This is a genomic window from Rhodopseudomonas pentothenatexigens (assembly GCF_900218015.1).
Taxonomy (GTDB): Bacteria; Pseudomonadota; Alphaproteobacteria; order Rhizobiales; family Xanthobacteraceae; genus Rhodopseudomonas; species Rhodopseudomonas pentothenatexigens.
Genome location: NZ_UFQQ01000009.1, coordinates 114,814 through 171,672 on the forward strand (window position 1 = coordinate 114,814; position 56,859 = coordinate 171,672).

At 65.8% G+C, this 56,859-nt stretch carries 51 protein-coding genes (1 of these 51 only partly in view); 30 read left to right on the plus strand and 21 right to left on the minus strand.

Annotation, left to right across the window (positions count from 1 at the left end; translation table 11 throughout):
- Window positions 1–64 precede the first annotated feature (64 nt).
- Window positions 65–1,879, plus strand: coding sequence for a chloride channel protein (locus tag DWA33_RS10330; RefSeq protein WP_114358004.1), 1,815 nt, complete (start codon window positions 65–67; stop codon window positions 1,877–1,879).
- 14 nt (window positions 1,880–1,893) lie between these two features.
- On the opposite strand, the gene atzF is transcribed toward DWA33_RS10330, so the two are convergent.
- From atzF to DWA33_RS10385, 11 genes are all read right to left on the minus strand, one after another.
- On the minus strand, window positions 1,894–3,699 hold the full coding sequence (gene atzF, locus DWA33_RS10335) for an allophanate hydrolase (protein WP_114358005.1): 1,806 nt from the start codon (window positions 3,697–3,699) through the stop codon (window positions 1,894–1,896).
- A complete protein-coding gene (locus DWA33_RS10340) occupies window positions 3,696–4,439 on the minus strand; it encodes a GntR family transcriptional regulator (RefSeq protein WP_430707869.1) in 744 nt (247 codons plus the stop codon). Before DWA33_RS10340 ends, atzF begins: the two co-directional genes overlap by 4 nt.
- Window positions 4,436–4,831: an oxalurate catabolism protein HpxZ gene (gene hpxZ / locus DWA33_RS10345; RefSeq protein WP_114358006.1), complete on the minus strand. Its 396-nt coding sequence runs from the start codon at window positions 4,829–4,831 to the stop codon at window positions 4,436–4,438. Before hpxZ ends, DWA33_RS10340 begins: the two co-directional genes overlap by 4 nt.
- Before the next feature lie 2 nt (window positions 4,832–4,833).
- Complete coding sequence (locus DWA33_RS10350) at window positions 4,834–6,210, minus strand: AtzE family amidohydrolase (RefSeq protein ID WP_114358007.1); 1,377 nt, start codon at window positions 6,208–6,210, stop codon at window positions 4,834–4,836.
- A 28-nt stretch (window positions 6,211–6,238) separates the two neighbouring features.
- Window positions 6,239–6,427, minus strand: coding sequence for a DUF4089 domain-containing protein (locus DWA33_RS10355; protein ID WP_167443179.1), 189 nt, complete (start codon window positions 6,425–6,427; stop codon window positions 6,239–6,241).
- 156 nt (window positions 6,428–6,583) lie between these two features.
- Window positions 6,584–8,431, minus strand: a complete 1,848-nt coding sequence (locus DWA33_RS10360) for a dipeptide ABC transporter ATP-binding protein (protein WP_114358009.1) — start codon at window positions 8,429–8,431, stop codon at window positions 6,584–6,586.
- A gap of 211 nt (window positions 8,432–8,642) precedes the next feature.
- The gene (locus DWA33_RS10365; RefSeq protein ID WP_114358088.1) at window positions 8,643–9,554 is read right to left on the minus strand and encodes an ABC transporter permease; all 912 of its coding nucleotides are present in this window, start codon (window positions 9,552–9,554) and stop codon (window positions 8,643–8,645) included.
- A gap of 10 nt (window positions 9,555–9,564) precedes the next feature.
- Complete coding sequence (locus DWA33_RS10370) at window positions 9,565–10,578, minus strand: ABC transporter permease (RefSeq protein ID WP_114358010.1); 1,014 nt, start codon at window positions 10,576–10,578, stop codon at window positions 9,565–9,567.
- A 182-nt stretch (window positions 10,579–10,760) separates the two neighbouring features.
- Window positions 10,761–12,380, minus strand: coding sequence for an ABC transporter substrate-binding protein (locus tag DWA33_RS10375; RefSeq protein WP_114358011.1), 1,620 nt, complete (start codon window positions 12,378–12,380; stop codon window positions 10,761–10,763).
- Between the two features lie 363 nt (window positions 12,381–12,743).
- A complete protein-coding gene (locus DWA33_RS10380; protein WP_114358012.1) occupies window positions 12,744–13,208 on the minus strand; it encodes a hypothetical protein in 465 nt (154 codons plus the stop codon).
- A gap of 251 nt (window positions 13,209–13,459) precedes the next feature.
- On the minus strand, window positions 13,460–13,699 hold the full coding sequence (locus tag DWA33_RS10385) for a hypothetical protein (protein ID WP_011157036.1): 240 nt from the start codon (window positions 13,697–13,699) through the stop codon (window positions 13,460–13,462).
- Window positions 13,700–14,036: 337 nt separating this feature from the next.
- Here DWA33_RS10385 and DWA33_RS10390 point away from each other — a divergent pair, with 337 nt between their 5' ends.
- The 12 genes from DWA33_RS10390 to DWA33_RS10445 all read left to right on the plus strand — a co-directional run bounded on the left by DWA33_RS10390 (window position 14,037) and on the right by DWA33_RS10445 (window position 25,282).
- A complete protein-coding gene (locus tag DWA33_RS10390; protein ID WP_114358013.1) occupies window positions 14,037–15,044 on the plus strand; it encodes an ABC transporter substrate-binding protein in 1,008 nt (335 codons plus the stop codon).
- A 46-nt stretch (window positions 15,045–15,090) separates the two neighbouring features.
- A complete protein-coding gene (locus tag DWA33_RS10395) occupies window positions 15,091–15,906 on the plus strand; it encodes an ABC transporter permease (RefSeq protein ID WP_114358014.1) in 816 nt (271 codons plus the stop codon).
- A 4-nt stretch (window positions 15,907–15,910) separates the two neighbouring features.
- Window positions 15,911–16,696: an ABC transporter permease gene (locus tag DWA33_RS10400; protein WP_114358015.1), complete on the plus strand. Its 786-nt coding sequence runs from the start codon at window positions 15,911–15,913 to the stop codon at window positions 16,694–16,696.
- The gene (locus DWA33_RS10405) at window positions 16,693–17,754 is read left to right on the plus strand and encodes an ABC transporter ATP-binding protein (protein ID WP_114358016.1); all 1,062 of its coding nucleotides are present in this window, start codon (window positions 16,693–16,695) and stop codon (window positions 17,752–17,754) included. The genes DWA33_RS10400 and DWA33_RS10405 overlap by 4 nt, the downstream gene beginning before the upstream one ends.
- Before the next feature lie 26 nt (window positions 17,755–17,780).
- The gene (locus tag DWA33_RS10410) at window positions 17,781–18,617 is read left to right on the plus strand and encodes a phosphodiesterase (protein WP_114358017.1); all 837 of its coding nucleotides are present in this window, start codon (window positions 17,781–17,783) and stop codon (window positions 18,615–18,617) included.
- A gap of 122 nt (window positions 18,618–18,739) precedes the next feature.
- On the plus strand, window positions 18,740–19,111 hold the full coding sequence (locus DWA33_RS10415) for a response regulator (RefSeq protein WP_181902397.1): 372 nt from the start codon (window positions 18,740–18,742) through the stop codon (window positions 19,109–19,111).
- Between the two features lie 134 nt (window positions 19,112–19,245).
- Window positions 19,246–20,091, plus strand: coding sequence for an alpha/beta fold hydrolase (locus DWA33_RS10420; RefSeq protein WP_114358018.1), 846 nt, complete (start codon window positions 19,246–19,248; stop codon window positions 20,089–20,091).
- 365 nt (window positions 20,092–20,456) lie between these two features.
- On the plus strand, window positions 20,457–22,109 hold the full coding sequence (gene pgm, locus DWA33_RS10425) for a phosphoglucomutase (alpha-D-glucose-1,6-bisphosphate-dependent) (RefSeq protein WP_114358090.1): 1,653 nt from the start codon (window positions 20,457–20,459) through the stop codon (window positions 22,107–22,109).
- 177 nt (window positions 22,110–22,286) lie between these two features.
- A complete protein-coding gene (locus DWA33_RS10430; protein WP_114358091.1) occupies window positions 22,287–22,979 on the plus strand; it encodes an NnrU family protein in 693 nt (230 codons plus the stop codon).
- A 215-nt stretch (window positions 22,980–23,194) separates the two neighbouring features.
- Window positions 23,195–24,421, plus strand: a complete 1,227-nt coding sequence (locus DWA33_RS10435) for an NnrS family protein (RefSeq protein WP_114358019.1) — start codon at window positions 23,195–23,197, stop codon at window positions 24,419–24,421.
- Between the two features lie 42 nt (window positions 24,422–24,463).
- The gene (locus DWA33_RS10440) at window positions 24,464–24,712 is read left to right on the plus strand and encodes a DUF2249 domain-containing protein (protein ID WP_114358020.1); all 249 of its coding nucleotides are present in this window, start codon (window positions 24,464–24,466) and stop codon (window positions 24,710–24,712) included.
- Window positions 24,713–24,787: 75 nt separating this feature from the next.
- On the plus strand, window positions 24,788–25,282 hold the full coding sequence (locus tag DWA33_RS10445) for a MaoC family dehydratase (protein ID WP_114358021.1): 495 nt from the start codon (window positions 24,788–24,790) through the stop codon (window positions 25,280–25,282).
- A gap of 3 nt (window positions 25,283–25,285) precedes the next feature.
- Here DWA33_RS10445 and DWA33_RS10450 read toward each other — a convergent pair whose 3' ends face one another.
- The 3 genes from DWA33_RS10450 to DWA33_RS10460 all read right to left on the minus strand — a co-directional run bounded on the left by DWA33_RS10450 (window position 25,286) and on the right by DWA33_RS10460 (window position 29,633).
- Complete coding sequence (locus DWA33_RS10450) at window positions 25,286–26,491, minus strand: CaiB/BaiF CoA transferase family protein (protein WP_114358022.1); 1,206 nt, start codon at window positions 26,489–26,491, stop codon at window positions 25,286–25,288.
- Window positions 26,492–26,624: 133 nt separating this feature from the next.
- Window positions 26,625–27,296, minus strand: a complete 672-nt coding sequence (locus DWA33_RS10455; protein ID WP_114358092.1) for a response regulator transcription factor — start codon at window positions 27,294–27,296, stop codon at window positions 26,625–26,627.
- Window positions 27,297–27,314: 18 nt separating this feature from the next.
- Complete coding sequence (locus DWA33_RS10460) at window positions 27,315–29,633, minus strand: GAF domain-containing protein (protein ID WP_114358093.1); 2,319 nt, start codon at window positions 29,631–29,633, stop codon at window positions 27,315–27,317.
- Between the two features lie 343 nt (window positions 29,634–29,976).
- Between DWA33_RS10460 and pufB the strand changes: the two genes are divergently transcribed.
- The 9 genes from pufB to DWA33_RS10505 all read left to right on the plus strand — a co-directional run bounded on the left by pufB (window position 29,977) and on the right by DWA33_RS10505 (window position 39,943).
- Window positions 29,977–30,132: a light-harvesting antenna LH1, beta subunit gene (gene pufB, locus DWA33_RS10465; protein WP_011157052.1), complete on the plus strand. Its 156-nt coding sequence runs from the start codon at window positions 29,977–29,979 to the stop codon at window positions 30,130–30,132.
- A gap of 12 nt (window positions 30,133–30,144) precedes the next feature.
- Entirely contained in the window at window positions 30,145–30,324 is a 180-nt protein-coding gene (locus DWA33_RS10470; RefSeq protein ID WP_114358023.1) for a light-harvesting protein, read from the plus strand.
- A gap of 181 nt (window positions 30,325–30,505) precedes the next feature.
- Complete coding sequence (locus DWA33_RS10475; RefSeq protein WP_114358024.1) at window positions 30,506–31,942, plus strand: PucC family protein; 1,437 nt, start codon at window positions 30,506–30,508, stop codon at window positions 31,940–31,942.
- Window positions 31,943–31,960: 18 nt separating this feature from the next.
- Window positions 31,961–32,608 carry a hypothetical protein gene (locus DWA33_RS10480; RefSeq protein WP_114358025.1) on the plus strand — a complete coding sequence of 216 codons (648 nt, stop codon included), beginning with the start codon at window positions 31,961–31,963 and terminating at the stop codon, window positions 32,606–32,608.
- Window positions 32,609–32,623: 15 nt separating this feature from the next.
- Window positions 32,624–32,917 carry a hypothetical protein gene (locus DWA33_RS10485; RefSeq protein WP_114358026.1) on the plus strand — a complete coding sequence of 98 codons (294 nt, stop codon included), beginning with the start codon at window positions 32,624–32,626 and terminating at the stop codon, window positions 32,915–32,917.
- Window positions 32,918–33,057: 140 nt separating this feature from the next.
- On the plus strand, window positions 33,058–34,599 hold the full coding sequence (locus DWA33_RS10490; RefSeq protein WP_114358027.1) for a flavin-containing monooxygenase: 1,542 nt from the start codon (window positions 33,058–33,060) through the stop codon (window positions 34,597–34,599).
- 359 nt (window positions 34,600–34,958) lie between these two features.
- Window positions 34,959–36,158: an efflux RND transporter periplasmic adaptor subunit gene (locus DWA33_RS10495; RefSeq protein WP_114358028.1), complete on the plus strand. Its 1,200-nt coding sequence runs from the start codon at window positions 34,959–34,961 to the stop codon at window positions 36,156–36,158.
- Window positions 36,159–36,167: 9 nt separating this feature from the next.
- Entirely contained in the window at window positions 36,168–39,335 is a 3,168-nt protein-coding gene (locus tag DWA33_RS10500; RefSeq protein WP_114358029.1) for a multidrug efflux RND transporter permease subunit, read from the plus strand.
- A 125-nt stretch (window positions 39,336–39,460) separates the two neighbouring features.
- Window positions 39,461–39,943, plus strand: coding sequence for a hypothetical protein (locus DWA33_RS10505; RefSeq protein ID WP_114358030.1), 483 nt, complete (start codon window positions 39,461–39,463; stop codon window positions 39,941–39,943).
- A gap of 194 nt (window positions 39,944–40,137) precedes the next feature.
- On the opposite strand, the gene DWA33_RS10510 is transcribed toward DWA33_RS10505, so the two are convergent.
- The 5 genes from DWA33_RS10510 to DWA33_RS10530 all read right to left on the minus strand — a co-directional run bounded on the left by DWA33_RS10510 (window position 40,138) and on the right by DWA33_RS10530 (window position 45,394).
- The gene (locus DWA33_RS10510; protein ID WP_114358094.1) at window positions 40,138–40,587 is read right to left on the minus strand and encodes a PA2169 family four-helix-bundle protein; all 450 of its coding nucleotides are present in this window, start codon (window positions 40,585–40,587) and stop codon (window positions 40,138–40,140) included.
- A gap of 115 nt (window positions 40,588–40,702) precedes the next feature.
- A complete protein-coding gene (locus DWA33_RS10515; protein ID WP_114358031.1) occupies window positions 40,703–41,932 on the minus strand; it encodes a Coenzyme F420 hydrogenase/dehydrogenase, beta subunit C-terminal domain in 1,230 nt (409 codons plus the stop codon).
- A 59-nt stretch (window positions 41,933–41,991) separates the two neighbouring features.
- A complete protein-coding gene (locus DWA33_RS10520) occupies window positions 41,992–42,477 on the minus strand; it encodes a CIA30 family protein (protein ID WP_114358032.1) in 486 nt (161 codons plus the stop codon).
- Entirely contained in the window at window positions 42,477–44,081 is a 1,605-nt protein-coding gene (locus tag DWA33_RS10525; protein WP_114358033.1) for an alpha/beta hydrolase, read from the minus strand. The genes DWA33_RS10520 and DWA33_RS10525 overlap by 1 nt, the downstream gene beginning before the upstream one ends.
- The gene (locus DWA33_RS10530) at window positions 44,081–45,394 is read right to left on the minus strand and encodes a DUF3422 family protein (protein WP_114358095.1); all 1,314 of its coding nucleotides are present in this window, start codon (window positions 45,392–45,394) and stop codon (window positions 44,081–44,083) included. The genes DWA33_RS10525 and DWA33_RS10530 overlap by 1 nt, the downstream gene beginning before the upstream one ends.
- Before the next feature lie 237 nt (window positions 45,395–45,631).
- Between DWA33_RS10530 and hemC the strand changes: the two genes are divergently transcribed.
- From hemC to DWA33_RS10545, 3 genes are read left to right on the plus strand one after another with little or no spacing between them, the layout of a single operon-like run.
- On the plus strand, window positions 45,632–46,624 hold the full coding sequence (gene hemC, locus DWA33_RS10535) for a hydroxymethylbilane synthase (protein WP_430707871.1): 993 nt from the start codon (window positions 45,632–45,634) through the stop codon (window positions 46,622–46,624).
- A gap of 5 nt (window positions 46,625–46,629) precedes the next feature.
- A complete protein-coding gene (gene bchI, locus DWA33_RS10540) occupies window positions 46,630–47,652 on the plus strand; it encodes a magnesium chelatase ATPase subunit I (protein ID WP_114358034.1) in 1,023 nt (340 codons plus the stop codon).
- Window positions 47,649–49,421: a magnesium chelatase subunit D gene (locus tag DWA33_RS10545; RefSeq protein ID WP_114358035.1), complete on the plus strand. Its 1,773-nt coding sequence runs from the start codon at window positions 47,649–47,651 to the stop codon at window positions 49,419–49,421. The genes bchI and DWA33_RS10545 overlap by 4 nt, the downstream gene beginning before the upstream one ends.
- A 35-nt stretch (window positions 49,422–49,456) precedes the next feature.
- Here DWA33_RS10545 and DWA33_RS10550 read toward each other — a convergent pair whose 3' ends face one another.
- Together DWA33_RS10550 and hemE are read right to left on the minus strand one after the other, a co-directional pair.
- Complete coding sequence (locus DWA33_RS10550) at window positions 49,457–50,188, minus strand: PilZ domain-containing protein (RefSeq protein ID WP_114358036.1); 732 nt, start codon at window positions 50,186–50,188, stop codon at window positions 49,457–49,459.
- Between the two features lie 328 nt (window positions 50,189–50,516).
- On the minus strand, window positions 50,517–51,533 hold the full coding sequence (hemE, locus tag DWA33_RS10555; protein WP_181902398.1) for a uroporphyrinogen decarboxylase: 1,017 nt from the start codon (window positions 51,531–51,533) through the stop codon (window positions 50,517–50,519).
- Window positions 51,534–51,673: 140 nt separating this feature from the next.
- Here hemE and DWA33_RS10560 point away from each other — a divergent pair, with 140 nt between their 5' ends.
- The 5 genes from DWA33_RS10560 to hemF all read left to right on the plus strand — a co-directional run.
- On the plus strand, window positions 51,674–52,627 hold the full coding sequence (locus tag DWA33_RS10560) for an alpha/beta fold hydrolase (protein WP_114358037.1): 954 nt from the start codon (window positions 51,674–51,676) through the stop codon (window positions 52,625–52,627).
- A 10-nt stretch (window positions 52,628–52,637) separates the two neighbouring features.
- Window positions 52,638–53,525, plus strand: coding sequence for an alpha/beta fold hydrolase BchO (bchO, locus tag DWA33_RS10565; RefSeq protein WP_114358038.1), 888 nt, complete (start codon window positions 52,638–52,640; stop codon window positions 53,523–53,525).
- A 75-nt stretch (window positions 53,526–53,600) separates the two neighbouring features.
- Window positions 53,601–55,136 carry a phytoene desaturase gene (locus tag DWA33_RS10570; RefSeq protein ID WP_114358039.1) on the plus strand — a complete coding sequence of 512 codons (1,536 nt, stop codon included), beginning with the start codon at window positions 53,601–53,603 and terminating at the stop codon, window positions 55,134–55,136.
- Window positions 55,133–56,200 carry a phytoene/squalene synthase family protein gene (locus DWA33_RS10575; RefSeq protein ID WP_114358040.1) on the plus strand — a complete coding sequence of 356 codons (1,068 nt, stop codon included), beginning with the start codon at window positions 55,133–55,135 and terminating at the stop codon, window positions 56,198–56,200. The genes DWA33_RS10570 and DWA33_RS10575 overlap by 4 nt, the downstream gene beginning before the upstream one ends.
- A gap of 329 nt (window positions 56,201–56,529) precedes the next feature.
- On the plus strand, window positions 56,530–56,859 hold the 5' portion of the coding sequence (gene hemF, locus DWA33_RS10580; protein ID WP_114358098.1) for an oxygen-dependent coproporphyrinogen oxidase. The gene runs 582 nt beyond the window's last position; only the first 330 of its 912 coding nucleotides appear in the window; it begins with the start codon at window positions 56,530–56,532; its stop codon lies beyond the right edge, outside the window.

A 56,859-nucleotide genomic window follows, 5' to 3' on the forward strand; every position in this document is an offset into this window, starting at 1 on the left:
GGATCGCCCGCAGCCATGTGCCTCGCTCCATGCCGATGAACGTCCTGTCCGGCGGGGCCGCCCGATGAGCGTTATCTCGCGCCCGGATCCGTCCGCTGTTTCGGGCGCCAGCTCCACCGCGCCGCCGGCTTCCGCGCCGTGGCGACTGCCCGCAGTCGTGCGCAATTTCGTGCGCAACCGGGAAATCGGCCTGGTGATCGTCGCGGTGGTGATCGGGCTGTTGTCCGGCCTGTTAGTGGCGATCATCTGGCACCTCAGCGAATTCGCTCATGCGGTGCTGTTCGACATCCCATTCGACACAAGGCTCAGCGCCAACGGCGTGATCTCCTGGCAGCGCACGCTGCTGGTGCCGCTTGGCGGCGCCATCATCCTGACCATCATCGGCCTGTTTTACGCCGGCCGGTTCAAGGGCCGGCTCGCCGACGCGATCGAAGCCAACGCGCTGTATGGCGGTCGCGTGTCGATGCGCGGCAGCCTGCTGATCTCGCTGCAGACGCTGCTGTCGAACGGCTGTGGCGCGTCGGTCGGCCTGGAGGCGGGCTACACGCAAATCTGCGCGGCGTTCAGCTCGCAGATCGGACAGCGCCTTGCCGCCCGGCGCGCCGACATGCGGCTGCTGGTCGCGTGCGGCGCCGCGGGAGCCATCAGCGCTGCGTTCACCGCGCCGCTCGCCGGCGCGTTCTTCGCGTTCGAAGTCGTGCTCGGCGCCTACACCTCGGCCAGCCTGGTGCCGGTGATCGCCAGCGCGGTGTCGTCGTGGCTGGTGATGCGCAATCTGGTGCATCCGTCGTTCCTGCAGATCCCCGGCGCGCCGATGCCGGCGTCGGTCGAGATGATCGGCCAGACCATGCTGCTCGGCGTGCTGTGCGCATTCTTCAGCATCCTGGTGATGCTGGCGGTGGCGTTCTCGGAGCGGGTGTTTCAGCGCATCAGCATCTGGCGCGGCGCGCTGCGGCTGGTGATCGGCGCACTGCTGCTCAGCGGGCTGGCGCTGCTTAGCCCGACCGTGCTCGGCTCGGGCCATGGGGCGATGCAGCTTCTGCTGATCACCAATCCGACTTGGCTGATGCTGCTGACGACTCTGATCCTGAAGACGCTGGCCTCGGCGATCTCGCTCGGCGCCGGCTTTCGCGGCGGCCTGTTCTTCGCCTCGCTGATGCTCGGCTCTCTGATGGGTCTGCTCTACAGCACGGTGGTGGGCCAGTATTTCCCGGACGTCGCCCTGCAGCCCGGCACCGCGGCGGTGGCCGGTATGGTGGCGCTCGGCACCGGCGTGATCGGCGCGCCGTTCAGCATGATCTGTCTGGCGCTCGAACTGACCGGCGACTTCTGGGTGACGATCGGCGCGGTCGTCGCAGCATCGACGAGCGCGCTGATCGTCCGCGAACTGTTCGGCTACAGCTTCGCAACCTGGCGCTTCCATCTGCGCGGCGAGACCATCCGCGGTCCGCAGGACATCGGCTGGGTCAAGCAGATCAGCGCCGCCACGCTGATGCGGACGGACTTCCCGACCGCGCCGGCGGACCTGCCGATCGTCGAGGCGCAGAAGTTGTTTCCGCCGGCCCGCGTCAAGCAGATCGTGCTGCGGCACGCGGACGGCAGCTACGCCGGGATCGTTGGATCCGCCGAACTCCACGGCCTCGTCGAAGCCGCTGATGTGCCGCTCGAGACCCTGGCGCAGCAGCAGGATCAGTTTCTGCTGCCGCAGGTGACGGTGCGCGACATTCTCGCCACGTTCGACCGGACCGAGGCCGACATTCTGGTCGTGATCGACAACGCCGAAGATCGCCGCGCGATCGGCACCGTCAGCGAGGCGCATGTGCTGCGGACCTATTCCACCGAGCTCGAGCGCCGCAATCAGGAAGTCTTCTTCCGCTGATTGCGGCGCCGGTTTCAGCCGGTCGCCGCAAGCTCCGCCATGTAGGCTCGCCAGCCGCCGAAATGCGAGATGTCGCGGGCGCCCGCGAGCGCTTCAGGTTCGGCGAGGAATCCCTTCACCGTGCTGCCGTCGGCGAGCGTCAGCGTGCCGATCGACAGCGGCGACGGGATCGCCGCGACGAACGAGCCGAACGCCGCCGGCGACAGCGCCCACACCTCCAGCGCAATCGCCGCACCGGCGCCGGGCGACACCCGCAGCAGGCCGGGCTTCGGCGGCACGGTGCCCTTCAGCGCGTAGAGTTTGTAGTCCGGCGCTGTGGCGGTGGCCGATAGCAGCCGGCCACCGAGTGCCGTCAGCTCACGGTTCAGCGGCATGCCGGACAAATGCGCGCCGACCACCGCGATTGCGATCTCCTCGAGCGCATCACCGCCTGTGACTTCGGCGAGCGGTGGCTGCGACTGGCCGCTGGCGCCCATCGGCAGCGCGGTGTCGGCGTGAAAGACGCGGCCGAGGCTGGCAAGTTCGGCGTCGCGGCTGGCAGGCGCCAGCAGGGTGATGCCGAACGGAATGCCGTCGCTGCGGATCGACGCCGGCAGCGCCAAGCCGCAGAGGTCGAGCAGATTGACGAAATTCGTGTAGGTGCCGAGCCGGCTGTTCAGCGTGATCGGATCGGCCTGCACCTGTTCGACCGTGTAGGCGGTCGGCGCGGTCGGCAGCACCAGCGCGTCGATCCCGGCGAAGCTGCGCTCGGCGATCTTGCGCAGCCCCTGCAGCCTGTACAGCGCCGCGAAGGTGTCGGCGGCGGACAGCTTGGCGCCGGCGAGCGTGATCTGCCGCGTCACCGGATGCACCGCGTCCGGCTGGATGTCGAGCAGCTCCCGGATCGTCAGATAGCGCTCCGCCACCCATGGGCCTTCGTACAGCAGCCGCGCCGTCTCGTAGAGCGGCTCGACGTCGATCTCCACCAGCTCTGCGCCGAGCCGCCGCCAGCGCTCGAGCGCTTCCTCGTAACCGCGCGCCGCCAGATCATCGCCGAAGAACTGCAATTGGCCTTTCTTCGGCACGCCGAGCCGCACCCGGCTCGGCATCGAGGTGACTGCCGCCACCGGCCGCTCGCGCGAAAACGGATCTTCGGCGTCCGGCGCCGTCATCGCCCGCAGTGCCGTGATTGCGTCATCGGTGGTCAGTGCAAACACCGAGACGCAGTCGAGCGTGCGACACGCCGGCACCACGCCCGTGGTCGAAATCATCCCGAGGCTGGGCTTCAGGCCGACGATGTTGTTGAGCATCGCCGGCACCCGGCCGGAGCCCGCCGTATCGGTGCCGAGCGACAGCGGCACCAGACCGGCACCGACCGCGACCGCCGAGCCGGAGCTTGATCCGCCGGGAACGAGATCGCCGCGCATCGCGTTGCGGGGGACGCCGTAAGGCGAGCGTACCCCGACCAGCCCGGTGGCGAACTGATCGAGATTGGTCTTGCCGATCACGATCGCGCCGGCGGCGCGCAGCTTGGCGACCGCGGTGGCGTCGCGGGACGGCTGATACGCAAATGCCGGGCAGGCGGCGGTGGTCGGCAGGCCGGCGACGTCGATATTGTCCTTCACCGCGACCGGTACGCCGTAGAGCGGCAGCGATGGATCCCGCGCCGCCAGCGCAACCGCCTCGGCGATCGCATCCGCCTCGTCCCGCAAGGTGATGAACAGCGCCGGGTCCGCATAGGCGCGGATGCGCTGATAGCAGCGTGCGATCGTCTGCGCCGGGGTGGTGGTGCCGGCGCGATGCGCGGCGACGATTTCACTGATCGTTTCGAATTTGCTCATACCGACACCGCGTAGATTTCGTATTCGTCGCGCACCAGATCGATGTGATGGCGCATCGCCTTGGCGGCGCCGTCGCGGTCGCCGCGCAGGATCGCGATCACCACGCGGTCGTGCTCGGCATGCGACTTCGCCAGCCGTCCGAGATTGCGGAACTGGGCGCGGCGGAACGGCTGCACCCGCACCCGCGTCGCCAGGGTGATCTCGGCGATGTAGTCGTTATGCGCGCCCGCATAGATCGCGTTGTGAAAGTGCTCGTTGACGTCGTGGAAGCGCTCCGGATTGCCCTGCGAGCTGAGCAGTCGCAGCTCCTCATGGATCGTCTCCAGCGTCCGGCGCTCCAGCGGCGTCATCCGCTCGGCCGCGAAGCTCGCACACAGCGCTTCGAGTTCCGACATCGCTTCGAACATGCCGGTCAGCCGCTCGAACGACGGCTGTGCCACCACCGCGCCGTGATGCGGACGCGACTCGACGAGGCCGCTGGCGACCAGCTGGCGTAGCGCCTCCCGCACCGGCGTGCGTGACACCTTGAAGCGTTGCGCGATCTCGGTTTCGTCGAGCGATGCGCCGGGGCGCAGCGTTCCGCGCACGATCTCGTCGGCAAGCTGGCGCCGCAGCTCCTCGGCCCGGGTGATCTTCACCGGCGGTGCTGTGCGGGCGATCCGCACACCAGGCGTGATCACTGCCGCCGGAGCGGGAGGCGACTTCGTTCGGCGTGAAGTGAGCGCATCGTCGAAACTCATGGCGACGCCTGTGTTTCGTCGATCATGCTGACATGCGCGGCGACGATACGCCAGCCTTCGGCAGATCGCACCCAGGTCTGCATCTGCCGGCCGACCTTGCGCGGCGCGCTGTCGCGATAGAACAAGGTCGACGCCACCGCGGTGTCGCGGCCGTAAGCCGTGATGATCGTTCGCGCGGTGGTGCGCATCAGCCCGACCGGCGAACGCGCGCCGCGGAACGCCTTGATCTCGTCGTAGCCATAGAGGTTCTCGCCGATGCCGTAGCGCAGCGTCCGTGGATCGTCGTGGAACAGCTCGTTGAGTGTGGCGACGTCGTTGCCGACGAGCGCGGTCTCGTACCTGGCGAAGGCTTCGCCGACTTCGGCGACGACGTCGGGGAGATCGATATCCATGGTCAGAAATCCTTCGGTCGCGGCGCGCGGGCGACGCCGGCGCGCTCCAGCGCCGCGGCGACGCGCAGCGCGATGTCTTCGCGCCACGGCGCGGCGATGATCTGCACCCCGATCGGCAGCGGCTCGAGTGGGATCGGGACAGCCACCACCGGCAGGCCGATGAACGAGATCGGCTGGGTGTGGATGCCGATATTGGCGCGCACCGGCAGCTCGACGCCCCCCAGCGTGAAGCTGACCTGGCCGAGCTTGGGCGCGACGCAAGGCGTCGCTGGCGCGACGATGACGTCGACCTGCTCGAACAGGTCGAGCACGCGGGCTTGGTACCAGCGGCGGAACTTCTGCGCGCGGTCGACCAGCGGCGCCGGCACCATCGCGCCGGCGAGCAGCCGGTCACGCACCGCGGGATCGAAATCGTTCGACCGCTGCCGCAGCCGGTCGAGATGCAGCGAGGCGCCTTCGGTCGTGCTGATCACGTAAGCCGCGGCGCGGGCGCGGGCGGCTTCCGGCAGTTCGACCGAGCGGGTGACGCCGAGCGCCTTCACCACGCGCTCGACGGCTTCCCGGGCTTCTGGAAACAGGTTGGTCTCGAAGTAACCGCCGGCCTTCGCGATCCGCAGGCCGTCGATGCCTTGCGCAAGCAGGCCGGAGACCGGCTCCGGCGTCCGCGTGGCGCAGGCGGCGTCGCCATCGTCCGGCCCCTGCATCGCGTCGTAGGCCAGTGCCAGATCGGCGGCACTGCGCGCCAGCGGACCGAGATGATCGAAGCTCGCGACGAACGGAAACGAACCGGTGCGCGGCAGCCGCCCGTAGGTCGGCTTCAGCCCGAAGATGCCGCACAGCGACGACGGCACCCGGATCGAGCCGTTGGTGTCCGAGCCGAGCGCCAACGGCACTTCGCCGCCGCCGACCGCCGCGCCGGATCCGCCGGACGAGCCGCCGGTCATCCGGGTCGGGTCGTGCGGATTGCGTGACGGGCCGTCGTGGATGTTCTCGCCGGTGAAGTCGTAGGCGTATTCGCCCATGTTGAGCGCACCGATCAGCACCGCGCCGGCCGCTTCCAGCCGCGTGATCAATGGCGCGTCGTGCGTGGCCGGGGCTCGGTCGCGATTGATCTTGGAGCCGGCCCGGGTGGCGAGCCCGGCGACGTCGAACAGGTTCTTCACCGCAAACGGCACGCCGGCGAGCGGGCCGACGCGTTCGCCGCGCGCGATCGCCGCGTCGATCTCGCGGGCGCGTGCCCGGGCACGCTCGGCCACGATGTCGGTGAACGCATTGAGCGTCGGATCGGCCTTGGCGATCCGCGCAAGCGCGGCCTCGGTGGCGGCCAGCGCAGTGGTGGTCCGGTTCGCAACGGCTGCGGCGGTCTCGGCGGCGGTCATCCAGTCAGTAGACATTGCGGAATTCACCTCAGGCACGGAACACGCTCGCAGGCTCGGTCTCGTCGGGAAGCGGAAACTCGTCGACCAGCCGCGCCAGCTTCAGCGAGACCTCGAGATTGGCCCGCACCGCGGGCTTCCACGCCGGATCGATCGGCAGACCGAGTGCAGCGGCAACGGCGTCGATGTAGGTGTCGAGATCGAGTGACTTGTCGTTCAATACAGTGTCCTCAGTAAGTACAGCATTCAAGTTCGTCATTCCGGGGCGCGCGTAGCGCGAACCCGGAATCCATAACCCCCGACAGTGAGTATGGATTCCGGGCCCGCGCCAAGGGGCGCGTCCCGGAATGACAGTGGAGAAGTGTCTTGCCTACCATCAGCTCACCATCGCCGAAGTCGGCAGCGGCGGATGCGGGATCGCGGTGAGGAGTTCGCGGGTGTAGTCGTGCTTCGGGCTGCCGAGCACCTGCTCGGAGCTTCCCTGCTCGACGATCTTTCCAGCGCGCATCACGATGACGCGGTCGCACAGCAGCCGCACCACGTTGAGGTCGTGCGAGACGAACAGGTAGCTCATCCCCATCGACTGCTTCAGGTCCTGCAGCAGGTTCAGCACCACCGCCTGCACCGAGACGTCGAGCGCCGCGGTCGGCTCGTCGAGGATCACCAGCTTCGGCCGCAGCGCGATGGCGCGGGCGATGCCGACGCGGGCTTTCTGGCCGCCGGAGAGCTGATGCGGAAAGCGGTCGAGCAGATCGAGCGGCAGGCCGACCTGTTCGGCCAGCTCTTCGCAGCGTGCCCGTACTGCGTCGCGGCCTTTGATCTCGCCGAGCTGCAGGATCGGATCGGCGATCGCACGCACCGCGGTGAAGCGCGGATTGAGGCTGTCGGTCGGATCCTGAAACACCATCTGGATCGACTTGCGCAGCGGCAGCCGTGCGAAGCGCTGCGGCAGGATGGTGCCGATCTCCTCACCGTCGAACACGATCCGGCCCGAGGTCTGGTCGAGCAGCCGCATCAGCATCATCGAGGTGGTCGACTTGCCGCAACCGGATTCGCCGACCAGCCCGACGCTTTCGCCGTGGCCGATCTGGAAGCTGATGCCGTCGACCGCGCGAAACACCTCCGGCTCCGGCGACGGCCCGCGCGAAAAAAGCCGGCTCATCGTCGCAGTCGCCCCCTGGCGCGGATATTCCTTCACCAGCTTTTCGACCAGGAGGAGGGGGGCCTGCTCCCTCTCCCCGCTTGCGGGGAGAGGGGTGGGGTGAGGGGGCGTCTCCGCGAAGCCGAGCGCTCCGACTCGTAGAGACGCCCCCTCACCCGGATCATCGCTACGCGCTGATCCGACCTCTCCCCGCGCGCGGGGAGAGGTTTGCGCCGTGCCGTGTTCGGCCGCGCCGCCTTCACCTTCCGTCAGCAGCTCCCGCAGACTCACCCCGAGCCGCGGCGTCGCGCGCATCAGTTTCTTGGTGTAGGGGTGCTGCGGATTGGCGAAGATGTCGGCCGCGGAGGCGGTCTCGACCACGCGGCCCTTCTCCATCACCACCACGCGATCGCAATAGGCGGCGGCGAGACCGAGGTCGTGGGTGATCAGAATGGTCGACAGCCCGCGGCTCCTGGTCAGTTCGACGATCAGATCCATCACCGCCTTCTGGGTGGTGACGTCGAGGCCGGTGGTCGGCTCGTCGGCGATCAGCAGCTGCGGATTGCAGGCCAGCGCCAGTGCGATCACCACGCGCTGGCACATGCCGCCGGACAGCTGGAACGGATAGGCGTGATAGCGCTCGCGCGGCCGCGCGATCTTGACCGCCTCCAGCGCCGCGATCGCCTTCTCGCCGCGATCGGCGGAGGTCGACTGCACGTGCTGGCGCAGCACGTCCTCGATCTGGTCGCCGACCTTGCGGATCGGGTTGAGCGCGGCGCGCGGGTTCTGGAAGATCATCGAGATCTCGCGCCCGCGCAGGTCGCGCATCTCCTTCTCGGTGGCGGCCTTCAGATCCATGCCGCCGAACATCACCGAGCCTTCGGCGATCCGGCCGGCGCGGTCGAGAATCCGCATCACCGCATAGGACGTCACCGATTTGCCGGAGCCGCTTTCGCCGACGATCGCCAGCGTCTCGCCTTTGCCGACGCTGATATCGACATGCTGCACCGCCTTGACGATGCCGCGGCGGGTGACGAATTCGACGGTGAGATCCCGGACTTCGAGGAGGGGTTGGGTGGTCATGCTTGAATCTCCGCGTGCACGGCGCGCTCCCTCGCCCCGCTCTTGCGGGGAGAGGGGTGGGGTGAGGGGCTGCTGCCTATCAGCGGGCACAGCGGATGTGAGAGGCGCAGTGCCTGGCCCCTCACCCGGCTCGCAAGGGCGAGCCGACCTCTCCCCGCCAAGAGCGGGGAGAGGTTAGCAGCGGCGGTGGGCAACGATTCGCAAGGCATGCTCACGTCCTCCGCTGCGGGTCGAAGATGTCGCGCAGGCCGTCGCCCAGCAGGTTGAAGCAGAACACGGCGGTCATCAGCGCGAGGCCGGGGAACAGTGCGATCCACCATTCGCCGGAGACCATGAAGCTCGCGCCCTCGGCGACCATGATGCCCCATTCGGCGGTCGGCGGGCGGACGCCGAGGCCGATGAACGACAGCCCGGCGGCGTTGAGGATGGCGTAGCCCATCGTCAGCGACATCTGCACGATCATGATCGGCATGATGTTCGGCAGGATGTGCACGAGAAGAATGCGCATCTCGCTGTTGCCCGACAACCTTGCCGCCATCACGAAGCCGGCCTCGCGGCGAACATTGGCCTCGGCGCGGGCGACCCGGGCATACAGCGGGAAATTCACGATCGCGGTGGCGATGATGATGTTCTGCACGGTGTTGCCGAGCGCCGCGACGATGCCCATCGCCAGTACGAACAGCGGGAACGCCATGATGGTATCGGCGATCCGGCCGACGATGCGGTCGGTCCAGCCGCCGAAGTAACCGGCGGCGACGCCCGCCAGCCCGCCCATCAGCAACACCAGCACCACCGAGGCGACCGCGATGAACAGATCGAGCCGTGTCGCCACCACGACGCGGCTGAAGATGTCGCGGCCGAGCTGATCGGTGCCGAACCAGTTGGTCGCCGATGGCGGCTTCAGCGCCTGGGCGGTGTTGCTGGCGAGCGGGTCGTAAGGCACGAGGTACGGTCCGAACAGCGCGGCGAACACGATCAGCACCAGCAGGCCGAATGCGAAGGCGGTGACCCGATTGCCGCCGAGCACGTAGCGCGCGTGGGAGATCGTCTCGGCGATGCCGGAACGGCGCGCGGTTGGCGCAGGTGCCGACGGCTCGTTGAGCGGATGGGAGATGCTGGTCATGGTCATGCTCCTAGCCTTCCAGCCGCACGCGCGGGTCGATCACGCCGTAGAGGATGTCGATCGCCAGATTGAGCAGCACGTACATCACCGCCATGGTGAGCACGAAGCCCTGGACCGGCGCGAAGTCCGAGGCGATCAGCGCCTCGACCGCGTAGGATCCGATGCCCGGCCAGGCGAACACCTTCTCGACCAGCACGTTGGCGCCGAGCAGGAACGAGAACACCATCGACAGCGTGGTGACCACCGGCAGCATCGCGTTGCGGAACGCGTAGGTCATCGTCACCTTGCGTGGCGACAGGCCGCTCGCGCGTGCGGTGCGGACGAAGTCCGATGCCAGGATCGCCAGCATCGAGGCCCGGGTCATGCGTGCGATCGGCGCCAGCGAGAAGATCGCCAGCGTCGCCGCGGGGAGCAGCAGCTGACTCAGCGCCGACCTGAAGGTTTCGAAGTCGCGCGCGATCAGGCTGTCGATCAGATAGAAACCGGTGACCGTCTCGGGCGCGCTGTAGAACACGTCGAGCCGCCCGAGCGGCGCCGGCGACCAGCCGAGCTTGAAGTAGAACACGTAGACCAGCAGCAGGCCGGTGAAGAACACCGGCAGCGACACGCCGGCAGTGGTCGTCACCCGGCACAGATGATCGATCCACGAGCCCGGCCGCGTCGCCGCCATGATGCCGAGCGGAATCGCGATCACCACCGACAGCGCCAGCCCGAACAGTGTCAGCTCGGCGGAAGCGGGCAGGCGGTTCTTGATCTCGGTGACGACCGGCTGTCCGGTCGTCAGCGATTCGCCGAGATTGCCGCGAGCCAGATCGGCGGTGTAGCGGACGAACTGCTCCGGCAGCGACTTGTCGAGCCCGAGCTTGTGGCGGATCTGCTCGATCGCCTCCTTGCTGGCGGCTGGTCCGGCGAAATACGCCGCCGGATCGCCGGGCAGTGCTCGCGTCAGCAGAAAGGTGACGATCACCACCCCGATCAGGCTCGGGATCGCGAACATCAGGCGTTTGCCGATCAGGGTGAGCATGGGGTCATACCCTTAAGTAATGGAGAGAGAGGGCATTGCATTGTCGCGCGCGGCGGCTTGCCCCCCTCCCCCTTGCGGGGAGGGGTCGGGGGTGGGGGGCCACAAGCACAGTGCCCGCGTCGCCCTCACCCCGACCCTCTCCCGCAGGCGGGAGAGGGAGAAGAGGGGCGTCACGTGCATTCTCAGCCTTTCACCATCGTCCGGTAGTCGAGACGGCGATGGAACCAGTAGGCGAAGCCGGAGACGTTCTTCTGCATCGCGACGTTGAGGTAGGGCTGATACAGCGGCAGGCGCGGGATGTCGGTGAAGGCGAGGTCGACGAAGCCCTTGACGCTGGAATCGTAGGTCGCGGTGTCGTTGCCGGCCGCGGCGACGCGGGCGGCCTCGATCAGCTTGTCCATTTCCGGCGAGTTGTAGTTCATGGTGTTGAAGATCGAATTGCCGGAGCGGTAGCACCAGTAGAAGAAGTACTCCGGGTAATCGAGCCAGCCCGAGAAAATGTTGACGTAGAGCGGCAGCACTTTCTTATTCAGCTCGGTGCGCCAGTTGGCGCCCGGGATCTTGTTGATGGTACAGCGGATGCCGATCTGCGCCAGGCTTTCCTGGATCAGGATACACATCGGCTCGTTGACGCCGGCGAAGCCGAGGTCGAACGACAGCGTGGTGTCGAAGCCGTTCGCGTAGCCGGCTTCGGCCATCAGCGCCTTGGCCTTGGCGATGTCGGTGTTGAACTTGGTCGGCTGCGGCCACTTGACTTCGGTTTGCTTGTCCGCCGCCGCGCCGAACATCGGATTGGCCAGGCCGAACATCACCGCGTCGATGATCTTCTGGTACGGCACGGCGTAAGCGACCGCCTCGCGCACCTTCGGGTTGTTGAACGGCGGTTGCGAGACGTTCATGCCGAGATACTGGATGCCGTTGCTGATCGGCAGTGACACCACGTTGATCTTGCCGTCGCGCTTCATTTCGGCGAAGTCCTGGTTCGGCAGCTCGTAGGAGATGTCGGCGTCGCCGCGCTCCAGCAAGGCGCGGCGATTGCCGGCCTGCGGCACCATCCGCCAGATCACACGCTTGATTTTCGGCAGCGGGCCGCCGACCCACTTGTCGTTGCGCTCCATGATCACTTCGGTGCCGGCCGTCCACTTCACCACGCGGTACGCACCCGAGCCGGCGGTGTTCTGCTTGGTGTATTCGAGACCCCACGGGTCCTTCTCGGTGGCGTGCTTCTTCACCAGTTCGGAGTTGACGACGCAGGGCACGATCACCGCGAGATCCGGGATCGTCAGCCTGTCCTTCTTCAGGAAATCGACCCGCACGGTGTGATCGTCGACGATGACGAACTGCTCGGGCTTGGTCAGCGAGCCGGCGCTCATCTGGAAGGTCGGGAAGCCGCCGACGCTGACCGAGCGATCGAGCGACCATTTGACGTCCTTGGCGGTGACCGGGGTGCCGTCCTGGAAGGTGGCGTTCTTCTTCAGCTTGAAGGTCGCCGACATGTCGCCGACGTTCATGTCCTCGGCGAGTTCGCCCTTGAACTTGTCCTTGTCATAGTAGGGAACGCCGCCGGGACCTTCCTTCATTTCGTGGGTGATCAGCCGGTCGTAGCAATTCCACGACACCTCGTAGCCTGGCACGTTGGTACCGACGCCGTGGATGTCGAGATTGTTCGGCCCGCTCTCGGAGACGACCAGCAGGGTCTCGGACCGAGCGTCGGCCTTGGCGGCAGACCAGATCGCCGGTGCGGGCACCATCGCACCGGCGGCAAGGGCGGTTGCGGACTTGAGGAAATCACGACGCTTCATGTGCGGCTCCAAAGAAACGAGGATGAGTAGCTACTGGAACTGGTTCGCAAACTTCGTGCCAAAGACGAGAATCGACATAAAGGATTGAAATATTGGGCTATTTTATCTGGTTGCGGCGAGACGAACGCCCTGCCGTTCCTAGAATTGCATACAAAGCGCAGATTTTGCCTAAATAAAGTGCAGCGTGCAGTGGATGTGTCGATGCTGAGCAGGCGGGCTTCGTGACGGGACGGCCCCTCTCGAGGAGCGACCGTCGCCGGACCCGCCTGAAGGCCGCTGACGGAGAGCCCTCAAAACAAAAGCGGCGGGGACAATCCCCGCCGCTTGCGTTGTCGATGGCTCGAACGATCCCGCCGAAGGCGGTCAGTTCATCTTGGCAGTCTCGCTGCGCGCGGGCGCATAGATCACGGTGTCGTTGGCCGGCTTGGCTTCAATCGCGGTCGTCGGGCGCACCAGCGGCCGATGGCTGCGATAGACTTCGAACGCGTACCACGCGGCGACCACGGCGGCGATCAGCGCGACCTGGCTCGGCGGCAGGATCAGCGACAGCGCGATCAGCGCGGTGGCAACGGTACCGGCCTTCACCACGCTCTCACCGTCGTGGAACATGGCGTTGAAGCGCTCCCAATTCTCGCCCTTCCAGAACGGAGCGGAGAAGCGGTCCAATGCGAACCGCGTCCAAGCGCCGGCGAAGCCGAGCTTGCGTGCCCACATCAGATACAGCGAGCCCGCGAAAGCGAGCAGCGAAACCACCGCGCCGACCGGACCGGCGGCGTAACCGATGACCACGACCAGCGCGGCCGTGAATGCAATGATCCAGTATTGCATTGTGTGACCCTTTCACCCGCTTCGCGGGCGCCTTTCAAATTTGATTCGATGGCGGCGTTAGCCAGCCTATTATGGGCTGTTTTCCACAGCCGCGCCGCAAAAAATTGCCGCGTTAGTTATTCATCCGATTAGCACTTTGGTCAAAGGTAATTAGTTAGGGGATTTGGACGCGGAACGATCGCCGGGTGCGACAGCCTGCCGCGACCCGTCGCTCAAATGCCAAATGATCGAGGATGATCGTACCGGACGCGTCAGCGTGCGAGGCGGCTTTCTGCTTCGGCGATCTTGGCGTTGCGAATGCGCTTGGCATCGCGGCTGGCCATGAACGGCATGCCGAGCTTGCGGGCCTTTACCTGCACGGACGAGCGCGCGCGCTTCAGGGCGGCTGCTGCGCGCACGGCAGACGCGCCACTGGCAATCAGCTCCTTCAGCCGTTCGACCTGTTCGTCGTCCCACGGCCTGCAGGCATTGCTCTTGGCGGACGTCGGCATCAGCAGCTCCTTTTGCGATCGGCCCGTCGCCGATCGGCCGGCGTGCGGGCAGGGCATGTGAAGGTTCGTGCGCGAATCTCTGCGGCTGGCGTGTCGGTCATCGATGGTCGCAGCGCAGCTTCGGGCGATCACGCTGGCCTGGGGCGGTGAGCCCTCGTCGGAAGGCCGGGCGCAGTCGTTTGCGTCTAATCGTTTGCAGAAGTGAAAGTTCCGAAAAAGAGCGGCCGGCACGGGATACCGGCACTGTCGCAAACCTGTCATCGGCGATCGATAGGGGGAGGGCGCGTAGCGGCGGACCGCCGCCCGATGCTGCGCTCCATCGAACACGAGGAAGCCGATGAAACTGGTCCGGTTGATGACGGCGCTGTTGGCGCTGGCCGCATTCGCATCGCTGCAGCCGGCGAAGGCTGCGGACGTGATCTGCTACAATTGCCCGCCGCAGTGGGCCGATTGGGCGACGATGCTGAAGCAGGTCAAGGCCGACCTGGGCTACGACATCCCGTTCGACAACAAGAACTCCGGTCAGGCGTTGTCGCAGTTGATCGCGGAGAAGAGCAATCCAGTTGCCGACATAGGCTACTTCGGCGTCAATTTCGGCATGAAGGCGAAGGCGCAGGGCGTTACTCAGCCTTACAAGCCGGCGAAGTGGGACGAGGTGCCGGCCGGGCTGAAGGATCCGGACGGCAACTGGACCGCGATCCATTCCGGCACGCTCGGACTGTTCGTCAACGTCGATGCGCTCGGCGGTAAGCCAATTCCGGCGTGCTGGAAGGATCTCGAGAAGCCGGACTACAAGGGCATGGTCGGCTATCTCGATCCGCCCTCGGCGGCGGTCGGCTATGTCGGCGCGGTGGCGGTGAATCTCGCACTCGGCGGCAGCGATCAGGATTTCTCGCCCGCGGTTTCGTTCTTCAAGAAGCTGCACGCCAACGACGCGATCGTGCCGAAGCAGACCTCCTACGCCCGGGTGGTGTCGGGCGAGATCCCGATCCTGTTCGACTACGATTTCAACGCCTACCGCGCGAAGTACACCGAGAAGGGCAACTTCGCCTTCGTGATCCCGTGCGAAGGCTCGGTCGTGTTCCCCTATGTCGTCAGCCTGACGAAGGGCGCGCCGAACGCCGACAAGGCCAGGAAGGTGATGGACTATCTGCTGTCCGACAAGGGGCAGGCGATCTGGACCAATGCGTATTTGCGTCCGGCGCGGCCGATCGAATTGCCGCCCGAGGTCAAGGCCAAGTTCCTCCCGGACAGCGACTACGCGCGCGCCAGGAGTGTCGATTGGGCCAAGATGGAAGCGGCGCAGAAGGCGTTCACCGACCGCTATCTGGCTGAAGTCCGCTGAGCCGGTCCATCGTCCCGGCCGGCGACGGCCGGGACAGCTCGAAATCATGAAGCACCGACGTTTCCTGTTGATCTGTCTGGCGCCGCTAGCCGTGCTGACCGCAGCGTTCTTCCTGCTGCCGATGGCGCGGCTGGTGGTGGTCGGAGCCGAAGGGCCGCTGGGGATTGCCGGCTATCTGGCGATCCTGCTGGAGCCGCGCTACCGCGCCACGCTGATCAACACCGTGCTACTCGCCGTTGCTACCACGATCGCGACGCTGATCATCGCCACCATCGCCGGGCTGTTCCTGCAGCGGCATCGCTTTCCCGGCCGCGCCGTTCTGATCGCGATGCTGACGTTCCCACTGGCATTCCCCGGCGTGGTGATCGGCTTTCTGATCATCCTCCTCGCCGGACGGCAGGGCGTGATCGGCGATCTGACGCGGCTCGTCAGCGGAAGCAAACTGGTGTTCGCCTATTCGATATGGGGCTTGTTCCTCGGCTATCTGTACTTCTCGATTCCGCGGGTCATCCTGACCATCATGGCGGCGGTGCAGAAGCTCGATCCGGGGCTCGAAGAGGCCGCGCGCTCGCTCGGCGCCAGCCCCTGGGCGGTGCAGCGCGACGTGGTGCTGCCGGCGCTGGTGCCGGCGTTCGTGGCTTCCGGCGCGATCGCATTTGCGACCGCGATGGGCGCCTTCGGCACCGCCTTCACACTGGCGACCAACATCGATGTGCTGCCGATGCTGATCTATACCGAGTTCACGCTGGCGGCGAACTTCGCCACCGCGGCCTCTCTGTCGGTCGGCCTCGGCCTGATCTCCTGGGCGATGCTGGCGCTGGCGCGGTCGCTGACCGGCGGCACCGTGGCGGCGACGGGCTGATACGATGCGCGACCGCCTGATCTTCGCCGGTCAATTGCTGTTCACACTGCTGGTTGCTGCCTTCCTGGTGGTGCCGGCGCTGCTGTCGATCGCCGCAGGCGTCACCGCGAATTACTTCCGCGGCATCTCCTCCGGCCTCACCCTGCAATGGGTGGGGCAGGTGTGGGCGCTGTATGCCGACAGCATCGTGCTGTCTTTCGCGATTGCGCTTGCCACGCTCGCCGTGACGCTGGCGGTCGGCGTGCCGGCCGCCTACGCGCTGCACATCCGAGGCGGCGCCTGGTCGCGGTTGATCGAGGAGGTGATCACGCTGCCGCTGGCGATCCCGGGGCTGGCAATCGCTTTGGCGCTGCTGCTCACCTATGGCGGCTTCGGTGAGTTCCGCCGGTCCTGGCTGTTCATCCTGGTCGGCCATGTGGTGTTCACGATGCCGTTCATGGTTCGCGCAGTGATGGCGGTGTTCGCCACCATAGATATCCGCACCCTCGACGAAGGCGCTGCCTCGCTCGGCGCTTCGCCGGGCCGGCGGTTCGTCGATGTCATCGTCCCGAATGCAATGCCGGGCATTCTGGCCGGCGCCTTGATGGTGGTGACGCTGTCGCTGGGTGAATTCAACCTGACCTGGATGCTGCACACGCCGCTGACCAAGACGCTGCCGGTCGGACTCGCCGACAGCTATGCGTCGATGCGGCTCGAAGTCGCCTCGGCCTACACGCTGATCTTCTTCATCATGATCGTCCCCTTGCTGGTGGCGATGCAATTGCTGGCGGAACGGGAGCCGAAATCATGAAGGCGGATGCCGGGCGCGGCGCATCTGTGCGGATTGAGAACTGCGGCAAGACCTTCGCGGACGGCACGCGGGCGCTGCAGCCCGCGACGCTCGCCATCGCGCGCGGCGAGACCCTGGTCCTGCTCGGCCCCTCGGGCTGCGGCAAGACCACGATGCTGCGGATCATCGCCGGGCTGGAAGTGCCGGACAGCGGCGGGCGGGTGCTTTTCGACGGCGCCGATGTCACCGCGGTACCGATCGAGAAGCGTAACGTCGGCATGGTGTTCCAGTCCTACGCGTTGTTTCCCAACATGACGGTCGCCGACAACATCGGTTACGGGCTCAAGATCCGCGGCGTTGCCAAGGCGGAGCGCGCCGCGCGGATCGCCGAACTGGTGGCATTGACCAATATTGCCGGGCTGGAGCATCGGCGGATCGATCAACTCTCGGGCGGCCAGCGCCAGCGCGTCGCTCTGGCGCGCGCGGTGGCGATCCGTCCAGCGGTGCTGCTGCTCGATGAGCCGCTCACCGCGCTCGATGCGGCTTTGCGCGACAAGCTGCGCGGCGAGCTCGACCGGTTGCTGCGATCGCTCGGCATCACCACGATCTACGTGACCCACGACCAGGCCGAGGCGATGGCGCTCGGCGACCGCATCGTGGTGATGAGCAAGGGCGCGATCGCCCAGGTCGGCACGCCGCGCGAGATCTACTTCCAGCCCGTCTCCCGCTTCGTGGCCGAGTTCGTCGGCGCTGCCAACATCATCGAGGCGGAGATCGTCGACGGCGTCGTGCGATTGCCGGGAGGTCACTGGCGCATCGCCGGCGGCATCAACCGGACCCACGCGGTGGCGATGATCCGACCGGAGACGATCCGGATCGCCGACCCCGACACCGCGAGCCTGCACGGCATCGTCGAGAGCGTCAGCTTCGTAGGCGACCGCCAGCGCGTCGTCGTGTCCGGCGCTGCGACAGGGCCGCTATCGATCGACGCGCCAAATGCAGCGCCGATAGGGATCGGCGATCGGGTCGGCCTTGTCGTCGACGCCGAAGCCATCCGACTGCTGCCCGAACAGCTCTGAGACTCGAAGCCAACCGAGAATGGACCATGTCGCCGAAACCGATCCTGATTGCGCAGATTTCCGACCTCCACATCAAGGCGCCTGGGAGCCTCGCTTACGGCCGGGTCGACACGGCTGCGGCGTTGACGCGCTGCGTTGCGGCGCTCAACGCGCTGACGCCGCGGCCCGATCTGGTGGTGATCTCCGGCGATCTGGCGGACACTCCCACCGAGCAGGAATACGCCCACCTGTTCCAGTTGTTGGCGCCGTTGGAGATTCCCTTCGTTGCCGTTCCGGGAAATCACGATTCCCGCGAACTGATGCGGGCGGCGTTTCCGAATCCGGCGTTCCCGACCGAAGGGCCGTTCAATCAGCTCCACCCGATCCGCGAGCTCGACGTCGTGCTGCTGGATTCCAGCGTGCCGGGCGAGCCGCATGGCGAGCTGGACGCTGGCTCTTTGCAGTGGCTCGAGGCGGTGCTGTCGGCGTCCGACCAGCGTCCGGCGCTTCTGTTCCTGCACCATCCGCCTTTCCGCACCGGAATCTGGCACATGGACCGGCAGAATCTCCGCAATGCCGCGGACTTCGCCACGGTCGTCGAGCGCTATCCCTGGGTTCGTCTGGTTGGCGCTGGCCACGTTCATCGCGCCACCACGACAGCCTTCGCCGGCACCGTGGCGACAATCTGCCCTGCGCCCAACCACGCGGTGGCGCTGGACCTCTCCGAACAGTTCGCTCCCTCGTTCCGGATCGAGCCCCCAGCGTTTCATCTCCACGCCTGGTTCGAAGGTGGCGCATTCGGAGAGGTCGTCACCCATCTGGTGCCGATCGGCACGTTCGACGGGCCGCATCCGTTCTTCGGCATCGATGGCAGACTGCTCTGAGAGGACCAAACCACCCCGGCAGCGACGCCGGTAGAATAGGAACGATTTTACCTGGGGAAATTCCTCGTGCCCGGAACGATCGCGGGGCTAAGCCTTTGATGATCGGTCGGACGGGTAAGAGGATGACCGAGGTGAGCAGGAGACCGGTAGTGCTGGTGGTCGAAGACGAGCCGCTCCTGCGTATGAACGCGGTCGACATGATCGAAGCTGCCGGCTTCCAGGTGCTGGAGGCCGGTTCTGCCGATGCGGCGATCTCGATCCTGGAGGTTCGCGAGGACATCCGGCTGGTGTTCACCGACATCCAGATTCCGGGCTCGATGGATGGGTTGAAGCTGGCACGGGCGGTGCGCGGCCGGTGGCCGCCGATCAAGATCGTCGCCACCTCGGGCCGGGTGACCGTCACCCCGGACGACCTGCCCGACGGGGGGCGGTTTGTACCAAAGCCGTACACCTCGGCGCAGATCACCGGCGTGCTGCGGGAAATGTTGGTCTGATTGGAGCTTCGCCGCGCCGATCTTCGATCGGACGCTTTCCAAAATTTAATCAGTGTTGTTCCAGAAACAGGCCTTTTCGAGCTATCTTACCGTCCCAGCTACAGATTATGGGAGCCGGTGGGTCTGGAACTTCGATGAAGCGACCACTTATAATCTTTGTCCTGCTGAGCGCGGTGGCGGCTGCGGCGTATTTCTCGTTCAGCCATTGGGCGATCAAGCACGAGACCTTGACGTTCTTCGATGAGTCACGCGGTCGGCCGGTCGCGGTCGATCTGGCGGTGCGGCGCGACGCCGAAATGAAGGCCGAGGCCGGCATGGTGACGCTGCCCGTCGCCATTGTCAGCCACGGCAACACCGTCAAGAACACCGAATATTCTTTCCTGGCCAACGTGCTCGCGGCGCGGGGCTATCTGGTCGCCAGCATTCAGCACGATCTGCCCGACGACAAGCCGCTGATGACCGTCACCGGTTCGCTCTATGTCGGACGTCTGGCGGTCTACGAACGCGGCGAGAAGAACATCTTCTTCGCGATCAAGGAACTGAAGAAGATCGAGCCGAATGCCGACTATGATCATCTGACCCTGGTCGGCCATTCCAACGGCGGCGATATCTCGATGTTCTTCGCCCAGCAGCATCCGGAAATGGTCCGGCGCGTGGTGACGCTGGACAATCTGCGCGTGCCGTTCGTCACCTCCGGCTTCGCCAAGATCCTGTCGTTCCGCTCCAAGGATCCGCAGTTCAAGACCGATCCCGGCGTGCTGCCGGACCCGCACATCGCCAAGGAAGCCGGCATCGAGATCATCGATACCGGCGCCCAGCATACCGAAATGAGCGACCGCGGGCCGGACAGCGTAAAAGCGCGGATCCAGTCGACGCTCGACAAATTCCTGTCGGAAGAAGGCGGCAGTAACCTGAGGCCGCTCGACGTCCAGAAGGACATCAAGCGAATGTACAACGATCCACGCGCCATGGGACCGTAGGCTGCGGATCAAGCGCGCCGAGGATCGGGTGACGACAAGATAAAGGGCCTCGCGAAGATAAAGGGCCTCGTGCCGTCGACACGGCCGAGACCCTTTCCAGGATGCCGCTCCTGCGCTCGGATCAGCGCCAGAACAGCGCCAGCAGGATGATGATCGGCAGCGGGACGCCAATCAGCCACATCAACGCGCCTTTTCCGAAAGTCATGTCTCACGTCCTCCAGTCATCGACTGGGCGATAACCGTGTCCGTCACGAACGGTTCCGGTGCCGGCGTTCGGTTAGGCGCAGCTCATCCGGATGCCGTCTTGACGGCCGACACGCGCCGGGCGAGGGATCGGACCATGATCTGAAGTCATGGAGTGCGAGATGGCTGCGAAGGTGAGTCCGCTGGCGGGCAAGACCGTCGATCCGAACAGTCTGGTCAACGTCCCACGGCTGGTGACGGCGTATTTCGCCGGCAAGCCGGACCCCGCGGTCGCGACCGAGCGGGTGGCGTTCGGCACCTCCGGGCATCGCGGCTCGTCGCTGAACAACGCCTTCAACGAGAACCACATCGTCGCGGTCAGCCAGGCGGTGTGCGATCATCGTCGCGCCGCCGGCATCACCGGTCCGCTGTATATCGGCATCGACACCCACGCGCTTGCCGAGCCGGCGCTGGTCAGCGCGCTCGAAGTGTTCGCCGCCAACGAGATCGACGTCGTGATCGACGAGCGCGGCGGCTACACGCCGACCCCGGTGATCTCGCACGCCATCCTCACCCACAATCGTGGTCGTACCGACGGGCTCGCCGACGGCGTGGTGGTGACGCCGTCGCACAATCCGCCCGAGGACGGCGGCTTCAAGTACAATCCGCCGAACGGCGGCCCGGCCGACACCGACATCACCTCGGCGGTCGAGAAGGCCGCCAACGCGATGCTCGAGAACGGGCTGAAGGGCGTCAAGCGGATCTCCTACGATCGCGCCCGCAAAGCGGACTGCGTGCATCGCCGCGACTACATCACGCCGTATGTCGAAGACCTCGCCAATGTCGTCGACATGGAGGCGATCAGGTCGAGCGGCGTCAAGCTCGGCATCGATCCGCTCGGCGGCGCCGCGGTGCATTATTGGCAGCCGATCATCGAGCGCTACAAGCTCGACGCCAAGCTGATCAGCGCCGCGGTCGATCCGACCTTCCGCTTCATGACGGTGGACTGGGACGGCAAAGTGCGGATGGACTGCTCGTCACCTTACGCGATGGCCCGGCTGATCGGAATGCGCAACGATTTCGACGTCGCGTTCGCCAACGACACCGACGCCGACCGCCACGGCATCGTCACCCGCTCCTCGGGGCTGATGAATCCGAACCATTATCTGTCGGTCGCGATCGCCTATCTGTTCGCGCACCGGCCGCAGTGGAGCCGTGACGCCGCGATCGGCAAGACTGCGGTGTCGAGCGCGATGATCGATCGGGTCGCGAACAAGATCGGCCGCAAGGTGGTGGAGACCCCGGTCGGCTTCAAATGGTTCGTCGACGGACTGATCGGCGGCAGCTTCGGCTTTGCCGGCGAAGAGAGCGCCGGCGCCTCCTTCCTGCGCCGCGACGGCAGCGTCTGGACCACCGACAAGGACGGCATCATTCTCGGCCTGCTCGCCGCCGAGATCACCGCGGTGAGCAAGGCCGATCCGGGCGAATTGTATCAGCGGCTCACCGCCGAACTCGGTGCGCCGTTCTACGCGCGGATCGATGCGGCGGCGTCGCCGGCCCAGAAGGCGCTGTTCAAGACCCTGACGGCGGAGAAGCTCGGCATCAAGCAGCTTGCCGGCGAGCCGGTCACCGCGACGCTGACCAAGGCGCCCGGCAACGGCCAATCGATCGGCGGCGTCAAGGTGACCACCGCCAACGGCTGGTTCGCGGCGCGTCCGTCCGGCACCGAGGACGTCTACAAGATCTACGCCGAGAGCTTCGTCAGCGCCGATCACCTCGGCAAGATCCAGCACGAAGCCCAGGCCGCGCTCAGCGCAATGTTCGCCGCAGGTTGACGCGCAACAACGTTGGAACCGGCAAGCCGGGCGATGTCTGGCAGATAAATCGTCTTCGCTTCACTCCGTCATTGCGAGCGCAGCGAAGCAATCCAGACCTCTACGCAAGACGCTGGATTGCTTCGTCGCTTCGCTCCTCGCAATGGCGGACTGCGCCGTCAACGTGTGAGGTCGACCTTGTCCGGCTGGACTGAATTCGTTGCCGCCTTTGCCGTGTTCCTGCTCAGCCATGCGATTCCGGCGCGGCCGGCGGTGAGGACGAGGCTGGTCGGTGCGCTCGGCGAGCGCGGCTTCCTGATCGCCTACAGCATCGAATCGCTGGTCGTGCTGACCTGGCTGATCGTCGCCACCGAGCGGGCGCCGTTCGTCGAGCTGTGGCCGTTCGAGACCTGGCAGATGTGGGTGCCGAATCTGGCGCTGCCGCTGGCCTGCCAGTTTACGGCGTTTGGCATCGGTGCCGCCAATCCGCTATCGTTCGGCGGCGATCCGCGCAAATCCTTCGATCCGCAGCACCCGGGCGTGCTCGGCATCGTCCGGCATCCGCTGCTGTGGGCGATCGGACTGTGGGCCGGTGCGCATGCGGTGCCGAACGGCGACCTTGCCCACGTGCTGCTGTTCGGATTCTTCGCGCTGATCGCACTGCTCGGCATGACGATCATCGACCGCCGCAAGCGGCGCCAGCTCGGCGCCGAGCGCTGGGCGGAACTTGCGGCGCGGACCTCGTTCTGGCCGTTCGCGGCGCTGATCAGCGGCCGCTTCAGACCGCAGCGCTGGCGGACCAGCCTTCTCCGATTTGGCATCGGCGTTGCGGCGTGGCTGTCGCTGTTGCTGCTGCATCCGCTGGTGATCGGCGTCTCGCCGCTGCCCTGAGACAAATCCCTCTGTCATTGCGAGCGTAGCGAAGCGATCCGGCTCCGTGCACTGAGCTGGACTGTTCCGACTGCTGCATCTCCTGGCAGTGACCGCAGATGCAGCTCCCTGCAAATCGTTCGCGAGTTTGTGCTGGCACAACCAGCGCTGGACGCCGCGCTCCTACACCGGACGAGCCGGCACATCACCGCCGGCGTCAGTTCCGGTGGACCGCGATGAGCAGCACGACGATCGAATCTTCCGCAGCCGGCCCCGCCAAGCGCAAGCCGGTGCCGCGCTATCCGTTGCAGATCCGCCTGACCATCCTGTCGGCCGGGTTCCGGCCATTCTTTCTGCTCGGCGCCATCTTCGCCGCGGTCGCGGTGCTGCTGTGGCTGCCGGTGTATCACGGCGAGCTGACGCTGCAGACCACGTTTGCGCCGCGCGACTGGCACGTCCACGAGATGCTGTACGGCTATCTGCCGGCGGTGATCACCGGCTTTCTGCTGACCGCGATCCCGAACTGGACCGGTCGGCTGCCGCTGCAGGGCGCGCCGCTGGCGACGTTGGCGCTGGTCTGGCTGGCCGGACGGCTGGCGGTGACGTTCTCGGCCGACACCGGCTGGCTCGCCGCCCTGTTGATCGACGCCTGCTTCCTGCTGCTGGTGGCGCTCGCCGCGCTTCGGGAAATCCTCGCCGGCCGCAACTGGCGCAATCTCAACATCGTCGCGCTGCTGACCCTGCTGCTCGTCGGCAACGTCGCGTTCCACCTCGAAGCGCATCTCGGCGGCGCCGCCGACTACAGCATCCGCATCGGCATTGCGGTGGTGATCATGCTGATCTCGCTGATCGGCGGCCGCATCACTCCCAGCTTCACCCGCAACTGGCTGGTGCGCGCTAATCCCGGCCGGCTGCCGCAGCCGTTCAACAAGCTCGACATGGTGATCGTCGCGTTCAGCGGCCTGACGCTGGGGCTGTGGGTTGCGATGCCGTTCAGCCCGATCAGCGGTTCGGCGTTGCTGATCGCCGGCGTGCTGCATCTCGTCCGGCTGGCGCGCTGGGCCGGCGACCGCACCGTCAAGGAGAAGCTGCTGCTCGTGCTGCACGTCGGTTATTTCTTCGTCCCGCTCGGCTTTCTGTTGACCTCGGCGGCGGCATTCGGGCTGATCCCGGCCAGCGCCGGCATCCACGCCTGGATGGTCGGCGGCGCCGGCGTGATGACGCTGGCGGTGATGACCCGCGCCTCGCTCGGCCACACCGGCCAGCAACTCACCGCCTCGCTGCCGACGCAAGGGATCTATCTGGCGGCGCTGTTCGCCGTCGCCGCGCGGATCGCGGCGGCGCTACTGCCGGCCTGGAGCGATCCGCTGCTGCATCTCGCCGCGATCGGCTGGGCGGTCGCCTTCCTCGGCTTCGCGCTGAGCTACGGCCCGACGCTGCTCGCCCGTGGCAAGCCGCACTGATCCGCCCGCACCTTCACCCCACCTCGAGCCAGGACAAAGCCAATGACCGAAGCCGCCACCCCCACCGAGCGCGTGCTGGACGTCCGCGAGATCCCGCCGTATCAGCGCCACGAGATCATTCCGCGGTTGTTCGATCAGCTTGGGGTCGGCGCGACGATGCAGATTGTGGTCGATCACGATCCGCGGCCGCTGCGGCAGTTCTTCGCCTCGGTGCACGGCGACGATTGCCAGTGGACCTATCTCGAGCAGGGGCCCGAGGTGTGGCGCGTGCAGCTGCGCCGCGCCGCATAGGCATTCCGCACAGCGTCCGGTGGTGCGGTCCGCCGCGCCGCGCTAACCTTCCCGCAAAACAGTGGGAGGCGCAGCATGGACGGCGGGCAGCAGGCGGGCGGATTCGACAAGGCGGCGCATCGCGTCGTCGCGCCGCGGCCGTTTTCGGACCTTCACATCGGCGAACGCTTCGTGCTGCCGAGCCGCACCGTGACGGACGCAAACTTCGCCGCGTTCCAGGTCGTCTCCGGCGACAATCACCCGATCCATTACGACGTCGAATATTGCCGTGCGCAGGGCCATCCCGGGTTGCTCGCGCACGGGCTGCAGGTGCTGTGCTTCACCGCATCCGGCGCCGGGCTGTTTCCGCACGTGCTCGGCGAGGCGCTGCTCGCCTTCATCGAGCAGTCGTCGCAATTCCACAAGCCGGTCTATGCCGGCGACACGCTGTATCCGGCGCTCACCATCACGGAGCTGCAGCCGCAGCGCACCACCGGCATCGTCACCGTGCAGTCGACGGTGCACAATCAGCGCGGCGAGTTGGTGCTGAGCGGCGAGCAGAAGTACCTGGTGCGAATGGCCAGGCTTTGAGGACTATCCCGCGCCGAAGCGCGCGATCTCGTCGTCGGAATAGCCGGCCTGCTGCAGCACCGCCTTGGTGTGCTCGCCGAGCCGTGCCACCCGCGGGTTCGGTGACGGATTGGCCGCGGACATCCGGAACGGCAGGTTGAGCACCTGAAAACTGCCGGCGCCGTCGTGCACTTCGGCGAGCGCCTGACGATGCGCGGTCTGTGGATCGGCCATCGCCTCGGCGACGGTGCGATAGGCCGAGCAGGGCACGCCGAACTTGTCGAGCGCCGCGAGGCATTGCTTGGAGGTCAGCTTGCGCGACCAGCTCGTCTCGATCGTGTCCATCAGTTCGCCCCAGTTCAGGCGACGGTCGGCATACTTCTCGAACCGCGGATCGGTGATCAGGTCGGGACGCTCTGCCGCCAGCATGAAGCTGCGGAACGACTTTTCGCTGGCGACGGCGATCATCACGTAGCCGTCGGAGGTTTCGACCGGGCCGAATTGCGGCCGCGCCGGCAGCGTCACCGGAAACTGCGACCACTGCACTTCGTTCAGCGTCAGCGTCAGCATCGCCTCCAACATCGAGACGTCGATGTGCTGCCCTTCGCCGGTGCGCACGCGCTGATACAGCGCCGAAGTAATCGCCCCATAGGCGTAAATGCCGCTGACCACGTCGGCGAGATAGATGCCGCAGTAATCCGGGCGCTCGCGCCCGGGCTGATAGGCGAGATGCGCCATGTCGTAGCCGGAGGCGGCGTGGATCGCTGGCGCGTAGGCCGGCAGTTCGGCCGAGGGGCCGGTCTGGCCGTAGCCGGAGATCGAGCAGTAGATCAGTTCGGGATTGAAGCTGCGCAGCGAGGCGTAGTCCATCTGCAGCCGCTGCATTACGCCGGGGCGGAAGTTCTCGACCAGCACGTCGGCGGTGGCGACCAGCCGCTGCACCGCCTCGAGGCCGGCCGGCGACTTCAGGTCGAGCACGATGCTCTTCTTGCCGACGTTGAGCTGGCCGAACGCAGTACTGCAGGCGCCGCGCACCGGCGGCCGGTTGCGCATGGTGTCGCCGTCGGCGGCTTCGATCTTGATCACCTCGGCGCCCATGTCCGACAGCATCCGGGTGCAGTGCGGGCCGGCGATGGTGGTGGAGAAATCGAGCACGCGGAGCCCGTCGAGGGCCTTGGCATCGGGAGCGGTGGTGGCCTGCGGTTTCTGCGTCCGCGTTTCGACGGTCATTCGGTCTCCCCTGATGCGTCCCATTCTTGGTGCGGCGCAAAGCGGACGCCGCGCCCGTGGGAAGCTGCTTGCTCGATCACGGCAAACTAGCGGGTCGATCGGACCGGATCAACGGTCTGCGGTTCGATCGAGGCTAGGGGTCCGACAGCCAGCCCATGCTGAGCGCAAACCGCACCACTTCGACGCGGTTGTGGAAGCCGAGCTTGGCCATCCCGCGCGCCTTGTAGGTTTCCACGCTCTTGGCGCCGATCTGCAGCTTGGCGGCGATGGTCTTGTTGCTGTGGCCGATCGCGGCGAGCCGCAGCACTTCGATTTCGCGGGTCGACAGTTCCGACACCGCATTGTGCTCGTCGCCGTTGTGCAGGTGCGGCGCGGTCCGCCCGATCGCCCGGCCGGCGATCGCCGGATCGAGATAGATGCCGCCGCTGCCGACGGCATGGATGCCGCGGATCAGCTCCTCGGTGGCGGAGCGCTTCAGCACATAGCCGGCGACGCCGAGGTCGAGCAATTGCCGCAAGTAAGCGCCGTCCTCGTGCACGGTCAGCACCAGCACCCGGCACTCCGGGCAGGCGGCGAGAAATTTCCGTGCCACCTCGATGCCGTTGAGGCCGGGCATCGACAGATCGAGCACGGCGACGTCGGGCTTGAGTTCGGTGGCGCGGCGCAGCGCGTTGGGGCCGTCATTGGCTTCACCGACCACCTCCAGGCCCGGATCGCCGTCGAGCAGAGCCTTCATGCCGCTGAGCACGACCGGATGATCGTCGGCGAGAAACACGCGCAGTCGGGAAGACGCTTGCTGATCCATCACGGTCACGTCCATCGGTCACAACGGAATTCGGGCGTAGAGCGTGGTGCCCTTGCCCGGCGCAGTTTCGAGTTCGAGCGAGCCGCCGACCAGCGACAATCGCTCCCGGATGCCGAGCAGGCCGAGCCGGCTGGTCGGCTGTTTCGGACCGGTGGTGGAGAAGCCCCGGCCATCGTCTTCGACGATCATCGTCACCTCGTCGCCGCTCAGCCGCAGGATCACGCCGACCTGACGGGCGGCGGCATGGCGGACTACGTTGGTCAGCGCTTCCTGCAATACCCGGTACAGCGTGGTCTCGACCGCTGACGGCAGCCGGCGCGTGCCGAGCGTCATATGCAGATCGAACTGGATGTTGGATGTCTCGCTCCACGAATCCAGCAGGTTCTGAATCGCGGTTTGGATGCCGAGATCGTCGAGCACGCTCGGACGGATCTCCCAGGCGAGCCGGCCGGTCTGACGGCCGAGATCCGCGGTCAGACTTCGCATCTCGGCGATGCGCTGCTGCAGTTCCGGCCGGTCGCCGGCGGCTTGGCCGAGCTTGTCGAAGCCGAGCTGCAGCAGGGTCAGCGACTGCCCGAGCGTGTCGTGCAGCTCGCGGGCAATACGAAGGCGTTCGGCCTCCTGATCCTCGACGGTCCGGCGCAACACCTGCGAGAGGTCGGCCTCCACCAGCACGCGGCGATCCTTCTCTTCCTGCAGGCTCTGAGCGACATCTTTGGACCGGTTCAGGCCAACTTCGAGCTGCCGCATCAGTTGTTGTTGGAGAAGTTGCGCCGACCTCCGTTCGCGCGCGATGCCGTCGATCCGGCGTCGTACGACCTCGATCAGGGAATCGCGCAGCCGGTGAGCGGCGTCGATCTCGGCTTCGCACCAAGGGTCGCTGTGCAGCCGGACCGACTCCCGCCAATGTGCGGCGCCGCCGCTGCCCGACGCCCGCGTGCCGTCCCTGTCGACGCCCACCGGCCTGTTCGGCGCGCCGGCCCAGGTGACGTGGCGGACGACTTCGGGACGGAACCACAGCACGTAATCGCGCGGTGTGTTCGACAGCGACAGTGCGATCAGCCCGCAGGCTTGGGCTGCGAATGCTCTGGCCGGCGGAAACACCAGCGGCAGGCATTCGGTATGGAAAACGCCGTCCTGCGCCACGCCATGCAGCCAGCCGATCAAGGATGCGATCTGCGCCGCGTCCGGGGTCTGGCCGGTCCCGGTGAATTGACCGTCGATCCACAACCCGACCCCTGCCGCCGGGATGAAGCCGAGCAGGCTCGGATAGAACCGGATCAACCCCTCCGCGAGGTCGGACTCCTGGCTCATCCGCGTCACCAGTTCCTCATGAATGCGGCCGCTGTGCAGCCGCGCAGTGAGCTGCTCCGCGGCGAGCCGCGTCTCGATCTGTGACGACGCCATCTCGCTGAACAGCGCGCATGTCTCGCGCATGCGGTAGGGCAGAAACCGCGGCGTGCGGTGGTGGCAGACCAGCAGTCCCCAGAGCTCGCCGTCGACCACGAGCGACAGCGACAACGAGGCCGCGACGCCGAGTCGAGCCAGATATTGTCTGTGGTCGGGGGAGGCACTGCGGATCGAGCTCTGGGAAAGCTCCAGCGCTGCGCCGCTGCGCGGATTGACCTCCGGCACGATGGGCGCGGCGATCGCCCGGGTGTCGGGCTGCATACTGATCCGGTTGCAGATCCCTGGCCGCTTCGGAATGTCGGGCTGCGGATCGCGCAGCCCGAGAAACGAGCCGACCTCCGGTGCCCGGCATTCTGCGATCACGTCGCAGCAGCCATCGGAAGCAAAGCGGTACACCATCACCCGGTCGAAGCCGGTCACGCGGCGTAGTTCGGTCGCCATCGCCTCGCAGAATCCCTGCACCGAAGACGCCGGCTGCACCCGCCGGATCATCGATTGCACCAGCGCGAGCGAATCGTCGGGCGGCGGCTCGCGCCGCGGATCGAATTCGGCCACCAGCAGGCCGGAGGCGTGATGGACGATCACGTCGGTGGGGGGGGCATCCGGTGCGTTCAACGTGAATGCGTGGAGCGGCCGCTCGATTGGCCGCTCAGCCATCGCCAGGGTTCGGAGTCTGGCGATCTGGTCGGAGGAGAATGCGGTGCTGGCTGCAGTCCCGGGCAGCAGAACCGCGGCGGTTCCCAACAGCTCCTCGGTCGCGCCTCCGGCTTGAACGATCGTCAGATCGTCCGGCGCCAATGCCAGCAATGCCGCATGGGGATGGATCGAGTCGGACGGGAATGCTCCAAGGCGCGGGCCACCAAAGTGGTCGGACTCGGGGCAGCTCGCGGGTCTGGACTCGGCCGAATTGTCAAGACCAGAGTACATTTCGATCAACTCAATTTTCCGTGTCCGGGACACGTCGGACCGGTTTGAGGCTGTCCGGTATGACACGGACAGTCTCTTGTGTCATGTTAAATTGACAAAGATGTGTGTCAGGATACTCTTACAATCACTCGGATGTGATCAGGGCGTGAGCGTTGATCGGCCGAGGGCTGGAAGCATCCGCATCGGCCGCACCAACGCGAGACGTCTCGTCGTTGGCGGCGGTCGATCGGGGCGAACAGGAAATGCTGAGACCAAGCGAACGAATGTTCGGCGTAGCAGCGAAAATCAACCTACGTGCAGGTTCAGCACGGCACTGATCGTAAGTCTCTCAGGAGGATTTACTATGGCAGACGATCCGAACAAGGTCTGGCCGACCGGTCTGACGATCGCGGAATCGGAAGAGCTCCACAAGCATGTGATCGACGGCACGCGCATCTTCGGTGCGATCGCCATCGTCGCTCACTTCCTGGCGTATGTTTACTCGCCCTGGCTGCACTAAGGAGTCACTAAGATGAATCAAGGTCGTATTTGGACTGTGGTGAAGCCGACCGTTGGTCTTCCGCTGCTGCTCGGCAGCGTCACCGTGATCGCGATCCTGGTGCACTTCGCTCTCCTGAGCAACACCACCTGGTTCCCGAAGTACTGGAACGGTAAGACCGCGGCGATCGAGAGCTCGGTCTCCATCGGCTGATTCAGCTTCGTTTGAAGCTGTCGTGGCTGGACCGGGATCCAAGGGTCCCGGTCGCTTGCTTTGTAGCCGGCGTACGGAGATTTGATCTGCCGCAGTTCATCTTCGGTCGCAAAGTGGTGCTGTTCGTTCGGACGCCGGCGGTCGTAGTCGCCGGGCTCACGCAAGCTGGAATTGCTGCACGATGAACACAGTCAGCCAGAAGATGATGAAAGTCTGGGGTTCGCTCGGGCCCCGCTTTCTGCCTTTCGCGGATGCGGCCACGCCGGATCTGCCATTGACGCGATTGTTGCGCCTGTCGCTGTTTCAGGTGGCGGTTGGTATGTCGCTGGTGCTGCTGGTCGGCACCCTCAACCGAGTGATGATCGTCGAGCTCAACGTGCCGGCGTCCATCGTCGGCATCATGGTTTCGCTACCACTGATTTTTGCGCCGTTCCGCGCCTTGATCGGCTTCAAGTCCGACATTCACAAATCTGCGCTGGGCTGGCGCCGGGTGCCGTTCCTTTACAAGGGCACCATGGTGCAGTTCGGCGGCTTGGCCATTCTGCCGTTCGCGCTGCTGGTGCTGTCCGGTGGCGGCGACGCGGGCCAGGCGCCGGTGTGGGTCGGGCAGGTTGCGGCGGCCGCGGCGTTCCTGCTGATCGGCGCCGGTGTGCACACTACTCAGACCGTCGGACTGGCGCTGGCGACCGATTTGGCGCCGCCGGAGTCGCGGCCGAAGGTCGTCGGCCTGATGTACACCATGCTGATGTTCGGCATGATCGCCAGCGCGATCATCTTCGGCATGCTGCTCGCCGACTTCTCGCCTGGGCGCCTGATTCAGGTGATCCAGGGTTCCGCCGTGGTCACCATCGTCCTCAACGGCATCGCGTCGTGGAAGATGGAAGCACGGCGCCGTGACAATCCCAATCAGGCGACCGCGCATCCCGATGCGCCGAGTGGCGGCTTCCGGGAGTCGTGGGAGGCGTTCATCCATGGCCCGAATGCGATGCGCCGGCTGATTGCGGTCGGTTTCGGCACCATGGCGTTCAGCATGGAAGACGTGTTGCTCGAACCGTATGGCGGACAGATCCTGAATCTGAGCGTCGGCGATACCACCAAGCTCACGGCAGCTTTGGCGGTCGGTGGCCTGTTGGGCTTCGGCTACGCGTCGCGCGTGCTCAGCCGTGGCGCCGATCCGTTCCGGATGGCGAGCTTCGGGGCGCTGGTTGGTATTCCTGCCTTCCTTGCGGTGATCTTCTCCGCGAGCCTGTCTTCGACAATGGCCTCGGCACTGGTGTTCGGCTTCGGGACGCTGATGATCGGCTTCGGTGCTGGTCTGTTCGGCCACGGCACGCTGACGGCGACGATGAATGCGGCCCCGAAGGATCAGGTCGGACTCGCGCTCGGTGCATGGGGCGCGGTGCAGGCTTCTGCTGCCGGTGTCGCGATCGCGCTGGGCGGTATTTTGCGCGATCTGGTAACCGCTTATGCCCCGCAGGGGTGGGGCGGCGCCGCGGCGGGTTATCACTTTGTCTATTACCTCGAACTAGTGTTGCTCATTGCGACGCTGGTGACGATGTTCCCTCTGACGCGGCGGCGCGAGACGATTCTGATGCAGGGCCAGCTGACCGGTTCCTGAAAGTGAGACGGAGTAACCATGACGCAAATCATCGCCCGCTTGTATGATTCCAGCAGCCGCCTGTCGGCGCTGGAAAGCGATCTGAAAAGCAACAACCTGAAATATACGGTCGTCACCTCCGGCCGTTCATCGGTCGAGGAGATCACCGCAGCGCTGGCCAAGGCCGGCGTGTCGCGGTCCGAAGCGGCGACCTACGCCGATTACGTCCGGAAGGGCGGGGTCGTCGTCGCAGCGCAGGCCGAGTTCGGCTTCGGCGCCAAGGCGACCAAGATTCTCGACAGCTACGGGCCGAACCCGATCAGCCTGAAATCGTCGTCTTCGCGCGCCGCCGAACTGAGCGATGCCGCGCCGTTCTCGAACATGATCCACGCGCCGGTCCTGCTCGGCACCTCCGGTCCGTACAAATCCTATTCCGGTGACTTGCTGCTGGTCGACAGCGACAAGACCTTCTCTGGTACGCCGCTGGTTATCAGCAGCGATGGCCCGTATCAGTCGTTCTCCGGAACACCGTTGTTGCTCGACAGCAGCGGCCCATACAAGTCCTTCTCCGGGACTCCTCTGTTGCTGGACACCAGCGGTCCGTACAAGTCCTACTCGGGCGAGCCGCTGTTGATCAACAACGCCACACCCTTCTCCTCCTGGCTGGGCCTGCCAGTGCTACTCTAAGTAAAGGAATCGACCATGAGCGAAGAATACAAAGGACACTCTGGACATCCGCTGATCCTCAAGCAGGAAGGCGAATACAAGAGCTATTCCGGTGAACCGCTGATCCTGAAGCAGGAAGGCGAGTACAAGGGTTATTCCGGTACGCCGCTGATCCTCGAACAGAAGGGCGAGTATCAGAGCTTCTCCGGCACCCCGCTGGTTCTGAAGCAGGACGGTGAATACCGGGGCTTCTCCGGCATGCCGCTGATCCTGAAGCAGGACGGCGAGTACAAGTCGTTCTCCGGCTACCCGCTGCTGCTCGATATCTGAGTCGGCAAGCATCACAGGTCCCATGACGCCGCGGGCAGCAATGTCCGCGGCGCCGTGCGTTTGGGTCGCAAGAAAATGCTGGGCAAACGCGCGCCCAGCGGTCAATCTGTTTCCAACGACACAAGAAAAGTCGAGGAAACATGACCCAAGCTGCCTCCGCTGCGCCCCGCAGCGCCGCGGCGTCCGCGCCGTTCAGCGGTCCCGCTCCCCAAACCGACTGCGAACATGTCGACGTCCTGATCGTCGGCGCCGGAATTTCCGGCATCGGTGCAGCCTATCACCTGACGACGCAGTGCCCCGGCACACGTTTTGCGGTGCTCGAAGCCCAGGATGGCTTCGGCGGCACCTGGCGGACCCATCGCTATCCAGGTATCCGCTCCGACAGCGATCTCTACACGTTCGGCTATCGCTTCAAGCCGTGGACCGGCAAGCCGATCGCGACGGCTGCCGAGATCCGCGACTATCTCGGTGAAGTGATCGCCGAGCACGATCTTGCCGGCCATATCCGCTACCGCCACCGCATCGTGTCGGCGAGCTGGTCGAGCGAGGACGCCTGCTGGACGATCGAGGCGCTGCGCGGCGAGGGCGGGGAGGTGGTGCGCTTCACCGCCAACTTCCTGTGGATGTGTCAGGGCTACTATCGCCACAGCGAAGGCTACACCCCGGAGTGGCCGGGCATGGCCGAGTTCGAGGGACGGATCGTCCACCCACAGACCTGGCCGGATGACCTCGACATTTCCGGCAAGCGGGTGATCGTGATCGGGTCCGGCGCGACGGCCGCGACTCTGGTGCCGTCGATCGCCCCTGCGGCTGAACACGTCACGGTCCTGCAGCGCTCGCCGACCTATTTCATTCCCGGCCGCAACAAGATCGAGATCGCCGACACGCTGCGCGAGCTCGGCATCTCCGAGGATTGGATCCACGAGATCGTCCGTCGCAAGATCCTGTTCGATCAGGCGACCTTCACCCGCCGCTCGATGACCGAGCCCGAGGTGGTGAAACAGGAGCTGCTGGCGGGCGTGCGCGCGCATCTCGGGCCCGATGCCGACCTCGATCCGCATTTCATGCCGAGCTACCGGCCGTGGCGGCAGCGCATCGCCTTCGTTCCGGATGGCGATCTGTTCAAGGCGATTGCGTCGGGCAAGGCCTCGGTGGTCACCGACGAGATCGAGCGCTTCACCGCGACCGGGATCAGGCTGAAGTCCGGTGAGACGCTGGAGGCCGATATCGTCGTCACCGCTACCGGCTTCAACCTCAATGTGCTCGGCGACATCGCGTTTTCGATCGACGGCGAGCCGCTGGATTTCGCCGAGACCGTCACCTATCGCGGCATGATGTTCACCGGGGTGCCGAACATGGCCTGGGTGTTCGGCTATTTCCGTGCGAGCTGGACGCTGCGCGCCGACCTGGTTGCGGACTTCGTCTGCCGGCTGCTGAGCCATATGAAGGCCCAGGGCTATCGCAGCGTGGTCCCGGCGCTGCGGCCGGAGGACCGCGACATGCCGCTGCTGCCATGGATCGATCCGGAAAACTTCAATCCGGGGTACCTGATGCGCGGCATGCACCTGTTGCCAAGGCGCGGTGACAAGCCGGAGTGGCAGCACAGCCAAGATTATTGGACCGAGAAGGACCAGTTCCCGGCGATCGATCTCACCGATCCCGCCTTCGTGTACGCGGCCTGAAGCCGCGAGCCTTTGTCACAAATCCTGCGCGGACGGTTGTCGCCAAACCGACAGCCGATTCGGCGGGGGATGGCGAGTTAATCATCGGTTAATTGCGCAGCAGTCCATTAACCTGCGGCGTTTGTTCGCATTTTTCCAGATTCACGGAGGTGTGACACGGCGAAAGCCGAGGCGGATCAGGCGGTTCCCCGTCGTGTGACATTGCGCCGCCACCACCCCATGTTGTGCTGCACAAATTAGCGATTAACATCTGTTCATCAGTCGCTTCCACGATCGAGGACGGCTGTCGGCGGTCTGTGGTCGCTGATGGTCCGGGCCTTGCTTTGATCGGGGCGAGGCGAACGGAATGAGGTTTTCCAATGCGGGGATGGACTAGGTTTGCATTGACGGGGCTGGCGCTCGCCTTCCTGGCGCCGGCGCTTGCCGGCTGCGACGAGCCGTCCGTTGCCAATGCGTCGGCCGCCGAGAAGCCGGAGGTCAGCATCGTTACGGTGAAGCCGCAGCCGCGCTCGATCGTGCGTGAGCTGCCGGGGCGGATCGCGCCGATCCGGGTGGCGGACGTTCGCCCCCGGGTGTCCGGAATTATCCTGCGCCGGACGTTCCAGCAGGGCAGCGAGGTCAACGCCGGCGATCCGCTGTATCACATCGACCCGCGTCCCTTCGAGGTCGAGCTGCAGGCTGCCGAAGCCGCGCTCGCCAAGGCGACGGCTGCGCGCGATCAGGCCGACATGCACGCCAAGCGCGTGTCGACGCTCGCCAGCGAGCAGGCGGCGTCGCGTGCCGCAAGCGAGGCTGCGACCAGCAATCTGCGCCAGGCGGTGGCCGAGGTCGCGGTCCGTGAGGCCGAGGTCGCCCGCGCCAAGCTGAATCTGGAATACGCCACCATCCGGGCGCCGATCAGCGGCCGGATCGGCGCCGCGCTGGTCAGCGAGGGCGCGCTGGTGGTGCAGAACGACTCCACCAGTCTGGCCACCATCCAGCAGCTCGATCACGTCTACGCCGACTTCACCCAGCCGGTATCGGAGATGGCGCGGCTGCGCCGCGCGTTCGATTCCGGCGAGCTCGACCAGATCGCGCCGGACGCGGTGCGTGCCCACCTCGTGCTCGACGACGGCACCCAATATCCGGTGCACGGCAAGCTGCTGTTCTCGGATGCCAAGGTCGACGCCTATACTGGCCAGGTGACGCTGCGCGCCGAGTTCGACAATCCGAAGCGCGAGCTGCTGCCGGGTATGTATGTCCGGGTCCGGATCGAGCAGGGCATCGACGCCGACGCGATCGCGGTGCCGGAGCAGGCGGTGCAGCGCAACACCGGCGGCGGCAGCGAGGTGTTCGTGGTCAAGCCTGACAACCGGATCGCCGTGCAGGCGGTGCGTCTCGGCCCGCAGCAGGACGGCCAGTGGCTGGTGCTCGACGGCCTCAAGCCGGGAGAACGCGTGGTGGTCGAAGGGTTTCAGAAGTTCGCCGCAGGCGACACAGTAACCCCGGTGAGCGTCGGCGAACGTCGCTCGGCATCCGCGCTGCCGGAGACCACGGGTTCCGTCAGCGCGGTGCGATAGGCGCCGCGGATGCCTTCATTCTTTATCGACAGGCCGATCTTCGCCTGGGTCGTCGCGCTGTTCATCTGCCTGATCGGCGCGATCTCGATCCCGTTTCTTCCGGTCGCGCAGTATCCGATCATCGCGCCGCCGTCGATCGCGATCGCCACCGCCTATCCGGGCGCCTCGCCGGAGAATCTCTACAACAGCGTCACCCGGCTGATCGAAGAAGAGCTGAACGGCGCCAACGGCATCCTCAACTTCGAATCGACCTCGGACTCGCTCGGCCAGGTCGAAATCCTCGCCAATTTCGTACCCGGCACCGACACCGAACTGGCCTCGGTGGACGTGCAGAACCGCATCAAGCGGATCGAGGCGCGGTTGCCGCGCGCCGTGCTGCAGCAGGGCATCCTGGTCGAGGAAGCCTCCAGCGCGGTGCTGCAGATCATCACGCTGAGCTCGACCGACGGCTCGCTCGACGAAGTCGGCCTCGGCGACTTCATGATCCGCAACGTGCTCGGCGAAATCCGCCGTATCCCCGGCGTCGGCCGCGCCACGTTGTATTCGACCGAGCGCGCGCTGCGGATCTGGATCGATCCGGACAGGCTGGTCGGCTACAACCTGACCGCCGACGACGTCACCAAGGCGATCGAGGCGCAGAACGCCCAGGTCGCATCCGGCAGCATCGGCGCCGAGCCCTCGCCGAAGGACAAGAAGACGTCGGCGCTGGTGCTCGTGAAAGGCCAGCTATCCTCGGCCGACGAGTTCGGCGCGATCGTGCTGCGCGCGAATCCGGACGGCTCGACGGTGCGGCTGCGCGACGTCGCACGGATCGAGGTCGGCGGCTTCAGCTACCAGTTCAACACCCGTCTCAACGGCAAGCCGACCGCCGGCCTGTCGGTGCTGATGTCGCCGACCGGCAATGCGCTGGCGACCGCGAGTGCGGTCGAAGCCAAGATGCAGGAGCTGTCGCGGTTCTTCCCGGCGAACATCAAATACGAAATCCCGTACAACATCACGCCCGTCGTCGAAGCCTCGATCACCAAGGTGCTGCACACCCTGATCGAAGCGGTTGTGCTGGTGTTCGTGGTGATGTTCCTGTTCCTGCAGAACATCCGTTACACCATCATCCCGACCATCGTGGTGCCGGTCGCCCTGCTCGGGACCTGCGCGTCGCTGCTGTTGTTCGGCTATTCGATCAACATGCTGTCGATGTTCGGCATGGTGCTGGCGATCGGCATCCTGGTCGACGACGCCATCGTGGTGGTCGAGAACGTCGAACGCATCATGTCCGAGGAAGGGCTGCCGCCGAAGGAGGCGACGCGCAAGGCGATGTCGCAGATCACTTCGGCGATCATCGGCATCACCCTGGTGCTGATCGCGGTGTTCCTGCCGATGGCGTTCTTCCCCGGCTCGGTCGGTATCATCTATCGGCAGTTCTCGGTAACCATGGTGTCGGCGATCGCGTTCTCGGCGCTGATGGCGCTGTCGCTGACGCCGGCGCTGTGCGCGACGCTGCTGAAGCCGGTGACCAAGGGCCATGCCCATGCCGAGCGCGGCGTGTTCGGCTGGTTCAACCGCGGGCTGGACGCCGTTCGCGAGCGCTACTCCAGCGTGGTGCGCTGGAATCTCGGCCGCACCGGTCGTCTGATGGTGATCTATGCGGTGCTGGTCGGCGTGCTCGGCTGGGCAATGGTGCGGATGCCGGGCGGATTCCTGCCGATCGACGACCAGGGCTTCATCACCGTCGACGTGCAGACGCCGGCGGATTCGTCCTACAACCGCACCTACGACGTGGTGAAGCAGGTCGAGGACTATCTGCTGAAGCGCGACGGGGTCGAGAACGTCACCTTCCTGACCGGCTTCAGCTTCCTCGGCCAGGGCATGAACGCCGCGCAGGCGTTCGTGACGCTGAAGGATTGGGGCGAGCGCGACGACAATTCGTCGGCCGCCGCAATCGTCGACGACGCCAACCGCAAACTCGGCGGCATTCGCGACGCGCGGGTGTCGGCGCTGCAGCCGCCGCCGGTCGACAATCTCGGCAATTCGTCGGGCTTCAGCTTCCGGCTGCAGGATCGCGGCCAGAAGGGCTACGAAGCGTTGGTGAAGGCCAGCGAGCAACTCGTCGCCGCAGCCAATGCCAGCCCGGTGCTGCAAAAGGTCTATGTCGAAGGCTTGCCGCCGGCCCCGGTGCTGAACCTGGTGATCGACCGCGAAAAGGCCGGCGCGTTCGGCGTGACCTTCGAGGATATCAATTCCACGGTCTCGACCAACCTCGGATCGGCGTACGTCAACGACTTCCCCAACCGCGGCCGAATGCAGCGCGTCATCGTGCAGGCGGACGCCGCCGGGCGGATGAAAGGCGACGACATTCTCGCCTACACGGTGAAGAACAGCCGTGGCCAGCTCGTGCCGTTCTCCTCCTTCGCGACGGTGGAATGGGCCAAAGGTCCGACCCAGATCGTCGGCTTCAACTACTATCCGGCGATCCGCATCAGCGGCGAGGCGCGGCCGGGCTTCACCTCGGGCGACGCGATCGCCGAGATGGAGCGGCTCGCCGATCAGTTGCCGCGCGGCTTCGGTTACGATTGGACCGGCCAGTCGCTGCAGGAGAAATTGTCCGGCTCGCAGGCACCGATCATTCTGGCGCTGTCGGCGTTGGTGGTGTTCCTGGTGTTGGCGGCGCTGTACGAGAGCTGGACGATTCCGCTGTCGGTGCTGCTGACCGTTCCGCTCGGCATCGCCGGTGCGGTGATCGCGGCGTCGATGCGGTCGCTGCCGAATGACGTGTACTTCACGGTCGGCTTGATCACCATCATCGGGCTCGCCGCCAAGGACGCGATCCTGATCGTCGAGTTCGCCAAGGATCTCCGCAAGGAAGGCAAGACGCTGCGCGAGGCGACGATGGAAGCGTGTCACCTGCGCTTCCGGCCGATCTTGATGACCGGTCTGGCGTTCTGTTCCGGCGTGTTGCCGATGGTGATCGCGCATGGCGCGGGCGGTAAGAGCCAGCAGGCGCTGGGCACCGGCGTGATGGGCGGCATGATCGCGGTGGTGATCCTGGCGCTGCTGATGGTGCCGGTGTTCTTCGTCGTGGTGCAGCGGTTGTTTGCCGGCGATCGTTCCGACGATCCTGTCGGGAAAACCGTGACACACGAGGTTCCGCTGCACCCGCAACTGCCGCACAATCAGGCATAATTTTCGAATCCGAGAGGCAATCGACTGGCGATTCCCGCCCGCGGAAAGCCGGAACCAATCGAATTGCCTCCAGTTGTCCGTCGACAGGTGAACAACTCGACCCCGTCGACAACTGGAGGAATTTCATGAACGGAGACCAACCGATTAGCTGGCTGATGTTCTTCACGCTCGCCGCGGGCGTCGTGATCGTCGGTCTCGCCTTCATCAACTTCATTCGCTCGCGCTCCAACCGTGCGATCGCTGCCGATACTCTCGAAGGCAATGGTTCCGGCCGCGGCGCCGCGGCTGATGGCGCTCTGCCCGAACTCGCCGGCATCGCGGCGTTCGCGTTCATCGCCATGGGTCTGCTGGCGGCGGGCGCCAACTACGCGTCTGGCGATCGCGCCACCGTTCAGGTGAGCGGCCCGGCGTCGCAGTCCGGCACCACCGGTCAGGCCGGCACGACCGGCCAGTCGGGTACCACCGGCATGGCGCAGCCCGAGGGGATTCAGAACGAGCCCAAGCGCTACCAGCCGAGCAATCCGGGCACCGATACTCGTGTCGCGCCGACCGCGTCCGACACCGGCGTCGGAAATTCGCCGGGCTCGACCGGCACGGTGACGAAGTAACCACAGCGTATCGGACGATTTTGAAAGGCCTCGGTCGACAGACCGGGGCCTTTGCTTGGTCCGCAGCCAGACTCTGAGGAGCCCGGCGAAGCCACGCCAATGTCAGAGTGCCTTGTCCGGGTTCTTCGATGGGGCGGGCACAAAAATGGGGGCCGTGGCCCCCGTAGTCAGCCCTGTTTGCAGCAGCATGCCGATCAATGGGTTGCTTCGTATGCGGCCTTCTCTTGCTCCATCAGCGCGACCTTTTCGCCGATCTTGCCGCGCTGTGCGGTGAGCGTGGAGGCGACAGCCGGAGCCGCAGCAGCAGCTTTCAAGGCCTCGTCGTACTTCGACAGATTGCGCTTTTCGCCATCGATCAGGCCCGGCAGCACGCTGCCGTCCAGCCCGTCGAACAGCGATCGCACGTTCATGATCGTGCGATGAACCACGCTCATGAACGAGCCGGAATCGTCGGCGGTTTCGCCGGCGTTGATCAGCAGGCCGGCCAATTCTTCGGCGTTGCCGTGATGCAGCGCGATCATGTCGCGAAACAGCGGCGTCATCCCCTTGCCTTCGGCGTCTTCCAGCGCCTCCTCGTAGCCGTTGCGAGCGTCGATCTCGCTGGTGTGAAGCGTCTTCAGATGGTCGATAATATCTTTGTCCACGTCAGCCTCCATGCTCGGTTAGCGGTGCGCGAGAGACAAACGCTCGGGCACCTGCCGCGCAATAACCGGGAGCAGGAAACTCGGTTCCGGGCAGGAACCACGGCACGGAAAGTTGTTAGTTGCGACGTTCGCCGTCGTGCGGCTCGAGCCCGTAGGGCTTCACCAGGGCCCAGACGTGAGATGGTATCATGTTCTTCATTTTGTGTTTGTAGTGCCGCCGCAGATGCAGAACGGTTTCGACCGCCTTCATCTCGACCCGGGCGCGGGCGAATTCGATGCCGCGCGGGCCGACTTTCGGCATCAGCCATCCCATCAACGGCCGCAGCCAGTTCGGCATGCCGCGCACCGGCAGGCCGCCGGCGGCGAGCTCGGTGTTCTTGAGGAAGCCCTTCACCGGGGCAACCCGGTTGCCGGCGCTGGTCGGCTCGCTGAGCTTGACGTCGTCGCCGAGCAGATTCAGCAGTTCCTCGCCGCGCTCATTGCGCACCAGCAGCCATTGCTCGCCGCGTCCGCCCATATAGCCGACGGTGATGTCGGCCAGCGTGTTGGTGTAGTCGACGCAGGTGCGGCAGGTGATCGGGAAGAAGTCCGGCGGCAGCTTCGAGATCGGCAGCAGCAGGAACGGCACCCGCTTCACCTTGCCGTCGTCGAACCGCATCTCGACATGATAGTCGGCGCAGAATTCCAGATAGGTGATGGTCTCGGGCTTGTCGGACAGCAGATCCAGAAAGCCGTGAAAAGCTTCGGTCGTGGTGTTGTCCGAGCACGGCGTGCCGATCACATACAGCTTTTCGAGGCCGAGCTGATCCTGCAGCCGGCGCAGTGCGTAGATCTGGCAGGGCACGCCGATCACCGCGAGCCGCTTGTAGCCGGCGGCGATCGCCGGTTCGAGCAGCGCCAGCGACGGCGCGTAACCCATCCGCATGCCGCGGCACTGCGCCATGCCTTCCGGCCTGGTCACCAGCACCGGCATCGGCTTCCATTTATCGGACGGATCCGGCGCCATCGCGATCACCGCGTCGACCGCGCCGGTCTCCAGCAGCCGCTGCGCGATCGTGGTGGTGATGCCGGTCCACTGCGCGCCGTCGCGCGGCTGCTTCATCGCTGCCTGCAGCATCCGGCGATACGGGCCGAAGAACGCTTCGTCGCCGGAGGCGCTGTCGCGGGTGCGGCCGTGCACCCGCCGTTCCATCGCCGGATAGTCCGGCTTGATGAACTGGCAGGCCTGACCACACTGCTTCGGATCGCTCATCCGCGACACGCCGCAATCGGTGCACAGCTCGCGCTCCGCCGGCTGGTTCAGCGGCGGTGTCCACAGTGCAGACGGGATGTTGCTGTCGTGCATGGGCGCGTCTTGTAGGAACCGGCCGATGGCCTCGCCATTCGCCTTAAGTTGCTCTCCGATCAATAGAGCCAAAGCCGGGCGACCGATAGATCTGCGTCAAACTCGCGGCCGATCGCCACCAGCCCGACCCGCCGCAGCCGCCGAGGATCGAACGGCACTTCGGTGCGGTGCGGCGTGAAGTCGGCGAACGGAAATTGGACCACCTGCCAGCGCGTCGGCGCCCGGAACGGGTGGCGATAGGATTGCTGCGGCCGCGTCAGATCGGTGGTGCGCAAATGAAGACTGTAGCTCTCGCCGTTGCCGAGCAGCTCTGCGGCAATACCGCGAAAGTCGCCGGCGTCGAAGGCGCCGCCATCCGCCGACAAATCCATTGCGATCTGGATGAAGCCACCGTTGTTCTCGGTCGAGACCGCGCCGCGCATTCTCGCCGCCATCCGGCCCTCGATCTCGACAAGCTGCAGCGTGCCTTGCGAGACGCCGCCCATCACGGTGTCAGTGATCACCCGCCAGTGCCGCTGCCCTGCCGGCCACAGCTCGTGTTGCATCAGCGGATCACCATCGGGAACGTCACCGCGATTGCCCATGCGAACAGCACCGCGTTGGCCAGTGCGCCGGGCAGCGGGTGATTGGTCGCCTTGTAGGTCCAGTTGCTGATCAGGCCGAAGGCGAGGAACAGTAGCAGGATCGCCGGCACGATGATGATCAGGAAGAACAGCTTCTGCAGATTGAGCGCCACCGCGGTGGCAAGCGACGCGAGAAAGCAGAATTTTGCCAGCGCATAGGCGCCGCGCTTGGCGCCCTGGCCATGCGCCATCCACTCGGCGGTGAGGAAATACGGGATCGTGCCGCACGCCACGGCAGCGATCAGAGGGATGCGCGGTTCGATCGGCATGAACGAGAACAGATAGCTGTCCAGCGCGAAGCCGAAGCCGAGGATGTTGTAGCCGATCGCCGCTATGGCCGCGACGACCAGCGCCCCGATCGCGACGCGTGGATGGGCGGGATCCGGCAGGGCGCCGAGCGCTGCCAGCTCCTGCGGGTGAGACCTTGCGGGATGTTGCGCCGCACGACGGCTGCGCAGCCGGATCAGCACCAGGATCGCCGCGGTCAACAGGCCGTACAGCAGGAAGTGCAGCGTCAGGTAATCGCCGAGCAGAATGACGAGAAAGTCGGTCGGTGCCTTCCACAGGATCAAGGGGGTGAGGACGGCGGGAACGATCGCCGCGAGCAGCAGCGGCTTCCACGCCAAACTCGCTCCCATGGGCACCGCCGCGGCCCGCGGCAGAAGCGCCGACAGGGGCCACGCCAGCGCGATCAGGCCGCCGAACAGTAGCGCGAGCCAGATCGGGCGGCGGTCGATCCAGCCGGAGCCGGTGCGGGCGAACGCGTCGTTCATCCAGTGCAGCGTCTCGCGCATCGAGTCCTGGCCGTACAGCACGCCGATGTGTTCGACCCCCGAGGACAACACGAAGCGGCGCGCGGTGCCGTCGGCAAAGCTGCCGTAGGTCCGCCCCGCCACAGCGTTGCCGCCGGCGACCTGATTGACAATGCGCAGACCCTCGTCCTTCAGCATCTGCGGCTCGAGCGCCCCGACGATCACCAGCAGATTGTGCGGCAGGGTCGGGGTCGATTTGCGGGTGAACACCGACACCGCGACCGTTGCGACGATCTCCGGATGCGCTACCGCGTAGGCGACAACGATGTCGGACGCCATCGAATGACCGAGTACGGCGGCGCGGCCGTCGTTCTCCGGCAGCTTGCGGGCGTAGTCGGTGACCCGGCCGAGTTCATCGACCAGCACGCCGGTGATCTTGGTCGGCTCGTCGACGTCGCCGACCATCGTCACCGGATTGCGGCCGTGGCCGGTGAAGTCGAAGGTGACGGCGATATAGCCGTTGCGCGCCAGCGTCTGGGCGAACGGCTGCATCAATTGCTGCGAGCCGGCGAAGCCGTGGGCAATCACCACCACCGGCGCGTTGGTGGCGGAGGGCAGTCGGAACACCGTGACGGGCGTTTCCCCGACTGTCGCGTGACTGATGATCAGCCCGTCCTTGCCGAGCTGCAATTGCCACAGCGCCACGGCAATTGCGACCAGGGCGGCGAGGGCGACGACGATTCGGAGTGGCGTCAGCCGGCGGCGCGTGCCCATCAATCGACGTCCGGGATGTGCTTCTTGCGGATGCGGCGGATCGTCCACCAGATCGACAGCGCGGCGATCGGGACGAAGATCGCCGTCAGCAGATTCGGATCGACCTTGAGCCGTCCGGATTCCGCGGCGCCCTTCACCATGTAGCCGAACAGCCCGACCACATAATAGGTGATCGCCGCGGTCGACAGGCCTTCGACCGTGGTCTGCAGCCGAAGCTGCAGCCGGGTGCGGGCATTCATCGATTTCAGCAGTTCCTGATTCTGCTGTTCGAGCTCGACGTCGACGCGGGTGCGCAGCAGGTTGGCGGCACGGGCGAGCTTGAGGGACAGGTCCGACTGCCGCGCCTCGGTGGTGGCACAGGTGCGCATCGCCGGCTTCATGCGTCGGGCAAGGAACGAAGACCAGGTCGGCAGGCCGCCGACCTTGCGTTCGCCGAGCGTGGCGAGCCGGCCGTTCATGATCTCATCGTAAGCGCGGCTGGCGCCGAACCGATACAGGCTGGCGGCGGCGCCGGCCTCGACCTCGGCGGCGAGTTCGGTGAGCTCCTGCAGCAGCTTGTTGTTGTTGGCGAGGTCGCCGACGCGGCGCATTTCGGCGGTGACTTCGGCGAGGCGCTTCTCGCTCGCGGCGATCGATGGCGCGAGCCGCTGCGCTTCGGGCAGGCCGAGCAGCGCCAGCGTCCGATAGGTCTCGACTTCCAGCACGCGCTGCACCAGGGCGCCGGCGCGCTCCGGAGACATGCCGCGATCGATCACCAGCACCCGGACGAAGCCCGATGGTCCGGGCTGGAAGTCGGTGGCGAACACCGCCATGCCGTCGGAGTTCTCCGCGACCGCGAGGCTGGTGCGATCGAACAGGCGCTCGGGGGAGGTGCGCGGTGGATCTTCCGGCATCGCGTGCAGGTCGACCGCGACCAGCAGAGGGCCGGGCTGCGGCAGCAGCCGCATCGGCGAAGCCAGCGAGGACGCTTCCGGGTGGAACGGCGTTGCGGCCGGGTCGGCCGGAATCTCCCAGGTGTAGGTGGTGAATTCCGAATGCTGCTCCCAACGCAGCATGGTGGTGCCGAAGCGGGCGCGGTGATGCTTCTCGCCGGGTGGCGGCGGCTGCAGTCCGCGCGACTCACAGAAGCTGATCATTGCGGCGCGGTCGGCGGCGGCGCGCGGGCCGGAGGTCTCGAACGCGAAGTGGAGGACGCGCGCCGGCAGGTTGAGCGCAGTGAACGGACGTGCGTGAACTTCGCCGAGAACGATCGCGCGCAATGGATGCGGCGAAAGTCGAACGTCGCCGTCTCCGATCAGAACTTCAGCCGTCATTTCGCTTTTGACCTTGCTCAATATTGCGCCTGGTTGACTTGAGTACCATTGCATGGCGATAGACAGAAGCTGAAAGGTTCCGCGAAAGGCTGTCGCAGGCGCCGGAATTGTCCGAGATCAACGACCCCGGTCCCCCGCCGGGCTTCTACGAGACTTCGGTGTCATCCGTTTGCAATCTGGCTCGGGCTGGTCATAAGGTTCGGCCGAACTTCGCCGCGGGCCCTTCGCGGTTGTCGAATGGAGCGTGTGGTGAAATTTCCCGTCCGTATTGGTACGCGCAAGAGCGTGATGGCGCTTGCCCAGACTGAGGACATCGCCAAGCAGCTACGCGCGGCTGCGAGTGAGCTCGATCCTCACATCATCAAATTCGAGACGGTCGGCGACAGCGATCAGATCAGCAAGCTGCTGCCGCACGGCGGCAAGGGCGGTGCCTTCGTGGCCGAGATCCGCGCCGCGATGCTGCGTGGCGAACTGCATTGCGCGATGCACTCGCTGAAGGACATGCCGGCCAACGAAGAGACGCCCGGGCTGATCGTCGCCGCCACGCTGGCGCGCGATCCGGCCTGCGACTCGCTGGTGCTGCGCAAGGGACTCACCCTCGAAGAGCTGAAGAAGTCTCGCGGCAAGGGCTACACCATCGGCACCAACGCGGTGCGGCGCGCGGCCTATGCCAAGCGGCTGTTCCCGGAAGTCCAGGTGATTCACTTCCGCGGCGCCGCCGACACCCGGATGCGCAAGCTCGACAATGGCGAGAAGCAGCGGATGCCGGACGGCAGCGAGGTCGGTCCCGCCGACGCGCTGATCATGGCCCGTGCCGGCATCGAGCGGGTCGGCTTCGTCGACCGCATCGCTCACGACTTCACGCCGGAAGAAATGCTGCCCGCGGCCGGCCAGGGTATCGTCGCGGTGGAATGCCCCGTGCACGAGTGGAAGACGCGTGAGTATCTGGCGCTGATCGACAATCATCAGTCGCGGCTGTGCTGCGATGCCGAACGCGAAGTGCTGTGGGTGCTCAACGGCCACTGCAACTCGCCGATCGCGGCGCATTCGGTGATCACCGGCGACGCCATGACGCTGCGCGCCTCGGTTCTCGACCTGGAGGGCGGGATGTTCATCGAGGCGGTGAGCACCGGCCCGGCCAATCGGCCCCGCGAACTCGGCCGCACGGTCGGACTCGAACTGCTCGATAAGGGCGCAGCCGCGGTGATCGAAAAGACCCGGCCGGAGTAATCGCAATGGCCACAGTGTTTCCGTTCTCCGCAATCGTCGGCCAGGACGAGATGAAGCTGGCGCTGCTGATCGCCGCGGTCGATCAGAAGGTCGGCGGCGTGCTGGCGTTCGGCGATCGCGGCGCCGGCAAGTCCACCGCGGTGCGCGCGCTCGCGGCGCTGCTGCCGAAGATGAAGACCGTGGTCGGCTGCCGCTACAATTGCGATCCCGACCAGCCCGAGCGCTACTGCGAAGAGTGCAAGGAGAAGGTCAAGCACGGCAAGCTCAAAACCGCGCAGGTGCCTGTGCCTGTGGTCGATCTGCCGCTCGGCGCCACCGAGGATCGCGTCGTCGGCGCGCTCGATCTCGAACGCGCACTGGCCAAGGGTGAGAAGGCGTTCGAGCCTGGCCTGTTGGCGCGAGCCCATCGCGGCTTCCTCTACATCGACGAAGCCAACCTGCTCGAAGACCACCTCGTCGACCTGCTGCTCGACGTCGCCGCCTCCGGCGAGAACGTGGTCGAGCGCGAAGGCCTCAGCATCCGCCATCCGGCCCGCTTCGTGCTGGTCGGCACCGGCAACCCGGAAGAAGGCGAGCTGCGTCCGCAATTGCTCGACCGTTTCGGCATGTCGGTCGAGGTGAAGACCCCGGACACGCTGCCGGAGCGCATCGAAGTGGTGCGCCGCCGCGACGCGTTCGAGAACGATCCGGAAGGCTTCGTCGCCGCATGGTCGAAGGAAGAAGCCAAGCTGCGCCGCAAGATTTCGCAGGCCAAGGAGCGGCTGCCCGACGTCACCGTCAGCGATGCGGCGCTGGAACGCGCCGCCAAGCTGTGCATGACGCTCGGCACCGATGGCCTTCGCGGCGAACTCACCTTGATGCGTGCCGCGCGGGCGCTCGCCGCTCTCGAGCACGACAAGACGGTCACCGATGAACACCTGAAGCGGATCGCGCCCTCTGCCTTGCGGCACCGGCTGCGCCGCAATCCGCTCGACGACGCCGGCTCCAGCGTGCGGGTCGACCGCGCGCTCGCCGAAATCTTCGGATGAGCATCGCGCTCGCATGGTCCGATGCGGTGACCGCGGCGCAGTTGTTCGCGGTCGATCCGGTCGGGACCGGCGGTGTGTTGCTGCGCTCGCGCGCCGGCCCGGTGCGCGACCGCTGGCTCGCGATGCTGCGCGCCGCGCTGCCTCCCGAACAACCCTATAAGCATCTGCCGCTGCATATCGCCGACGGCCGGCTGCTCGGCGGGCTCGATCTGTCGGCGACGCTGCTCGCCGGCCGCCCGGTCGCCGAGCGCGGCCTGCTGTCGGAAGCCGACGGCGGCGTGCTGGTGGTGGCGATGGCCGAGCGGCTGCAGTCCTCGACCAACGTGTATCTGACCGCCGCGATGGATGCGCACGAGACTGCGGTGGAGCGCGACGGCCTGTCGCTGCGGATGCCGGCGCGGTTCGGCGTGGTCGCGCTCGACGAAGGCCTCGAGGACGAGTTCGCGCCGGCCGGTCTGCGCGACCGGCTCGGCTTTCATCTCGACCTCGATCAGTTCGCCTGGCGCGAGACCGACGATTTCCCGATTTCGCTCGACGACATCCGCGCGGCGCGTGCGCGACTCGCCGATATCAAGGTCGAGAGCGAGCAGATCGAGGCGGTGTGCACCGCCGCGGCTGCGCTCGGCATCATCTCGCTGCGCGCGCCGCTGCTGGCAATCCGCGCCGCCAAGGCGAGCGCAGCGTTGTTCGATCGCACCAAGATCGAACAAGACGACATCACGCTCGCCGCGCGCCTGGTGCTGGCGCCGCGCGCCACGATCTTCCCGCAGCCCGAGCAGCCGGACCAGGCCGATGAGCCGCCGCCGCCCGAGCCCCCGCCGCCGGAAGACGACAATCAGGATAATAACGATCAAGAGCAGCAGACACCCGACATCGACAAAGCGCTGGACGAGGTGATCCTCGCCGCCGTCAAGGCGGCGATGCCGCCCGGCGTGCTGGAGGCGATGCGCGCCTCGGCCGGACGCGCGCGCGCCCGCTCCGCCGGCAAGGCCGGCGAGCTGCAGAAGTCGAAGAAGCGCGGCCGTCCGGCCGGCAGCATCCGCGGCGAACTGCGCGACGGGTCCAAGCTCAACGTGATCGAGACGCTGCGCGCCGCGGCACCGTGGCAGCCGCTGCGGCGGCGCCAGGCCGAGGGGCGGAGCGGCAGCGCGCCGCGCATCCTGGTCGAGAAGGACGATTTCCGGATCGCGCGCTTCAAGCAGCGCACCGAAACCATCACAATCTTCGTGGTCGATGCTTCCGGTTCCGCGGCGCTGCACCGACTCGCCGAAGCCAAGGGCGCGGTCGAACTGTTACTTGCTGATTGCTACGTGCGCCGCGACCAGGTGGCGATGATCTCGTTCCGCGGCACCATCGCCGAGATCCTGCTGCCGCCGACTCGGTCGCTGGCGCGCGCCAAGCGCAGCCTCGCCGGCCTGCCGGGCGGCGGCGGCACGCCGCTGTCGGCCGGGCTCGACTGCGCCTTCATGCTGGCGGATTCGATCAAGCGCAAAGGCCAGACCCCGACGGTGATCGTGCTCACCGACGGCCGCGCCAACATCGCACGCGACGGCGCGCCGGGACGACCGCAGGCCGAGGAAGACGCCAAGGCGTCGGCGCGCCAGTTCCGCGTCGCCGGAATCAGCTCGGTGGTGATCGACATGTCGCCGCGCCCGGGGCCGCAGGCGGAAGCTTTCGCCAAGGAAATGGACGCGCGCTATCTGCCGTTGCCGCATGCCGACGCCACCGTGCTGGCGCAGGCGGTCACCGCAGCGACCCGGCAGGACTGACGCCCGAACAGCGTGTCGGTGAAGGCGCGGCGCGTTCAGGCGTCGAGCACGAAGGCGTCGTCGCCGTCGGCGGTCCGACGCGCGGGGGCTGCGGGTGCCGGCGCCTCGACGGACGTGGCGAGCCGTTCGACCCGCGCCTCCACGGTCGAGTTCCGTTGCGGCGGCCGGGCGATCCGCCACTCCAGTTCGCTACGGTTCTGCAACTCGGTGAACTTGACCGCGAAGCCGTCCGGGCGATGCCGGACCACACGGCCGACGCAGCCGCCGACGGCCAGCGGCGTGCCGATCTCCGGTTGCAGGTCGGCAGACACCGCGACACCCGAGATCGACATGTCGATGACGAAGCAGGTGTACGTACTGCCGTCGGCGAGGATCAGGGTAGAATGCGGGCAGGCGGGAACGATCCGTGCCTGTTCCCGCGCGTCCTTGATCTCCGGGTCCAGCATCTTGCGTTCCAGCCAGCTCAGCTGATTGGACAGCCGCTCCCGCATCGCGCGGGTCACCGCCAGTTCCAGCAGGAATCCGCCCGGCAGGGTGTCGCTGATGTGGCCTTCGAGCTTGCCGAATTCGCTGAAGTAGGACGAGATGTGGTCACCGACGCGGCCGATCACCGGAACGTCGACGATCATCCGGAACGGCGAAACCCGGCTGGTGCGGCAGGCGAATTGCCGCAGCTTGCCGTTCTGATCGTACCAGTTCGCGAGCGAGTAGTTCCCGCCGACCGTGACGTTGACGGCACGCTGCTTGAGAAATCGCTGGACTGACACGGCGTTCTGCCCCTCGGGTAAATACCTGTCGAGTAGTAACCTACTCGCCGCCTCCAAGGTCTTCAGGATTGCTCATTTCACGCCAATGATTCCAAGCTTGGTTATCGAAATCTTGTTGCTGCGCCGGTGTTTGTTCCGAAACGTGGAACTTCGCGCCGCGCGCTGCTGCGCCGAACTAACTAACCCGTGTTGAAAGCGTGCGCTGTGCGCCCAAACGCCCGAGAGTTGCAGCCGGTGCTGGCCGCAATCTTCGAAAACGAAAAGGACCGGCGCGGGGTGCTCCGGTCCTTTCGACGTCGCCGGATCGTAGAAGACGGGAAAGCGCGCCTCAGACCTTGTAGTCGCGGACGCGCTTGATCATCTGCTCGACATGCGCGATCGATGCGTCGGGCGTGATGCCGTGGCCGAGATTGAAGATGTGACGTCCGGCCGAGAAATTGTGCAGCACGTCGTCGACCGCCTGATCGAGCGCCGAGCCGCCGGCGATCAGCAACAGCGGATCGAGATTGCCCTGCACCGCGACCTTGGTCTGCACTTTCTCACGCACGAAAGCGGGCTCGGCGGTCCAGTCGATACTGACGGCGTCGACCCCGGTGCGCTCGACGAAGGCCGGCAGCAGCGCGCCGGCGCCGCGCGGGAAGCCGATGATCTTGGTGCCCGGCTTGACCTTGCGGATGCCCTCGACGATCCGGCGGGTCGGCTCGATGCACCACTTCTCGAATTCGCGCGGCGGCAGGATGCCGGCCCAGGTGTCGAAGATCTGCAGCACGTCGGCGCCGGCCTCGAGCTGCTTCAGCAGATAGGCAATCGAGCTCTCGACCAGTACGTCGATGATCTTGGCGAACGCGCCGGGGTGCTGATACGCCATCAGCCGTGCCGGATGCTGATCCGAGGTGCCCTGGCCGGCCACCATGTAGGTCGCCACCGTGAACGGCGAGCCGCAGAAGCCGATCAGCGTGGTCTCCGGCTTCAGCTCGCGGCGGACGATGCGCAGCGCCTCGAACACCGGCTCGAGCTTGGACAGATCGATCGCGTTGTTCAGCGTGCCGACCAGATCGGGCGAGTTCAGCGGGTCGAGCCGCGGGCCTTCGCCGACCTCGAACCGCACCGAGCGGCCGAGCGCATAAGGCACCACCAGAATGTCGGAGAAGATGATCGCGGCATCGAAGCCGAATCGCCGGATCGGCTGTAGCGTCACCTCGGCGGCGAGCTCCGCGTTGAAGCACAGATCGAGGAAACTACCGGCTTGCGCCCGCGTTGCGCGGTATTCCGGCAGGTAACGTCCGGCCTGCCGCATCATCCACATCGGAGGAGAGGCCTGCCGGTTGCCGGAAAGCACTTCCATGAACGGTTTGGTCACCAGATTCTGTGTCAAGAGAGCTACCCACTGTTGTACGACAAGTCTTCTTGACGGTCTGATACACTGCGCGCACCGTCTTGACCACGCCGACCTGCGGCGGAGATGCCGCGAATAGGAATTTCGAGATGAATGCAACCGCACCCACCCCCGCATCGTCCGAGACGCTCAGCGGAAATCCGGCGCTGCCGCCGCCGGTCCCGGGCGAGCGTCACGACATCGACAGTTTCGGCGGTCGGCTGACCTACTGGTCCGCGGCGCCGGCGGAGCCGACGTCGCAGCCGCCGTTGCTGCTGATCCACAGCGTCAACGCCGCAGGCTCGGCCTACGAGGTCCGGCCGATCTTCGAGCACTACGCGCGGAGCCGGCCGGTTTATGCGCTCGAATTGCCGGGCTTTGGTCATTCGTCGCGCGCAAAGCGTCAATACACCATTCGGATGATGACGGATGCGGTGCATTCCGTCGTCGCCGAGATTCAGAAGGCGCACGCCGACACGCCGATCGACGCGCTGGCGCTGTCGCTCGGCAGCGAATTCCTCGCCCGCGCCGCGAGCGAAACGCCGCAGGCGTTCCGCAGCCTGGCGCTGGTGGCGCCGACCGGATTCGACAAGAAGAACCAGCGCTGGACCCAGGGATCGCGGGCGATTCCGTGGCTGCATGCCTTCTTCGAAAATCCAGTGTGGAGCGAGGGCATCTTCAAGTTGCTGACGATGAAACCGGTGATCGCCTGGTTCCTGAAGAAGGCGTTCGGCTCGCCCAGCATCGATCAGGGCATGCTCGACTACGACTATCTGACGACGCATCAGCCCGGAGCCCAGCACGCGCCGTATTATTTCGTCGCAGGCTATCTGTTCAGCCAGGACATCCTGCGGATCTATCAGGACCTGCCGATGCCGGTGTGGTTCAGCCACGGCGTGCGCGGCGACTTCGTCGACTACACCCTGAAGACCACGGTGGAGGGCCGGCCGAACTGGACCGTCACGGTGTTTCAGACCGGTGCGATGCCGCATTTCGAGGTGCCGGGCGAATTCATGCGGGCCTATGACGAGTTTCTCGGCCGGGTGACCAAGACCGGGACCTGAGGCTGCCGCGATGTCCGACCTGGTCTGGAGTCGCGACGGCCTGGATTGGCCTCATCGCGAGGCCAGCCGCTTCGTCGAAGCCGGCGGCTTCCGCTGGCATGTGCAGCGCATGGGATCGCCGGCCGCTCCGGCGATCCTGCTGATCCACGGCACCGGTGCGGCCTCGCACTCCTGGCGCGGCCTGGCGCCGCTGCTGGCGCGGCATTACCACGTCGTCGCGCCGGATCTGCCCGGGCACGGCTTCACCCAGGCGCCGCGCGGCCATCGGATGTCGCTGCCCGGCATGGCATCCGACCTCGCCGCGCTGTTGCGCGTGCTCCAGGTCGCGCCGCAATGGGTCGTTGGACATTCGGCGGGCGCGGCGATCGGCGCGCGAATCTGCCTCGACGGCGCGATCGATCCGAAAATCCTGTTCAGCCTTAACGGCGCGTTCCTGCCCTATGGCGGCCCGGCGGCGAGTTTCTTCTCGCCGCTCGCCAAGATGCTGGTGCTGAATCCGTTCGTGCCGAGCCTGTTCGCCTGGCAGGCCGGGCACCGCGGCGCGGTCGAACGGCTGATCGGCAACACCGGCTCCACCATCGATCCGGCCGGCATCAAGCTCTACGGCAGGCTGGTCTCCAGCCCGCATCACGTTGCCGCAGCGCTGCGGATGATGGCGAACTGGGATCTCGAACCGCTGTTGAAAGCGTTACCCCATCTGAAGCCGCTCCTGGTGCTGGTGGCGGCCGAGGGGGACCGCGCGATCCCACCGTCGGTGGCGGTCAAGGTCCGGGAAATCCTGCCGAAAGCCGTAATCGAACGGATTCCGGCGCTCGGCCATCTGGCCCACGAAGAGCGTCCGGCGCTGATCGCCGCCCTGATCGAACGCTACGCGGAAAAACCGGAGAATATCGAATAGATCAAAGACGGCTTGTCAGGATCTGCTTACAGATTGCCGCTAGCCCTCTGTCAATTTTTTGTTACAGTGGTACCCATGCTCGATCCTGGCCCCAATCCTGCTCCCCGTCTTCCTCGCGATCATGCCCCGCATGCGGTGGTGATCGGCTCTGGCTTCGGCGGCTTGGCCGCGGCGGTGCGGCTCGGCGCCAAGGGGTATCGAGTAACCGTCCTGGAAAAGCTCGATAAGGCCGGCGGCCGCGCTTACGTTCATAAGCAGGACGGCTTCTCGTTCGACGCCGGGCCGACCATCGTCACCGCGCCGTATCTGTTCGAAGAACTGTGGAAGCTGTGCGGCAAGCGGATGTCGGACGACATCACCTTGAAGCCGATGTCGCCGTTCTATCGCATCCGCTTCGACGACGGCACGCATTTCGATTACTCCGACGATCGCGACGCGGTGCTCGATCAGATCGCGAAGTTCTGTCCGGACGACGTGCCCGCCTACGACCGCTTCATGGCGGCCTCGCACGAGATCTTCAAAGTCGGCTTCGAGCAGCTTGGCGATCAGCCGTTCAGCCATTTCACCGACATGCTCAAGATCGCGCCGGCGATGATCAAGCTGGAGAGCTATCGCAGCGTCTACGGCCTGGTTGCCAAGCACTTCAAGGATCCGAAGCTGCGGCAGGTGTTCAGCTTCCATCCGCTCTTGATCGGCGGCAACCCCTTCATGTCGAGCTCGGTGTACTGCCTGATCACCTATCTCGAAAAGCAGTGGGGCGTGCATTCGGCGATGGGCGGCACCGGCGCGCTGGTCGCCGGGCTCGTCAAGCTGATCGAAGGCCAGGGCAACGAGATCCGCTATCATCAGGACGTCCGCCAGATCCTCGTCGAGAACGGCACCGCCTGCGGCGTCAAGCTCGCCGACGGCGAAGTCATCAAGGCCGATATCGTGGTGTCGAACGCCGATTCGGCCTCGACCTATCGCTATCTGCTGCCGCCGGAGACGCGCAAGCGCTGGACCGACGCCAAGATCGAGAAGTCGCGCTACTCGATGAGCCTGTTCGTCTGGTACTTCGGCACCAAGCGCCGCTACGACGACGTCAAGCACCACACCATTCTGCTCGGGCCGCGCTACAAGGAGCTGATCAGCGACATCTTCAGCCGCAAGGTGGTCGCCGACGATTTCAGCCTGTATCTGCATCGCCCGACCGCGACCGATCCGTCGCTCGCGCCTCCCGGTTGCGATACGTTCTACGTGCTGTCACCGGTGCCGAATCTGCTCGGCGACACCGATTGGCACACGAAGGCCGAGACCTACCGCGCCTCGATCGCCAAGATGCTCGGCGCGACGGTTCTCCCGGATTTGGAAAACCAGATCGCGACCTCCAAGATCACGACGCCGCTCGATTTCCAGGACCGCCTGTCGTCGTTTCGCGGCGCGGCTTTCGGTCTGGAGCCTGTGCTGTGGCAGAGCGCCTGGTTCAGGCCGCACAATCAGAGCGAAGACGTCAAGCGGCTTTATCTCGTCGGTGCCGGAACGCATCCCGGTGCCGGCCTGCCCGGGGTGCTGTCCTCGGCGCGGGTGCTCGATGCGCTGGTCCCTCCGGCCGACAGTCTGGTGACATCATGAGTCTGCAATCCGATATGTTGGCCCAATCCGACATGCTGGCCTGCCGCGAGATGATCAAGGAAGGCTCGCACACCTTCCACGCGGCCTCCAAGGTGCTGCCGCGGAGGATCAGCGATCCGGCAATCGCGCTGTACGCGTTCTGCCGCGTTGCCGACGATGCGGTCGATCTCGGCCTCGATCGCGCCGCCGCCGTCGAAGTGCTGAAGGACCGGCTCGATCGCGCCTGCCGTGGCGTGCCGCGCGCCTATCCGTCCGACCGCGCCTTCGCTGATGTGGTGGCGCGGTTTTCGATTCCGCCGGCGATTCCCGAGGCGCTGATCGAGGGCCTGGAGTGGGACGCGCAGGGCCGTCGCTTCGAAACGCTGTCGGACCTGTATTCGTATTGCGCGCGCGTCGCCGGCACCGTCGGCGTGATGATGACGCTGGTGATGGGTCAGCGCAAACCCGACATCGTGGCGCGTGCCTGCGATCTCGGCTGCGCGATGCAGCTCACCAACATCGCCCGCGATATCGGCGAGGATGCGCGCAACGGCCGTATCTACATGCCGCTGTCGTGGATGCGAGAAGCCGGGCTCGATCCGGAAACCTGGCTCGCCAATCCGCAATTCACGCCGGAGATCGCCGGCATCGTCAAGCGGCTGATCGACACCGCGGACGCGCTGTACGATCGCGCCACGCTCGGCATCGCCAACCTGCCGCGGTCCTGCCGTCCCGGCATCTTCGCGGCGCGCGCACTGTATGCCGAGATCGGCCGCGAGGTCGAACGCTCCGGCCTCGACTCGGTGTCGAGCCGCGCGGTGGTCTCGACCGGCCGCAAGCTCGCCGTGCTGGCGCGGCTGCTGGCGTTCCAGGAAACCGAATGGGCGCCGGCGAAGTATCTCCCGGCCAAGTTCGGCGACATGGAAGAGACCAAGTTTCTGGTCGACGCGGTGATCGCGCATCCGGTGCGCGAACTGCCGCCGCGCCAGAAGGTCAAGCCGATCGAGCAGAAGGTCGCCTGGCTGGTCGACCTGTTCACCCGCCTCGAACGCCGTGATCAGATGCTGCAACGCAGTAGGGTGTAGTTAGCGGATCTCCGTCTCAATTTCGTCATGGCCGGGCCTGTCCCGGCCATCCGCGGTTGCGCCGACATTTGTGGCGCATGGTTCGAGACGGCGCTGCGCGCCTCCTCACCATGAGGACATCGCGCGTAGCGACACTCCACGAATCTCAATTGGGCCATCCTCTCGCTTCGACCTCATCCTGAGGAGGCCGCGTAGCGGCCGTCTCGAAGGATGAGCCGCGCGCTCCCTGAGCGGGCTGCTCCGCTCAAACGCAACTGATTTGCAAAAACTCTCGAAGCCGCCACACTGGCGTGATACCGATGCTGACCTTCGCGCAACGGATCACGGCCATGACCATCGACACCGACCTCGATCTCACCCCCGCTGCTTCTACTGACAATCCCGTCGAGGCCCGCCGGGCCCAGGCGCGGGCCTGGTTCGAGGGACTGCGCGACCGAATCTGCGCCGAGATCGAAACGCTGGAGCGAGAGGCGCCGGCCGAGCTGTTTCCCGGCGAGCCGGCGACGTTCAGCTACAAGCCGTGGCAGCGGAAGACCGGCGCCGGCGGCGGGATCGGCGGCTTTCTGTCGAATGGGCGGTTGTTCGAGAAGATCGGCATCCACACCTCGTCGGCGAACGGCAAGCTCACGCCGGAGATGGCCAGGAACGTCCCCGGCGAC

What these genes read in the sequence shown, in the direction of transcription:
- DWA33_RS10450 (WP_114358022.1), bottom strand. Translation starts at nt 26,491, where the DNA reads ATGACCGTCGAAACGCGGACGCAGAAACCGCAGGCCACCACCGCTCCC.
- DWA33_RS10360 (WP_114358009.1), bottom strand. Translation starts at nt 8,431, where the DNA reads ATGACCACCCAACCCCTCCTCGAAGTCCGGGATCTCACCGTCGAATTC.
- DWA33_RS10330 (WP_114358004.1), top strand. Translation starts at nt 65, where the DNA reads ATGAGCGTTATCTCGCGCCCGGATCCGTCCGCTGTTTCGGGCGCCAGC.
- DWA33_RS10515 (WP_114358031.1), bottom strand. Translation starts at nt 41,932, where the DNA reads ATGCACGACAGCAACATCCCGTCTGCACTGTGGACACCGCCGCTGAAC.
- DWA33_RS10385 (WP_011157036.1), bottom strand. Translation starts at nt 13,699, where the DNA reads ATGCCGACGTCCGCCAAGAGCAATGCCTGCAGGCCGTGGGACGACGAA.
- DWA33_RS10460 (WP_114358093.1), bottom strand. Translation starts at nt 29,633, where the DNA reads ATGTACTCTGGTCTTGACAATTCGGCCGAGTCCAGACCCGCGAGCTGC.
- DWA33_RS10455 (WP_114358092.1), bottom strand. Translation starts at nt 27,296, where the DNA reads ATGGATCAGCAAGCGTCTTCCCGACTGCGCGTGTTTCTCGCCGACGAT.
- DWA33_RS10490 (WP_114358027.1), top strand. Translation starts at nt 33,058, where the DNA reads ATGACCCAAGCTGCCTCCGCTGCGCCCCGCAGCGCCGCGGCGTCCGCG.
- pgm (WP_114358090.1), top strand. Translation starts at nt 20,457, where the DNA reads ATGGCTGCGAAGGTGAGTCCGCTGGCGGGCAAGACCGTCGATCCGAAC.
- DWA33_RS10375 (WP_114358011.1), bottom strand. Translation starts at nt 12,380, where the DNA reads ATGAAGCGTCGTGATTTCCTCAAGTCCGCAACCGCCCTTGCCGCCGGT.
- hemC (WP_430707871.1), top strand. Translation starts at nt 45,632, where the DNA reads ATGGAGCGTGTGGTGAAATTTCCCGTCCGTATTGGTACGCGCAAGAGC.
- DWA33_RS10440 (WP_114358020.1), top strand. Translation starts at nt 24,464, where the DNA reads ATGACCGAAGCCGCCACCCCCACCGAGCGCGTGCTGGACGTCCGCGAG.
- DWA33_RS10500 (WP_114358029.1), top strand. Translation starts at nt 36,168, where the DNA reads ATGCCTTCATTCTTTATCGACAGGCCGATCTTCGCCTGGGTCGTCGCG.
- DWA33_RS10575 (WP_114358040.1), top strand. Translation starts at nt 55,133, where the DNA reads ATGAGTCTGCAATCCGATATGTTGGCCCAATCCGACATGCTGGCCTGC.
- DWA33_RS10525 (WP_114358033.1), bottom strand. Translation starts at nt 44,081, where the DNA reads ATGGGCACGCGCCGCCGGCTGACGCCACTCCGAATCGTCGTCGCCCTC.
- DWA33_RS10435 (WP_114358019.1), top strand. Translation starts at nt 23,195, where the DNA reads ATGAGCAGCACGACGATCGAATCTTCCGCAGCCGGCCCCGCCAAGCGC.
- hemE (WP_181902398.1), bottom strand. Translation starts at nt 51,533, where the DNA reads ATGGAAGTGCTTTCCGGCAACCGGCAGGCCTCTCCTCCGATGTGGATG.
- DWA33_RS10350 (WP_114358007.1), bottom strand. Translation starts at nt 6,210, where the DNA reads ATGACCGCCGCCGAGACCGCCGCAGCCGTTGCGAACCGGACCACCACT.
- DWA33_RS10570 (WP_114358039.1), top strand. Translation starts at nt 53,601, where the DNA reads ATGCTCGATCCTGGCCCCAATCCTGCTCCCCGTCTTCCTCGCGATCAT.
- DWA33_RS10410 (WP_114358017.1), top strand. Translation starts at nt 17,781, where the DNA reads ATGTCGCCGAAACCGATCCTGATTGCGCAGATTTCCGACCTCCACATC.
- DWA33_RS10495 (WP_114358028.1), top strand. Translation starts at nt 34,959, where the DNA reads ATGCGGGGATGGACTAGGTTTGCATTGACGGGGCTGGCGCTCGCCTTC.
- DWA33_RS10395 (WP_114358014.1), top strand. Translation starts at nt 15,091, where the DNA reads ATGAAGCACCGACGTTTCCTGTTGATCTGTCTGGCGCCGCTAGCCGTG.
- DWA33_RS10420 (WP_114358018.1), top strand. Translation starts at nt 19,246, where the DNA reads ATGAAGCGACCACTTATAATCTTTGTCCTGCTGAGCGCGGTGGCGGCT.
- DWA33_RS10505 (WP_114358030.1), top strand. Translation starts at nt 39,461, where the DNA reads ATGAACGGAGACCAACCGATTAGCTGGCTGATGTTCTTCACGCTCGCC.
- DWA33_RS10380 (WP_114358012.1), bottom strand. Translation starts at nt 13,208, where the DNA reads ATGCAATACTGGATCATTGCATTCACGGCCGCGCTGGTCGTGGTCATC.
- hpxZ (WP_114358006.1), bottom strand. Translation starts at nt 4,831, where the DNA reads ATGGATATCGATCTCCCCGACGTCGTCGCCGAAGTCGGCGAAGCCTTC.
- DWA33_RS10560 (WP_114358037.1), top strand. Translation starts at nt 51,674, where the DNA reads ATGAATGCAACCGCACCCACCCCCGCATCGTCCGAGACGCTCAGCGGA.
- DWA33_RS10480 (WP_114358025.1), top strand. Translation starts at nt 31,961, where the DNA reads ATGACGCAAATCATCGCCCGCTTGTATGATTCCAGCAGCCGCCTGTCG.
- DWA33_RS10365 (WP_114358088.1), bottom strand. Translation starts at nt 9,554, where the DNA reads ATGACCAGCATCTCCCATCCGCTCAACGAGCCGTCGGCACCTGCGCCA.
- DWA33_RS10545 (WP_114358035.1), top strand. Translation starts at nt 47,649, where the DNA reads ATGAGCATCGCGCTCGCATGGTCCGATGCGGTGACCGCGGCGCAGTTG.
- atzF (WP_114358005.1), bottom strand. Translation starts at nt 3,699, where the DNA reads ATGAGCAAATTCGAAACGATCAGTGAAATCGTCGCCGCGCATCGCGCC.
- bchO (WP_114358038.1), top strand. Translation starts at nt 52,638, where the DNA reads ATGTCCGACCTGGTCTGGAGTCGCGACGGCCTGGATTGGCCTCATCGC.
- DWA33_RS10370 (WP_114358010.1), bottom strand. Translation starts at nt 10,578, where the DNA reads ATGCTCACCCTGATCGGCAAACGCCTGATGTTCGCGATCCCGAGCCTG.
- DWA33_RS10470 (WP_114358023.1), top strand. Translation starts at nt 30,145, where the DNA reads ATGAATCAAGGTCGTATTTGGACTGTGGTGAAGCCGACCGTTGGTCTT.
- DWA33_RS10485 (WP_114358026.1), top strand. Translation starts at nt 32,624, where the DNA reads ATGAGCGAAGAATACAAAGGACACTCTGGACATCCGCTGATCCTCAAG.
- pufB (WP_011157052.1), top strand. Translation starts at nt 29,977, where the DNA reads ATGGCAGACGATCCGAACAAGGTCTGGCCGACCGGTCTGACGATCGCG.
- DWA33_RS10445 (WP_114358021.1), top strand. Translation starts at nt 24,788, where the DNA reads ATGGACGGCGGGCAGCAGGCGGGCGGATTCGACAAGGCGGCGCATCGC.
- bchI (WP_114358034.1), top strand. Translation starts at nt 46,630, where the DNA reads ATGGCCACAGTGTTTCCGTTCTCCGCAATCGTCGGCCAGGACGAGATG.
- DWA33_RS10390 (WP_114358013.1), top strand. Translation starts at nt 14,037, where the DNA reads ATGAAACTGGTCCGGTTGATGACGGCGCTGTTGGCGCTGGCCGCATTC.
- DWA33_RS10400 (WP_114358015.1), top strand. Translation starts at nt 15,911, where the DNA reads ATGCGCGACCGCCTGATCTTCGCCGGTCAATTGCTGTTCACACTGCTG.
- DWA33_RS10475 (WP_114358024.1), top strand. Translation starts at nt 30,506, where the DNA reads ATGAACACAGTCAGCCAGAAGATGATGAAAGTCTGGGGTTCGCTCGGG.
- DWA33_RS10405 (WP_114358016.1), top strand. Translation starts at nt 16,693, where the DNA reads ATGAAGGCGGATGCCGGGCGCGGCGCATCTGTGCGGATTGAGAACTGC.
- DWA33_RS10340 (WP_430707869.1), bottom strand. Translation starts at nt 4,439, where the DNA reads ATGAGTTTCGACGATGCGCTCACTTCACGCCGAACGAAGTCGCCTCCC.
- DWA33_RS10415 (WP_181902397.1), top strand. Translation starts at nt 18,740, where the DNA reads ATGACCGAGGTGAGCAGGAGACCGGTAGTGCTGGTGGTCGAAGACGAG.
- DWA33_RS10520 (WP_114358032.1), bottom strand. Translation starts at nt 42,477, where the DNA reads ATGCAACACGAGCTGTGGCCGGCAGGGCAGCGGCACTGGCGGGTGATC.
- DWA33_RS10530 (WP_114358095.1), bottom strand. Translation starts at nt 45,394, where the DNA reads ATGACGGCTGAAGTTCTGATCGGAGACGGCGACGTTCGACTTTCGCCG.